Annotated in this window: 47 protein-coding genes and 2 pseudogenes (2 of these 49 only partly in view); 21 read left to right on the top strand and 28 right to left on the bottom strand. The window is 72.7% G+C overall.

The window, feature by feature from the left end; translation table 11 throughout:
- The 3 genes from M8542_RS31940 to M8542_RS31930 form a co-directional block, all read left to right on the top strand.
- Positions 1-497: the 3' portion of an NUDIX domain-containing protein gene (locus M8542_RS31940; RefSeq protein ID WP_257924007.1), read on the top strand. The gene continues 94 nt to the left of window position 1, outside the view; 497 of the gene's 591 nt are visible here — the last part of the coding sequence; its start codon lies beyond the left edge, outside the window; the stop codon is at positions 495-497.
- 148 nt (positions 498-645) lie between these two features.
- Positions 646-2,619, top strand: a complete 1,974-nt coding sequence (locus M8542_RS31935; RefSeq protein WP_257924006.1) for a hypothetical protein — start codon at positions 646-648, stop codon at positions 2,617-2,619.
- 2 nt (positions 2,620-2,621) lie between these two features.
- Entirely contained in the window at positions 2,622-4,190 is a 1,569-nt protein-coding gene (locus M8542_RS31930) for a hypothetical protein (protein ID WP_257924005.1), read from the top strand.
- 10 nt (positions 4,191-4,200) lie between these two features.
- On the opposite strand, the gene M8542_RS31925 is transcribed toward M8542_RS31930, so the two are convergent.
- Positions 4,201-5,049, bottom strand: coding sequence for an alpha/beta fold hydrolase (locus M8542_RS31925; RefSeq protein ID WP_257924004.1), 849 nt, complete (start codon positions 5,047-5,049; stop codon positions 4,201-4,203).
- A complete protein-coding gene (locus M8542_RS31920; protein ID WP_257924003.1) occupies positions 5,046-6,173 on the bottom strand; it encodes an FAD-dependent oxidoreductase in 1,128 nt (375 codons plus the stop codon). The genes M8542_RS31925 and M8542_RS31920 overlap by 4 nt, the downstream gene beginning before the upstream one ends.
- A gap of 94 nt (positions 6,174-6,267) precedes the next feature.
- Between M8542_RS31920 and M8542_RS31915 the strand changes: the two genes are divergently transcribed.
- The 6 genes from M8542_RS31915 to map all read left to right on the top strand — a co-directional run bounded on the left by M8542_RS31915 (position 6,268) and on the right by map (position 12,129).
- Positions 6,268-6,789: a TetR/AcrR family transcriptional regulator C-terminal domain-containing protein gene (locus M8542_RS31915; protein ID WP_257924002.1), complete on the top strand. Its 522-nt coding sequence runs from the start codon at positions 6,268-6,270 to the stop codon at positions 6,787-6,789.
- Positions 6,790-6,865: 76 nt separating this feature from the next.
- The gene (locus M8542_RS31910; RefSeq protein WP_257924001.1) at positions 6,866-7,612 is read left to right on the top strand and encodes an acetoacetate decarboxylase; all 747 of its coding nucleotides are present in this window, start codon (positions 6,866-6,868) and stop codon (positions 7,610-7,612) included.
- Positions 7,609-8,508 (top strand): 3-hydroxyacyl-CoA dehydrogenase family protein, encoded by a 900-nt coding sequence (locus M8542_RS31905; RefSeq protein ID WP_257924000.1) that lies wholly within the window; start codon positions 7,609-7,611, stop codon positions 8,506-8,508. Before M8542_RS31910 ends, M8542_RS31905 begins: the two co-directional genes overlap by 4 nt.
- Complete coding sequence (locus M8542_RS31900) at positions 8,505-9,986, top strand: CoA transferase (RefSeq protein WP_257923999.1); 1,482 nt, start codon at positions 8,505-8,507, stop codon at positions 9,984-9,986. Before M8542_RS31905 ends, M8542_RS31900 begins: the two co-directional genes overlap by 4 nt.
- A gap of 3 nt (positions 9,987-9,989) precedes the next feature.
- Positions 9,990-11,291, top strand: coding sequence for an aldehyde dehydrogenase family protein (locus M8542_RS31895; RefSeq protein ID WP_257923998.1), 1,302 nt, complete (start codon positions 9,990-9,992; stop codon positions 11,289-11,291).
- Between the two features lie 58 nt (positions 11,292-11,349).
- A complete protein-coding gene (gene map, locus M8542_RS31890; protein ID WP_257923997.1) occupies positions 11,350-12,129 on the top strand; it encodes a type I methionyl aminopeptidase in 780 nt (259 codons plus the stop codon).
- 84 nt (positions 12,130-12,213) lie between these two features.
- Here the strand turns inward: map and M8542_RS31885 are convergent, their stop codons facing one another.
- On the bottom strand, positions 12,214-12,711 hold the full coding sequence (locus M8542_RS31885; protein WP_257923996.1) for a DUF6630 family protein: 498 nt from the start codon (positions 12,709-12,711) through the stop codon (positions 12,214-12,216).
- A 2-nt stretch (positions 12,712-12,713) separates the two neighbouring features.
- On the opposite strand from M8542_RS31885, the gene M8542_RS31880 reads away from it, so the two are divergent.
- Positions 12,714-12,836, top strand: coding sequence for a hypothetical protein (locus tag M8542_RS31880; protein ID WP_257923995.1), 123 nt, complete (start codon positions 12,714-12,716; stop codon positions 12,834-12,836).
- A gap of 5 nt (positions 12,837-12,841) precedes the next feature.
- Here the strand turns inward: M8542_RS31880 and M8542_RS31875 are convergent, their stop codons facing one another.
- The 4 genes from M8542_RS31875 to M8542_RS31860 all read right to left on the bottom strand — a co-directional run bounded on the left by M8542_RS31875 (position 12,842) and on the right by M8542_RS31860 (position 17,857).
- Positions 12,842-14,857: a hypothetical protein gene (locus tag M8542_RS31875; protein WP_257923994.1), complete on the bottom strand. Its 2,016-nt coding sequence runs from the start codon at positions 14,855-14,857 to the stop codon at positions 12,842-12,844.
- Positions 14,858-14,900: 43 nt separating this feature from the next.
- The gene (locus tag M8542_RS31870; protein ID WP_257923993.1) at positions 14,901-16,142 is read right to left on the bottom strand and encodes an ATP-grasp domain-containing protein; all 1,242 of its coding nucleotides are present in this window, start codon (positions 16,140-16,142) and stop codon (positions 14,901-14,903) included.
- Between the two features lie 119 nt (positions 16,143-16,261).
- Positions 16,262-17,056, bottom strand: coding sequence for an SDR family NAD(P)-dependent oxidoreductase (locus tag M8542_RS31865; protein ID WP_257923992.1), 795 nt, complete (start codon positions 17,054-17,056; stop codon positions 16,262-16,264).
- Complete coding sequence (locus tag M8542_RS31860) at positions 17,057-17,857, bottom strand: alpha/beta hydrolase (RefSeq protein WP_257923991.1); 801 nt, start codon at positions 17,855-17,857, stop codon at positions 17,057-17,059.
- Between the two features lie 108 nt (positions 17,858-17,965).
- Here M8542_RS31860 and M8542_RS31855 point away from each other — a divergent pair, with 108 nt between their 5' ends.
- Positions 17,966-18,925: a LysR family transcriptional regulator gene (locus M8542_RS31855; RefSeq protein WP_257923990.1), complete on the top strand. Its 960-nt coding sequence runs from the start codon at positions 17,966-17,968 to the stop codon at positions 18,923-18,925.
- A 189-nt stretch (positions 18,926-19,114) separates the two neighbouring features.
- On the opposite strand, the gene M8542_RS31850 is transcribed toward M8542_RS31855, so the two are convergent.
- Positions 19,115-19,933, bottom strand: coding sequence for a methyltransferase domain-containing protein (locus M8542_RS31850; RefSeq protein ID WP_257923989.1), 819 nt, complete (start codon positions 19,931-19,933; stop codon positions 19,115-19,117).
- A 272-nt stretch (positions 19,934-20,205) separates the two neighbouring features.
- Positions 20,206-21,117, bottom strand: coding sequence for an SAM-dependent methyltransferase (locus M8542_RS31845; RefSeq protein WP_257923988.1), 912 nt, complete (start codon positions 21,115-21,117; stop codon positions 20,206-20,208).
- 49 nt (positions 21,118-21,166) lie between these two features.
- On the opposite strand from M8542_RS31845, the gene M8542_RS31840 reads away from it, so the two are divergent.
- Both M8542_RS31840 and M8542_RS31835 read left to right on the top strand, forming a co-directional pair.
- The gene (locus M8542_RS31840; protein WP_257923987.1) at positions 21,167-21,745 is read left to right on the top strand and encodes a TetR/AcrR family transcriptional regulator; all 579 of its coding nucleotides are present in this window, start codon (positions 21,167-21,169) and stop codon (positions 21,743-21,745) included.
- 67 nt (positions 21,746-21,812) lie between these two features.
- Positions 21,813-23,420, top strand: a complete 1,608-nt coding sequence (locus M8542_RS31835) for a peptide chain release factor 3 (protein WP_257923986.1) — start codon at positions 21,813-21,815, stop codon at positions 23,418-23,420.
- A gap of 92 nt (positions 23,421-23,512) precedes the next feature.
- Here M8542_RS31835 and M8542_RS31830 read toward each other — a convergent pair.
- The 6 genes and pseudogenes from M8542_RS31830 to M8542_RS31805 all read right to left on the bottom strand — a co-directional run bounded on the left by M8542_RS31830 (position 23,513) and on the right by M8542_RS31805 (position 28,727).
- Positions 23,513-24,356: pseudogene (locus M8542_RS31830) on the bottom strand (transposase family protein).
- Positions 24,357-24,465: 109 nt separating this feature from the next.
- Entirely contained in the window at positions 24,466-25,656 is a 1,191-nt protein-coding gene (locus tag M8542_RS31825) for an MFS transporter (protein ID WP_257923985.1), read from the bottom strand.
- Positions 25,657-25,752: 96 nt separating this feature from the next.
- Positions 25,753-25,862: pseudogene (locus M8542_RS31820) on the bottom strand (muconolactone Delta-isomerase family protein); the annotation flags it as partial.
- A complete protein-coding gene (gene catA / locus M8542_RS31815; RefSeq protein ID WP_257923984.1) occupies positions 25,862-26,704 on the bottom strand; it encodes a catechol 1,2-dioxygenase in 843 nt (280 codons plus the stop codon). The gene catA and the pseudogene M8542_RS31820, both read right to left, overlap by 1 nt.
- A 14-nt stretch (positions 26,705-26,718) precedes the next feature.
- Positions 26,719-27,822, bottom strand: coding sequence for a mandelate racemase/muconate lactonizing enzyme family protein (locus tag M8542_RS31810; RefSeq protein ID WP_257923983.1), 1,104 nt, complete (start codon positions 27,820-27,822; stop codon positions 26,719-26,721).
- Entirely contained in the window at positions 27,822-28,727 is a 906-nt protein-coding gene (locus M8542_RS31805) for a LysR substrate-binding domain-containing protein (protein WP_257923982.1), read from the bottom strand. The genes M8542_RS31810 and M8542_RS31805 overlap by 1 nt, the downstream gene beginning before the upstream one ends.
- A 204-nt stretch (positions 28,728-28,931) precedes the next feature.
- Between M8542_RS31805 and benA the strand changes: the two genes are divergently transcribed.
- From benA to M8542_RS31780, 4 genes are read left to right on the top strand one after another with little or no spacing between them, the layout of a single operon-like run.
- Entirely contained in the window at positions 28,932-30,293 is a 1,362-nt protein-coding gene (gene benA / locus M8542_RS31800; RefSeq protein ID WP_257923981.1) for a benzoate 1,2-dioxygenase large subunit, read from the top strand.
- Positions 30,290-30,796, top strand: a complete 507-nt coding sequence (benB, locus tag M8542_RS31795; RefSeq protein ID WP_257923980.1) for a benzoate 1,2-dioxygenase small subunit — start codon at positions 30,290-30,292, stop codon at positions 30,794-30,796. The genes benA and benB overlap by 4 nt, the downstream gene beginning before the upstream one ends.
- A 9-nt stretch (positions 30,797-30,805) precedes the next feature.
- Positions 30,806-33,277 carry a benzoate 1,2-dioxygenase electron transfer component BenC gene (benC, locus tag M8542_RS31790; RefSeq protein WP_276587372.1) on the top strand — a complete coding sequence of 824 codons (2,472 nt, stop codon included), beginning with the start codon at positions 30,806-30,808 and terminating at the stop codon, positions 33,275-33,277.
- Between the two features lie 17 nt (positions 33,278-33,294).
- A complete protein-coding gene (locus M8542_RS31780) occupies positions 33,295-35,952 on the top strand; it encodes a helix-turn-helix transcriptional regulator (protein WP_257923979.1) in 2,658 nt (885 codons plus the stop codon).
- Here the strand turns inward: M8542_RS31780 and M8542_RS31775 are convergent.
- From M8542_RS31775 to M8542_RS31765, 3 genes are all read right to left on the bottom strand, one after another.
- Positions 35,949-37,349 (bottom strand): ATP-binding protein, encoded by a 1,401-nt coding sequence (locus M8542_RS31775; protein ID WP_257923978.1) that lies wholly within the window; start codon positions 37,347-37,349, stop codon positions 35,949-35,951. The genes M8542_RS31780 and M8542_RS31775 overlap by 4 nt on opposite strands.
- The gene (locus M8542_RS31770; protein ID WP_257923977.1) at positions 37,346-38,557 is read right to left on the bottom strand and encodes an IS701 family transposase; all 1,212 of its coding nucleotides are present in this window, start codon (positions 38,555-38,557) and stop codon (positions 37,346-37,348) included. The genes M8542_RS31775 and M8542_RS31770 overlap by 4 nt, the downstream gene beginning before the upstream one ends.
- A 99-nt stretch (positions 38,558-38,656) precedes the next feature.
- Positions 38,657-39,757: a hypothetical protein gene (locus tag M8542_RS31765; protein WP_257923976.1), complete on the bottom strand. Its 1,101-nt coding sequence runs from the start codon at positions 39,755-39,757 to the stop codon at positions 38,657-38,659.
- A gap of 237 nt (positions 39,758-39,994) precedes the next feature.
- Between M8542_RS31765 and M8542_RS31760 the strand changes: the two genes are divergently transcribed.
- The 3 genes from M8542_RS31760 (at position 39,995) to M8542_RS31750 (ending at position 45,760) form a co-directional block, all read left to right on the top strand.
- A complete protein-coding gene (locus M8542_RS31760; RefSeq protein WP_257923975.1) occupies positions 39,995-41,404 on the top strand; it encodes an ATP-binding protein in 1,410 nt (469 codons plus the stop codon).
- A 238-nt stretch (positions 41,405-41,642) separates the two neighbouring features.
- A complete protein-coding gene (locus M8542_RS31755) occupies positions 41,643-42,449 on the top strand; it encodes a helix-turn-helix transcriptional regulator (RefSeq protein WP_257923974.1) in 807 nt (268 codons plus the stop codon).
- 221 nt (positions 42,450-42,670) lie between these two features.
- Entirely contained in the window at positions 42,671-45,760 is a 3,090-nt protein-coding gene (locus tag M8542_RS31750) for a type I polyketide synthase (protein ID WP_257923973.1), read from the top strand.
- A 107-nt stretch (positions 45,761-45,867) separates the two neighbouring features.
- Here M8542_RS31750 and M8542_RS31745 read toward each other — a convergent pair whose 3' ends face one another.
- From M8542_RS31745 to M8542_RS31700, 10 genes are read right to left on the bottom strand one after another with little or no spacing between them, the layout of a single operon-like run.
- Positions 45,868-47,028 carry an FAD-dependent monooxygenase gene (locus tag M8542_RS31745; protein WP_257923972.1) on the bottom strand — a complete coding sequence of 387 codons (1,161 nt, stop codon included), beginning with the start codon at positions 47,026-47,028 and terminating at the stop codon, positions 45,868-45,870.
- Positions 47,029-47,051: 23 nt separating this feature from the next.
- Positions 47,052-48,299, bottom strand: a complete 1,248-nt coding sequence (locus tag M8542_RS31740) for a PP2C family protein-serine/threonine phosphatase (RefSeq protein WP_257923971.1) — start codon at positions 48,297-48,299, stop codon at positions 47,052-47,054.
- Positions 48,268-48,741 carry an ATP-binding protein gene (locus tag M8542_RS31735; RefSeq protein WP_257923970.1) on the bottom strand — a complete coding sequence of 158 codons (474 nt, stop codon included), beginning with the start codon at positions 48,739-48,741 and terminating at the stop codon, positions 48,268-48,270. The genes M8542_RS31740 and M8542_RS31735 overlap by 32 nt, the downstream gene beginning before the upstream one ends.
- Positions 48,741-49,073 (bottom strand): STAS domain-containing protein, encoded by a 333-nt coding sequence (locus tag M8542_RS31730; RefSeq protein ID WP_257923969.1) that lies wholly within the window; start codon positions 49,071-49,073, stop codon positions 48,741-48,743. Before M8542_RS31730 ends, M8542_RS31735 begins: the two co-directional genes overlap by 1 nt.
- 5 nt (positions 49,074-49,078) lie before the next feature.
- The gene (glgX, locus tag M8542_RS31725; RefSeq protein ID WP_257923968.1) at positions 49,079-51,217 is read right to left on the bottom strand and encodes a glycogen debranching protein GlgX; all 2,139 of its coding nucleotides are present in this window, start codon (positions 51,215-51,217) and stop codon (positions 49,079-49,081) included.
- Between the two features lie 28 nt (positions 51,218-51,245).
- Positions 51,246-51,581 (bottom strand): STAS domain-containing protein, encoded by a 336-nt coding sequence (locus M8542_RS31720; protein WP_257923967.1) that lies wholly within the window; start codon positions 51,579-51,581, stop codon positions 51,246-51,248.
- Between the two features lie 27 nt (positions 51,582-51,608).
- The gene (locus M8542_RS31715) at positions 51,609-53,429 is read right to left on the bottom strand and encodes an AGE family epimerase/isomerase (RefSeq protein ID WP_257923966.1); all 1,821 of its coding nucleotides are present in this window, start codon (positions 53,427-53,429) and stop codon (positions 51,609-51,611) included.
- A 46-nt stretch (positions 53,430-53,475) separates the two neighbouring features.
- Positions 53,476-54,108: a DJ-1/PfpI family protein gene (locus M8542_RS31710; protein WP_257923965.1), complete on the bottom strand. Its 633-nt coding sequence runs from the start codon at positions 54,106-54,108 to the stop codon at positions 53,476-53,478.
- Positions 54,109-54,113: 5 nt separating this feature from the next.
- Positions 54,114-55,730, bottom strand: coding sequence for a thiamine pyrophosphate-binding protein (locus tag M8542_RS31705; protein ID WP_257923964.1), 1,617 nt, complete (start codon positions 55,728-55,730; stop codon positions 54,114-54,116).
- A 26-nt stretch (positions 55,731-55,756) separates the two neighbouring features.
- Positions 55,757-56,581, bottom strand: a complete 825-nt coding sequence (locus tag M8542_RS31700; protein WP_257923963.1) for a type 1 glutamine amidotransferase domain-containing protein — start codon at positions 56,579-56,581, stop codon at positions 55,757-55,759.
- Between the two features lie 209 nt (positions 56,582-56,790).
- Between M8542_RS31700 and M8542_RS31695 the strand changes: the two genes are divergently transcribed.
- Positions 56,791-57,671, top strand: the 5' portion of a protein-coding gene (locus tag M8542_RS31695; RefSeq protein ID WP_257923962.1) for an NAD(P)/FAD-dependent oxidoreductase. The gene runs 754 nt beyond the window's last position; only the first 881 of its 1,635 coding nucleotides appear in the window; it begins with the start codon at positions 56,791-56,793; its stop codon lies beyond the right edge, outside the window.

Below are 57,671 nucleotides of genomic sequence, written 5' to 3'. Positions count from 1 at the left end.
TGTCGGTGCGGGAAGATCGGGTGCTGCGTCCCGACGGGTCCCCGGGCATCTACGGCGTGGTGGAGATCCACCCCTCGGTCGGCGTGCTGGCGATCAACGACAACCGCGAAATCGCCCTCGTCCGCCAATGGCGGTACACGCTGGGGAAGATGTCGGTCGAAATTCCCACCGGCGGCTCGGGCCCCGGGGAGACCGTCCGGGAAGCGGCGGGTCGCGAACTCCGCGAAGAAACCGGTCTCACCGCCCGGAAATGGCGTTGCCTCGGCGAAATCGACACCAGCAATGGCCTGACGACGGAGGTCGCCCACATCTTTTTCGCGACGGACCTGGAACAGGGCGCGGACGACCAGGAACCCGGCGAGTCGATCGAGCTGACCTGGGTCGACCTGGACCGGGCGGTGCGAATGGCCACCGACGGCGAGATCACCGAATCGGTCAGCGTGGCCGGGCTCCTCAAGCTCCACGTGCTGGAGCTGAACGGCGAGCTGGGCAGCTGACCCGAGCCGGGCTCGGGCTTCCTCGTTACCGCGTCCGGACCACGCCCTCGGCCACCGTTCGGGCCAGTCCGGCGTGACCTCACCCGATATTCTCCCCGGAATTCGCGTTTGCCCGCCGACGACCCGCGCGGCTCCCTACGCTCAGTGTGTGGACGGCATCGACAGTCTCCGGCACGCCATCGAAACCATCCCCATCCCGGGCGCCCCGCCCCGCCTGTCCCGGCAGGGCGCCGCCGTCGGGCTGGCGCTGCTGGACACCTCGCTGCGGCTCAACCACGTGCGCCGGCTGACCGAACGGCTGACCGTCGTCGAGCACGGGACAGCGCGGCGCAGCACCGAGGTCGACGTCAGCCTCAAGCTGCTCGACGAAGGTCAACGCCAAGCCACCGCGCAGCTGCAGGACCTGATTGGCCAGGAACACGGCGAGCGCGCAGCCTCGCGGCCCGCGCGGCAACGCTCCCTCTGGGTGCCGCTCGCGCGGCTGCCGCGCCGGGACGTCTCCCCCGTCGACGTCTTCGACAGCGCCGGCCAGAAACTCCCTCGGCTCACCCAGCACGAGGCGTCGCGGCTCGTCGCCTCCGGGCTCTACCGGCTGCTGCGCGGGATCCTCGCCAGCGACGAGAACGCGCAGACCGCCAAGCACGAGCTGAACACCTTCCTGTTCCAGGTGCACGAACCCCGCTGGCTCATCCAGCAGGCGCTGCTGACCCTGCTGACCGAACGCAACCACCCGGAGGAGGAGTTCGCGCTGGCCCCGGCCGAGGGCACCGTCCCCGGCTACGGGCGGCAGTGCCGCGAACTCGCCCTCGACATCCTCACCGGCTGCGCCGACATGCTCGTCGAGTACGCGTACCTGCTGAACGTGGCGGTCCGCGACTACATGCTCGTGGTGGCGCTGGACGATTCGGTCGAGGAGCACCGGCTCAGCTACGAAACCCCGCTGCACGTCGACGCGCGCCAGCCCGTCGCGAAGGAGCAGTGGCGACGGCTGGCCTCCAGCCGCCGGGGTTACGTCGTCGGCTACGAGACCATGATCCCGGCGACGCTGAAGTCCTACCACCTGGTCGCCCGGACCGCGCCCGAGGCCGAGATCTCCCGGATGTACCTGTCCACCGACGCCGACCAGCACCAGGTCGACGGCCTCGCCGAAGACCTCGGCTCGCTGGCCGAGCGGCAGGACGCCGCGCCGCTGCAGGAGGCCGACGGCGCGCGGCACAAGATCCTCGAGCTGCAGGCGCAGACCGTGCTCCGCCGGCTTTCGGACTTGCTGCGCCGCCGCAAGTGGGAGGCCGGCCAGTCCGGGGTGGAGCTGTCGCCGCGCAGCCTGCCCGCCTGCCACAAGCTCGCCGCCGCGGCCACGACGGGCGAAGCGGTCCGGGTCGACACCAACGAGCTGGACAACTCGCTGCGCCGGCACCCCGAGTTCACCTCCGAGAACCTGCGCGAAGCCGCACGCGAGCTGACCGAGCGGGAGTTCGGGCAGGACCTCGTACTCGTCACCGGGATCGCCGACAACGAGGCCCGCGCCTACTGGCGCCGCTCCGGCGGCCGCGACCCGCGCGGCGACCACGTCCGGGTGCGCGCGACGCTGGTGCTGAAGGACTCCACGAAGTCCGGCCCGCTCAACGTGACGTTCTACGCGCTGGCCGTGGCCGCGGTGTCGTTCGTGCTCGGCTGGATGCTGGTGGGCAGCCCGTGGCCGTACGGCAGGCACGCCACCGAGGAGCTCGGCCACATCGGCGACGGCCAGTCCGTGATCACGATGTTGCTGCTGCTGCCCGGTTTCCTCTACAGCCGCCTGTCGCTGCCCCCGCGCCGGACCGTGCTCGGCTACCTCGGCACGCTGCCGCAGGCGCTCGTCCAGCTGAGCATCGCCGCTGTCGCCGCGTTCGCCGCAGCGGTCGCGACGAAGACCGGTGGCGAGGTCGTGCAGGCCACTCTCACCGTCGCCGTCGGCCTGCCGGTGCTCGCCGCGCTCGTGCTGTTCGGGCAGGCGTCGTGGCGCGAGTCGGCGATCCCGTTGTCCCGCATCGGGGCGCCGCGGTGGGCGGGCAACGGGGCCTGGGACCGGCGCAGACCCCTCGAAGCCGACGTGCGGTTCGACTCATCCGGGGGGTGGTGACGGTGCGCGGCCAGCGGATCTCCGTGCGGAACGTGGCCGACCTGGCCCGGGCCGGCTTCGAGATCGCGCGCCAGCCGGTGACCAAAGTGGACTTCGAGGTGCACCACGCGATGGCGCGCCACGGTTACCTGCGCGAGCTCGTGTCCGCCGACGCCGACCACGCCGTCTTCCTCGAGACGCTGTGCACGGCCACGAACGGCGCCGGCGTCGTGATCGGCACCCGCACCCGCAAGCCACTGGACGGCACCGAGGTCGTCGAGCACCTGGGCGGCACGCAGCCGGCCGAGCGCCCGGAGCAGAACGCGGGCGCCTGGGTGTTCCACCAGACGACCTCGCCCAACCCGACGTTCATCTACGAGTCCGCCCAGACCTTCGAGGGCCTGATCGCGGTCGACCCGGGCGCGCGCGAAGTCGGCGAGTGGCACGGCCTGGCCGTGCGCGACCTGCTGCGCGAGATCTCCGACGCCGCGTCCGCGCTCGTCGACGCGCCGCTGCTGTCGCTGCAGTGCCCGGCCCAGCTGCCGACGATCGTGAAGACCCGCAACCACGATCTCCGCACCCGCAAGGAGGTCGCGCCGCCGTGCGCGTCGCTGGCGGTCCGGTTCGCGATCGCGCTGCGGGACGCGTCCGCGGCCGCGCGGTTCGAGCTGGCCGACCGGTTCCGGGAGCTGTGCGAGAAGCACGGGTACAGCTTCTGGCTCGCCGACACCCGCCCCGGGCACCGGCAGGGGAACTGGTTCGAGGTCTACCACGCCGACGGCGAGTTCTCCCCGTTGTACAAGGGCGACCTGCGCTCCCGCCAGCGGATCGGCACGTGCCTGCCGATGACCTTCGTCGGCCCGGCGCGGATCGGCTCCACGCACGCGATCGTGTCGTTCCTGCAGCGCTACCCGCAGGTGGGGGTGGTCGGCTGCGCGGGCACGACGCTGTCGGACGTCGCGTTCGTGCACCTGCAGCTGGCCATCCACGGCGTGGCGGCCGACCGGCTGAACCGCATCCTGGGCAAGCTGCTCGGCGAGTCCTCGACCGCGGCCCGGCCGCACAAGCTGCTGCGCGAGCTGTTCAAGCGCCTCGGCCTGCCCCCGGACCCGGACGGCCCGGATGCGGCCGCCCAGGACCCGACGGGCGACTACCAGACGTTCGCCGGGCCGGCGTTCCCCTACCGCCCGTTCCAGATGCCCGACTGCATGGCGGTGTGGGTGTCGTGGGAGATCGCGCGCCAGCAGCGTGGCCTGGCCGCCCCGCTGGACTGCCTGTACCGCGCGCTGGCCCAGGTCGCCCCGGCCGTGCCGATGCCGGACGGCACGGCTTCGGCGGGTGAGCTGGCGACGGTGGAGTACCTCATCTGCCGCGCGACCGAGCAGTCGGTGCTGCGGGGCAAGGCGAAGCTGGCGGTGCCCAAGCAGGTCCTCCGCCAGTTCGCCTCGGGGGTCGAGCTGCCCGCGTCCAAGCTGTGCGCGTCGCTGGAGGAGGCGTGGAAGGCGCAGGTGGACCAGTCCGGTGTGGACGGGGTGAGCGAGCTGACGGTGGCGTGGCGCGAGTCCTGGCTCGGCCACTGGACGTATTCCTGAGCCGCGGCGGTCAGGTCGTGGCGAAGAAGCCGCGCAGCTCCCGGGCCACGGCAAGCGGCACGCCGTCGTCCTCGGGGCCCGAATGCCCGGCCCCCTTCAGCTCGACGCGTCGCGCGTGCGGGAGCACATCGGCGAGTTTCGCCAGCGCGAGGCGCAGGTATCCGGCGCTCCTGCTGCCCCCCAGGAGCAGCACCGGTGCGGTCACCCCGGCATAGTCCTCGGCCGTGTCGGCCAGCTCGCCGACGATCCGGAGGTCGAAGTGCAGGGTCGGGATGAGCTGCTCGACCGAGACCTCCTCCGGTGCGCCCTCCCGCTGCAACCGCGCGCCCACCGCCAGCAGCGGCACCAGGGCGAACCGCGGGACGCGGCTGAACAGCGACGGCTCGGCGGCCAGCCCCTTCATACCGGTGACCAGCGCGGACGCGCTCCGGCCCGCCGCGACCTCGCGGTCGAAGCGGGCCAGCCAGCCGACTGGCACCGAGCCACCGACCGACAGCGGCGGCTCGTACAGCGCGATCCGCTCGAGCGCGGGCGTGACCAGAGCCGTCCGAAGGGCGACCAAGGCGCCGGAGCTGAGGCCGAACACCCGCGTCGCCCCGGTCTCGGCGACCAGCGCCCGCACGTCCTCGACCTCGCGCGAGACACTGAAGCCGTCGCCGTGGGGGCCGCTCAACCCGCGGCCCCGCCGGTCGGGCACGCAGACGGTGAAGTCCGCCGACAACGCCGCGGCGAGCTTCGAGAAGTGCTGCGACGACAGCATTCCGCCGTGCAGGAGGAGCACCGCCGGGCCGCTGCCCAGGCGGCGGTAGCCGATCGTCGTGCCGTCCGCGGACCGGACTTCCGCGCGTCCCCCGGTCATCGCCGTTCCCCCGCGACCGGCACGAACCGCCGCTGTGCCTGCTTGCCCGCCTCGACGGCCGCGTTCCCCCGCGCCAGCAGATCGCGCTGGTAGTCCGCCAACGCGGGCGGCAGATCGGCCCGGGTCAGCGCCTCGCACAGCCCGACCGCGTCCTGCAACGCCGTCGCCGCACCGTTCCCACCGCTGGCCAGCGTCAGGTGCGCGGCGTCCCCGAGGAGCGTCACGCGGCCCACCGGCCACGGCGGCATCGGGCGGTCGTGGACCTTCGACCGGCCCACGGCGCTCATGTCGGCGGCACGCACCAGGTCGAGCAGGTCGGGGTGCCAGCCGTCGATCAGCTCGAGCACCAGGTCGCGGACGTCCTCCCGGCCCGCTCCCGACGCCGCCGGGTGGTCGGGCGGGACCAGCAGCACCCACCGCACGTAACTCTCCCGGTGCGGCAAGGACAGTCCCGGCACCAGCTCGGCGGCCGCCGCGGAGGGCTCGCGGTCGAACTGCATGCGGCCCAGCATGAGGATGATCGACGGGCCCTTGACCATCGTGCCGCGTCCCGGCACCAGCGCCAGGAACCGGTCGGTGGCCGGGGTGCGCCCCATCGCCCCGCACAGGTCGGCGTCGACGAGCCCGACCGCCGGCACCAGCTGCCGCCGCACCACCGAGTTGGCGCCGTCGGCGCCGACCAGCACGTCACCCGTGGCGTGCGTCCCGTCGGCGAAGAACGCGGTGACGTCCGTGCCCTCCTCGAACCGCTTGAGGCGCTTGCCGAAGACGACCCAGTCGCCCAGCTCTCCGAGGAGCACCTGCCGCAGCACCTGGCGGTCGAACGCCCGGGCCTCCGCCGGTCCCGGCAGGTCGCTGCTGAGCAGGGTGAGCTGCTCGTCGAACAGGTATCCCGGCCCGGTCAGGCTGCCGCTGGTCGCTTCGGCGAGGTCGTAGAGCGGTCGCGGCAGGGTGGCCCGCAGCACCGCCATCGCCGCCGTCGACAGGCCGATGCGGTAGCCCTGGGTGCGCGCACCGGACCCGTCGTCGGCTTCGTACACGCGGACGTCGAGACCCGCCCGGACCAGGGCGTGCGCCAGCGTCAGCCCGCCCAGCCCGGCTCCGATCACCAGAATCCGTGTCATCGTGATCCCCCATCCCTAGGTGAACAACGTTCACGTGTACATTGTTCACGTAGGCGGGCCAGGCCTGTCAACCCCGACTTTCCCGGAGGACGCGGTGGGGCAGCGACGCACCGAGGTGCTGCACGCAGCGATCGAGCTGCTCGACGAAGTGGGCCTCGACGCCCTCACCATGCGGCTCCTGGCGAGCCGGCTCGGGGTCCGCGCGAGCGCGCTGTACCGGCACTACCCGAGCAAGCAGGCCCTGCTCGACGCGATGGTCGCCCACCTGGTCGGCACCGGCGAGCTCCCCGAGGCCGAGTGGGACGAGCTCCTGCGCGGCGCGGCGTCGGGCCTGCGTTCGGTGATGCTCGCCCACCGCGACGGCGCCCGCCTCATCGCCGGTTTCCACGATCCCGGGCCGGACGCGGTCGCGGCGTTCGAGCGCCTGATCACCGCCCTCACCGAGGCGGGCGTTCCGGCCGCGGCCGTCGCCGTGGACACCGTCATGGCTTACGCCAACGGGTTCACGGTCGAGGAGCAGGCCCGCAAGACGCGCTGGCCCCGCGAGGGCCGGGACCGCGCCTTCGACGACGGCTTGGCGCTGATCATCGCGGGCATCCGGGCATCGATGGTCTGAGCACCCGGCCGGGGCTCAGCCCCTGCGCCCTCCGGGCTCCGGAGGTATGTTGCGATCGTGATCTTGGCAGCCGCAGATGCGTGAGGACGAGGTGCTCCGCCAGGTCACCACGCCCCTGTCCGCGCCGGCCTTTCCGCGCGGGCCCTACCGGTTCACCGACCGCGAATACCTGAACATCACCTATCGGACGGATCCGGCGGCACTGAGGGCTCTCGTGCCGGAGCCGCTGGAAGTGCCCGAACCGCTCGTGCGGTTCGAGGTCATGCGGTTGCCGGACGTCACCGGCCTCGGCGACTACACCGAATCCGGCCAGGTCGCGCTGGTCACCCACGACGGTGAGCCCGGCGAGTTCACCCTCGGCATGTACGTCGACAGCCTGCCCGCCATCGCCAGCGGGCGGGAAGTCGGCGCCTACCCCAAGAAACTCGGGAAACCCCGGCTCTTCGTCGACTCCGACACGCTCGTCGGCAGCCTCGGCTACGGCTCGATCCAGGTCGCGCTCGCCACCATGGGGTACAAACACCGCGAACTGGACGAAGCCGCCGCCCGGGCCGAACTCACCGCGCCGACGTACATGCTCAAGATCGTGCCCGGCTACGACGGCCGGCCGCGGATCTGCGAGCTGGCCCGCAGCCGGATCTCCGACCTGACGATCAAGGGCGCCTGGACCGGGCCCGCCCGGCTGCACCTCGTGCCGCACGCCCTCGCGCCGCTCGCCGACCTCCCGGTGCTGGAGATCGTCTCCGCGAGCCACCTCCTGACCGATCTCACCCTCGGCCGGCTCTCGGCCGTCCACGACTACCTCGACGGGGACCACGCATGAAAGCGACCATCGTCGGCGGCGGCGTCATCGGCGTCTCCTGGGCGGGCCTCATGGCTTCCCACGGCTGGGACGTCGTCGTCAGCGACCCCGCGCCCGGCATCGAGGACGCCGTCCGGGCCGGCCTCGCCGAGCTGACCCCCACGCTGCGCGAACTCGGGCTGTCCACGGACCTGACCGCCGTCACCTTCGAAGCCGATCTCGCCCGGGCGGTCACCGACGCCGACGTCGTGCAGGAGAACGGGCCCGAACGCCTCGACCTCAAGCACCGGATCTGGACGACCATCGAGCAGCACGCGCCGGCCGACGCGCTGCTGCTCACCTCGACTTCGGGCCTCCCCGCCACGGACATCGCCGTCGCGCTGAAGCGGCCGGAACGGCTCGTGGTGGGACACCCGTTCAACCCGCCGCACCTCGTCCCGCTGGTCGAGGTCGTGCCCGGGGAGAAGACGTCACCCGAGGTGGTCGAACGCGCGGTCGAGTTCTACCGCGGGCTGGGCAAGAAGCCGATCGTGCTGGGCAAGGAGGTGCCCGGGTTCGTCGCGAACCGGCTGCAGGCCGCGATCTTCCGCGAATGCGTGCACCTCGTCGCCGAGGGCGTGGTCACCGAACAGGAGCTCGACGAGGTCGTCACGTCGTCGCTCGGGCAGCGGTGGGCGGTCAGCGGGCCGTTCCTCAGCTTCCACCTCGGCGGCGGACCGGGCGGCCTGCCGCACTTCCTCGAGCACCTCGGCCCTGGCCTGCGCAAACGCTGGGGCCAGCTCGGCACCCCGGACCTCGACGAGGCCACCGTGAAGCTGCTCAGCGAGCAGGCGGAAGGCTTCGACGGCACGGTCGCCGAACTCGCGAAAGCCCGTGACACCGCGCAGATCGCCCTGATGAAGGCGCTGGACCGGTGAACGTCACCGAGCGGGTCCGCGCCGCACTGGCGAACCCGATCGCCGCCGAAGACGACTTCGACATCCACGCGGCGCTGAACGAAGTGCTCGCCGACGTCGGACTGTCCGAAACGGACTCCGGCGGCCGCGTCGGGTTCACCGGCGCCGACCCGATCGTGCCGAGTGCCGTGCGGCTGGGTGCGGCACCCGGGATCGCACTGGTGGCGAAGTCCGTGGCGCTCGCCGCGTTGTGGCGCCACCGGGGCGGGCCCGGCCAGGACATCGGCATGGACCTGCGCACCGCGCCGCACCGGCTGTGCCCCTTCTACGACAAGAAGTGGGAGCTGGTCAACGGCCTCCCGCCGACCAACACCGCCGACCCGGCCAGCCCCCTGTCGCTGAAGTTCTACCGCGCCGGTGACGGCCGCTGGGTGATGCCGCTCAACATCTACCCCAAGCTGAAGTCCAAGACCCTCAAGCTCCTGCGGACCTACGACGACGCGACCGCCCTCGCCGCGGCCATCGCCCGCTGGGACGCCGCCGAACTGGAGGAGGCCGGCGCGGACGCGGGCATCGTGATGCCGATGGTCCGCAGCACCGAAGAGTTCCTGGAAACCCGCCAGTACCGTGACGTCCTGGCCGACCTGCCGCTGATCGAGATCGAGAAGATCGGCGACTCGGCGCCCGAGCCGTTGCCAGCGGGGGCCGCCCAGCCACTCGACGGGATCCGCGCGCTCGGCCTCGGGCACGTCATCGCGGGCGCGGCCATCGGCCGGTCGCTCGCCCAGCACGGCGCCGACGCGCTGAACCTCTGGCGGCCGGCCGAATGGGAGAACCCGGTCGTCTACCTCACGGCGAACGTCGGCGTCCGCTCGGCCACAGTGGACTACCAACGGTCCGGCGTGCTCAAGGACCTCCTGCGCGACGCCGACGTCTTCTACGCCAACCGGCGTCCCGGTTTCGTCTCGGGCCTGGGCCTTTCCCCGCAGCAGGCGGCGGAGATCCGGCCGGGCCTCATCCACACCACCGTTTCCCTGCACGGGGAACGCGGGCCGTGGGCGTCACGGGTCGGGTTCGACCAGACCGCCGGCTGCGTCACCGGGATGATGACGCTGGAAGGCTCGCCGGACCAGCCGGTGCTGCCGCACATCGGCGTGGTGAACGACTACCTCGTGCCGTGGCTGGCCACGGCGGGCATCTGCGCCGCGCTGATGCGCCGCGCCACCGAGGGCGGCAGCTACCGCGTGCACATCTCGCTGACCCGCATCGCGTTGTGGATCATCAGCCTCGGCGTGTTCGACAAGAACTACGCACAGCGCGTCGCCGGCACCGGCGAACGGCACGCGTACCTCGACCCGGAGACGTTCACCGCCGAGACCCCGCTGGGGCACTACCAGGGCGTCACTGATCAGGTCCGGATGTCGGTCACCCCCGGCGCGTTCTCCACCATCCTCGTTCCGCGCGGCTCCGGCCGCCCCGAATGGCTGCCCCGGAGGTAACCCGTGAGTACCATCCCCGACGTCGTTTCCCGGCTGCGCAAGACGTTCTCGGCCGGGGTGACCAAACCGCTGGAGTGGCGGCGAAACCAGCTGAACGCTCTCAAAGCGATGCTGACCGAGCAGGCCGACGACTTCCTCGCCGCCCTGCACACCGATCTGGGCAAGAACGCGGCCGAGGCCCGCAGCGCCGAACTCACCTTCGTCGTCAACGAAATCGACCACACGCTGGCGCACCTGGCGGAGTGGGTCGCGCCCGAACCCCGGCCACTGCCCGAAACCTTGCGGCCGGGCGCGGGCCGGGTCGTGCGGGAGCCACTCGGCGTCGCGCTGGTCATCGGGCCGTGGAACTACCCGCTGCACCTCGTGCTGGCGCCGCTGGTCGGGGTCCTGGCCGCGGGCAACGCCGCCGTCGTCAAGCCGAGCGAGCTCTCCCCCACCGTGTCAGCCGCCATCGCGCGGCACCTGCCGTCCTATCTGGACACCTCGGCGGTCGCCGTGGTGGAGGGCGCGATCCCGGAGACCACCGAACTGCTGGCGCAGCGCTTCGACCACATCTTCTACACCGGCAACGGCGCGGTCGGGCGGATCGTGCTGACCGCCGCGGCGAAGCACCTCACGCCGGTGACCCTGGAGCTGGGCGGCAAGAGCCCGGTGGTCGTCGACACCGACGTCGACCTGCGGGTGGTGGCCGAGCGGATCGTGTGGGGCAAGTTCATGAACGCGGGCCAGACCTGCGTGGCGCCGGACTACGTGCTGGCCATCGGCGACACGGCCGAGCGGCTCGAGACCCAGCTGGCGGACGTGCTGCGTGAGCGTTTCGGCGACGACCCGGCACAGAGCCCGGTGTACGGCCGGATCGTCAACACCCGCCACTTCGACCGCCTGTCCGGCCTGCTGGCCGGCGGCCGGGTGGTGACCGGCGGGCAGACCGACCGGGACGCGAAGTACATCGCGCCGACCGTGCTCGCGGACGTCCCGCCGGACTCGCCGGTGATGGGCGAGGAGATCTTCGGGCCGATCCTGCCGGTGCTGCGGGTCGCGTCCCTCGACGAGGCGCTGACGTTCATCACCGACCGGGACAAGCCGCTGGCGCTGTACGCGTTCACCGCGTCGGCGGAGACCAAGCAGCGAATCCTCGCGGAGACGTCGTCGGGCGCGGTCGGGTTCGGCATCCCGGTGGCGCACCTGACCGCGCCGGACCTGCCCTTCGGCGGCGTCGGCGAGAGCGGGATGGGGCGCTACCACGGGAAGTACTCGATCGACACGTTCAGCAACCTCAAGGCGGTGCTCGACAAACCGCTGTGACCGGGAGGCGTGCTACCGTGCTGGTATAACTATACCGGTACTTGCTGACGAGGTAGTCGTGATCGAACTGAAGACGCCTGCGGAGATCGACCGCATGCACGTGGCCGGGCGCTTCGTCGCCGAGGTGCTGACCGAGGTCGGCCGGCTCGCCGACGTCGGCGTCAACCTCATGGACCTGGAACACCACGTGCGCGGCATGATCAAGCGCCGCGGCGCCGAGTCCTGCTACTGGGACTACTCGCCGTCGTTCGGCGAGGGCCCGTTCCGCAACGTGATCTGCCTGTCGGTGAACGACGCGGTCCTGCACGGGCTCCCCCACGACTACGTCCTGCGCGACGGCGACGTGCTGACCGCGGACCTCGCGCTCGGCATCGACGGCTGGGTCGCCGACTCCGCGCGCACGATCATCGTCGGCACGGCCGCCGAAGCGGACCAGCGGATCATCCGCGCCACCGAAGAAGCCCTGGAGGCGGCCATCGACGCGGCCCGCCCGGGCAACCGGATGGGCGACATCTCGGCGGCGATCTACGCGGTGGCCACCGAGTACGGCTACCCGGTCAACACGGAGTTCGGCGGCCACGGCATCGGCCGCACCATGCACGAGGACCTGCACGTGTCGAACAAGGGCCAGGCAGGCCGGGGCATGAAGCTCCGCCCGGGCCTGACGCTGGCTCTGGAGCCGTGGTTCGCCGCCACGACGGACAAGATCGTGTACGACCCGGACGGCTGGACGATCCGCTCGGCCGACGGCTCCCGGACCGCACATTCGGAGCACACGATCGCGGTCACGGAGGACGCCGCGCGGGTCCTGACGCGCCGCGAGGGCGAGCAGCACTAGCGGCATGCTGCGGATGCCCGGATAGAGGGGATCGGCGAGCCGAGCCGCCGGGCGGGACAGCTCCGACCGGCTTCGACACCGGTCCTAGCGGCCGAACACCTCGGCCGCGAAGCCGGCCGCCTTCGCGGCGGTGACGAGGTCGTCGGCGCGGGTGGCCGGCAGGAGCACCAGCGGGTAGCAGTCCGACTCGATGTCGAGGACCGCCAACGCCGTTCCGGTGCCGAGCAGCCGGCCGCCCGCCAGTTCGAGGAACTCGTACGTCGGGAGTTCGCTCTCCGCCAGTTCCTGCCACGCCACACCGGCCGGCGCGGAGTGCAGGGCCCGGAGTCGACCGGCGATCTCGTCGGCGGCTTCCTTCCAGTCGACCTCGGCGAGCAGGTCGTGGTCGGTGAGGGCGTCGACCAACGCGATCCACGGCAGCAGCGGGAAGGGCTCGTCGATGCCGCGGTCGTCGAGCCGGTCGGCGTGCTCCGCGACGTACGCGGCGGGGTCGTCGAGAGCCGCCGCCGCGTTTCGGGACACCTGTGGGATTTCCGGTGCCAGCAGGGTGGCGACCGCCACGAGCGCGTCACGAGCAGTCATCGATGTCCTCCGCGGGCCGGGTGCTCGACGGGTCAGATGATCGCACGGCTGCGCCGCGCAGCTACCAGGGCGCGCTCCGCTGCGGCTACGGCGGCGTCACCTGCTCGACCTGGCGCAACGCCTGAGGCGCCTACCCGTCAGCCGGGTTCTTCGCCGCCTGCATGCTCCCGGCCGGCAGCCGGTCCGCTCCCCAGCTGCGCTCGACGTACCCGATGATCTCCTCGATCGCCTCCGCCGGCACCTTCTCCGGCTGCCCGCGTTCGAGCGGGTCGACGTGGAAGATGTACAGCCGGGACGCGAACTGGTCGAACGGCAGTGACGCCTCGCCGAACCGCTCGCCGTTGCCCGCCGTGGACACCACCACGCCGTCTCCCCAGTCCTGACCGCTGTCGTTGTTGGGGTTGAAGAAGTACACCCGCATCACGTCCTGCGGGTCCGGGCCGACCCGCAGGATCGTGATCGCGTGCCAGCCGACGTAGCGGGCCGCGCTGTCGGTGACCGCCACCCCCGCCGGCTGCGGGTGGATCAGGGGCTGACCGCCGTTGAAGTACGGGTGGTAGCTGGCGTGGAAGTGCCGGTAGAAGTCGTCGAGATCGATCAGCTGCCCGGTCGCGACGTCGACGTTGATGCGGAAGCCGCGCGCGGTCCACCAGCCGTGGAACTCCGGGTTGACCCAGCGGTGCGGGTCGCCGGGGCGGTCCACGCACCGGCGGCCCATCTCGGCGTAGATCCGGTCCAGGTGGGGCACCACCAGCAGCGACACCGGGTCCAGGTCGGCCGGTGGTGTGGCCGCGAGCCCCGCCCCGCTGTCCTTCGAGGAGATCGGCTGGCCCTCGAAGTGCATGATGACTTCGTCGTCACGCGCGGCCCAGGCGACGATCTGCAGCAGGTAGTCCGGGTCGTTGTACGCCCACATCGACAACGCGCGGGCCGACTGGCAGGTCGGGTTGTCCCCCTGCCCGACGCCCAGCGGCAGGCCCAGCATCGACAGCACCCCCGCGGCGAGCCGCGCCTCCGGGCGCGGCCGGTCGCCGAACACCGTGACCAGCCGTTCGCGCGCGGCCGGGGCAAGCTCCAGCGCCAGCTGGCGCCACAGCGCGGGCACCACCGGCGGCTCGTAGAGGATGCCGCGGTCGAGCAGCAGCGCGAGCCCGTAGATGGCCTGCGCGGTCTGCGGGTGCACGGCGACCTCGATCAGCCGGTGCACCAGGTCGCGGTAGCGCAGCAGGCAGTTGCGGCCGGTCTCGGACAGGCCGAGTGCCTCGCCGAGCAGGTAGTCGCTCTCGTGCCGCAGGAACCGCAGCAGCTCCGCGTGGTACGGCGACACCAGCCCGGTGTCGTGCATCGCGCGGGCGAACCCGGTGGCCTCGGACTGCAGGCCGCCGGTGTCCATCGCCTCGAGCCGCGACCGGAAGACGTCGACGCCCGGGTCCTCGCGGCACGCCTCGGTGGTGCCGAAGAGGCTGGTGATGAGCCGGTCGAGGCCCTGCCCGGAGCCCGCGCCGAGGGCGACGTCCGGGTCGCCGCGGTAGATCGCGATGCGGGTGATCAGCGACTGCACCTGGTCGACCTGGATCGGGCGCTGGCGCAGGATCCGCCAGATCTCGTCGACCACCTCGTCCAGCACGGTGTCGTAGCCGACTTCGTCGGCGACGTGCCGGAACAGGTCCCGGATCAGCTGCGCGGTGCGGCCCTGCCGGACCCGCTCCGCCTCGCTGGGCGGGGTGAACAGCAGCTCCAGGTTCATCGCCAGCACCTGCGAGAGGAACTGGCGCGCGTCCTCGGCCGACAACGTCGGGTGCGCGAAGTCACCGCGGGCGACCGCGAGCATCCGCAGCTCGCTGGTCGCCTCGATCACGACGGTGTCGCCGTTCTCGCTGCGCAACCCCGGCCCGACCAGCGCCGGCACGAGGATCTCCGGGGTGGCCCAGTCCGTGCCCAGGAACACCCCGGCTTCCTCGATGGCCTGCGCGCGGGCCTGGACCGCGGCGGGCCCGCCCGGCAGCAGCAGCACCCGCCGCAGCGCTTCCAGGACCCGCCGCAGCTTCGTGTGCTTGCCGAAGTCGCGGGTCTCGGCCATGGCCTGCACGGCGTCGTCGAGCGAGGCCACGCGCTTGTCGAGCGTCGTGGCGGGGGTCGGGTTCACAGGTGTCCCTCGGGGTTGGGTGCCGGCCTCCACATCGGACGCGTCAGACGTAGAAGTCGTACTCTTCCTGCTCCTTCAGCAGATCACGCATCCGGTAGGCGTCGTCGCCGAAGAAGTACAGCAGGCCCCAGTGGGTGCCGAAGGCGGTCCGCTTGGTGACCGTCTCCTCCAGCGGCGCCGAGAGGTCGTGGGACTCGTAGTAGTCGTCGTCCTGGGTCTGCTCCGGGATCCTCAGCTCGCTGACGACCCGCCGCCGCGGGTAGACGCCGAAGCAGCCCGCGACACCCGAGGCGTCGACGACCTCGCGCGGGAAGAACGCGTCGATCTCCTCCTCGGTCGTCTTGGGGTCGAACGCCAGCGCCAGGCCCTGGTAGGCGTTGAACCCGTAGGCCCGTTCGAGCAGCTCGAAGACCTTGAAGCCGGGCGGCCGGTATGCGACCTCGCCGAAGTACATCTCCCCGTCGCTGGTGACGAAGTACTCCGGGTGCACGAACCCGAACTCGATGTCGAAGGTCTTGATGAGCTTCTCGATCTGCGCGGTGATCTGCGGCCGGTACTTCTCCAGCTCGGAGGTCGCCGGCACGAACACCGAGTAGCCCAGGGTGACGTACTCGGAGATGTTGAGGAACTTGATCTTCCCGTTGTGGACCCACGCCTCGACGGCGAACTCCCACCCGTCGAGATGGGACTCCATCAGGACCGGGAACTCCTCCTCCGGGATCGTATCGATCTCGTCGGGCGTGCGGATCACGCGGTGCCCCAGGCACCCGGCCTTGTCGAACGCCTTGAGGTGGATCGGGTCGTTCGGGTCGCCGTCGAGCTTGAGCAGCGTCTGGTTGACCCGCTTGAGGAAGCGGACCACGTCGTCGCGATCGTGGGCTTCTTCGAAGATGCCCACCCGGATGCCGCCGAGCTGCGCGCGGCGCTTCATCAAAGCCTTGTCGCGCAACAACATCGCCTGGCCGAACAGCCGCGGGTTGTCGAGCAGGACGGAGTTGATCGCCCCGGCCCACTCCACCGTCTCCTCGAACAGCGGGATCGCCACGTCCACGCCTCTTTCGGCAAGGACCTCGGCGATCTCCAGCGACCGCTCGTTGAGCCGCTCGAAATTCCACGGCACGTAAGGGATGTCGTGCTCGACGCAGTACTCTTCGGCCCATTCCGGTGCGACGACGACATAACGGCGGTCGAACCGGTCGAGGGCTTCGATGGCGTTGAGGCTCCAGCCGAGCAGAGCCAGATACCCCTTTTCGGGGTTCTTCGGAGCCGATTCGGGCTGTGGCATGGACCATTCCTCCGGGTCGGCGCGTCAGGGAGTCGTTCGGATCGTGACTCCACCGTACCGGGAGGTAACCAACGGGGCTGAACGAGCGTGGCGGCGGCCCGTCGCGGTCCGTTGTGGACTCAGTGGATTTCGGTGCTGTACCCGCCGTCGAGCGCGAACGTGGCGCCGGTGATGTTGCCGGCCACCCGGTCCGCGGCCAGGAAGGCCGCGAGGTTCGCGACCTCCTCGGGCCGGGTGAAGCGGCCGGTGACGGCGTGCGCGGCGGCCTCCTCGGCGACCGCCCCCGCGTTCGCGCCGGTGGTGGCCGCGATCGTCTCGGCCACCCCGCCCGCGCCGAGCCACAGGTCCGTCGCGACCGGCCCGGGGTTGATCGCGTTGGCCCGCACCCCGCGGGGCCCGAACTCCTTCGACACCGACTTCGTGAAGTTCACCAGCGCGGCCTTCGCCGCGCTGTAGTCGATGACGCCGGGGTCGGGCAGGGTCGCGTTGACCGAGGCGATCGTGACGATGCTTCCCCGGCCCGCGGTCACCATCGCCGGCAGCACCGCGCGGGTGGCCCGGACCGCACTGAGCAGGTTCAGGGTGACCGATCGGGTCCAGTCGTCGTCGGTGACCAGCAGGAACCCGTTCGGCCGCGGGGTGACGGCGCCGACGTTGTTGACCAGGACGTCGATCCGCCCGAGCTCGGCCAGCGCCAGCTCGGCCAGCCGGCCCGGGCCGTCGGCCGTGCCGAGGTCCACGGCCAGCGTGTGTGCCTGACCGGCCCGCACGAAGCCGTCGAGGTCCGGGCCAGGGTCGCGGGCGCCGGCGACGACGTGGGCACCCTCCGCGATCAGGGCCCGGGCGACGGCCAGCCCGATGCCCCGGCTGGCGCCGGTGACGACGGCGACCTTGTCCTGCAGTCCCAGGTCCACCTAGTGCCCCTGCTCGCGCAGCCAGCCGAGCACGGCGTCGGCGACCTCGCGCCAGCCGCTGTCGACCGTGAGTGAGTGCCCGCGGCCCTCGAACTGCTTGAGCTCGGTGACGGCGGCCGAGTCGCGGTACTGCTTGAACGTCGAGCGGGTGACCACGTCCGGCACCGTGTGGTCCGCGGTGCCGGAGATCAGCAGCAGCGGGCCGCGGTCCGCGCGGTGGGTGTCGACCTGTGCCTGGGAGTGCAGGACGAAGTTCGCGGCGGCGGCCTGGAACAGCGGCCGCGCCGGTGACGGGATCGTCCAGCGCCGGTGCAGCTCGGCCGACTCCTCGTCGCTGAGCGCGTTGCCGAAGCCGAACCGGAACTCCTTCTCCGTCAGGGAGACGGACCGGTGCAGGTTGGCGGGGTTGCCCAGCGCCGGCAGCCCCGCGCGCAGCTGGGCCAGCGGCAGCGGCAGGACGCCCTTGATCTGGGCAGGGTCGATGGCGACGCCGGCCGCGCCGATGCCCTGGCCGAGCAGCTTTTCGGTGATCAGGCCGCCGAAGGAGTGGCCGACGAGCACCGGCGGCCGCGGGAGGCCGGCGATGAGCGCCGCGTAGTGCTCGGTGACGTCGTCGATCCCGAGGTCCGCGACGGCTTCGGGGTGCTCCCGCGCCTGCTCGACGGTGTCCGGCTCGTGCGGCCAGCCGGGCGCGACGGGCGCGTACCCGGCGGCCCGGAAGTGGTCGACCCAGGGCTGCCACGAGGTGGCGTGCAGCCACAACCCGTGGATGAACACGACAGGGGTGCCCGGCTCGGCCATCGGATCCTCCAGTTCGCGGGGACGTCTCCCGAAGCCAACACGATCCGCGCCGGGAACGTCCAAGACCTGTTGCGTCCGAATCGATAGCCGGGGTGGCATCGTTGGCGCATGGACCTCGACCTCCGGCTGGTGCGCTACTTCGTCACCGTCGCCGACGAGCTGCACTTCGGCCGCGCCGCGGCCAAGCTGTTCATCAGCCAGCCGACGCTGTCGAAGCAGATCCGCAAGCTCGAAGCCGACGTCGGCGGGCCGCTGCTGCAGCGCGACAGCCGCCACGTCACGCTGACCGCGCGGGGCGAGCGGTTCCTGCGCCTGTCCCGGCAGCTGCTGGCCACGGCCGACCGGATGCTGCGCGAGCCGGCGCCCGGCCACCTGCGGATCGCGCACATCTTCGAGCTGGACACCGGCCGGACGGTCGCCGACGCGTTCCTCGCCGCGCACCCCGGCGTCCAGCTCGTCCAGAGCCAGATGGACAGCGCCCGCCAGCTCACCGCGCTGCTGGACGACCACCTCGACGTCGCGCTCATCCGCGTCACCAGCGCGTTGCAGGCCGCCCATCCCACCGGCTGGCGGCACGCGTTGCTGCGCTTGGAGCCGTTCTGGCTGGTCGGGCGACCCGGCGACCCGCACCGGACGTCGGCGTCGGTCCACGAACGGCCGCTGGAGGTCTTCGCGGACGCGCCCGGCACCGCGCTGTACAACGTCCACGGCCGGTACCTGAGCTCGCTGGAGCGGCACACGGGCCTGGAGCTGCGCTGGCTCGGCAACCCGGGCACGTTCGAGACCTGCCACGCCGCGCTCGACCGGGCGCCCGGCCGCGCCCACCTGCTGGAGTTCGACAGCTACGCCCGCCGCTACGCCGCCCTCGGCGTCCCGGTCCACCGGCCGCGGGAGCTGCAACCGGTGTACCCGTGGTCCCTGGCCTGGCGCGAGGGAGAGCAGCCGGAGACGATCGAGGCGTTCCTCGAGATCGCGAAGGAGACCGCCGGCCGGCTGCGGTGGCTGCACCCGGAGCGCGCGGACGCGGCGCCGCTGTGGACCCCGCCGGAGGACCTCGACGGCGGCTGAGCCCGGCTGTTGCCGCCGGAAGGAAAGCACTGCACCGGATCGCGCTCGTCCGCGATGCCAACGGTCTTCGGTGACGCGACGGTCGCCGGCTTCCCGGACCTGTCACCCGGCGAGCCGGACCGATCCCGGCCCGGTGCGCGTGTTCGGCCGCGCACCAGCCGGTGAGATCGATCGCCCGCCCGGGCCGGCTCAGTCCTGGGTGGCGGCCGTGCGGGTGATCGTGGCGATCCACGCCGGGATGCCGTTGGGGTAGATGTTGTTGTCCAGCGTCGTCGGCTCGATCGAGGCGATCTGCCAGCCCGTGGTGAACGTTTCGCGGATTTCGGCTTCGGTGATCCGGCGCGGTCCGGGGCCCGGTGGGTGGCTGTCGCTGTAGCACAGGACGTACAGGTTCGCGCCCGGCGACATCACCGCCGCCAGGTTTTCGGTGTAGCGGGGGCGGTTCGGATCGGTGAGAGCGTGGAACAGGCCGCTGTCGATGACCGTGTCGAACCGGCGGTCGAGCGCGTCGAGCTCGAAGGCGTTGCCGACGGCGAACTCCGCTTTCACGCCGCGCTCGTGGGACTTCCGCTGGGCGGTTTCGATCGCCGTGCCGGAGAGGTCGAAACCGGTTGCGGTGAGGCCGAGTGCGGCGATCATGAGGACGTTTTCGCCGGTGCCGCAACCGATGTCGAGCACGCGGCCGCGGAACGCGCCGGCTTCGGCGAGCTCGCGGATCGCGGTCTGGGGACGCCCCGTGTCCCACGGCGGTGTGCCGGCGGTGTACCAGTCGAACGGATCCGGGGAAACGCTTCCCGACAACCGGCGTTCGAGGCCTTCGAGGGTCGCGATGAGTTCCTTGGCCTCGGCGGGATCCTCGATGCCGGCCGCGGCCGCGAGCTGCTCGTCGATGGGCACCGACGTGTCCGGCACGCCGGACTGCCGCTGCGGATCCATCCGGTCGGGTATGGCGTCACTGCTGATGTACATCAGCCGGCGCGCGAGATCGTACAATTCCAAGCCATCCATGATCGGAAGAGTGGCCGAAGCCGGGCAGGCCCGCCATCCCACACCTTGACAGTGCGGCCGACCGCGATTCCCGCGCTCCGGCAAGGACTCCGCCGGCCGGCCGTAGACCTCCGGGGTGGGCTCGCCGACCGCGAGGCGGACCGGCCCTGGTGCGGCGCGGCGAGCCGGTCCTCGCTCCCGGTCACCCGGTGCCGGCCGGGGTTCGGGGCGCCGGCCGCCTGAGGTTGCCTCCGGCTCCGGAGCTGAAACACCGGCGCACCGCTCGACCGCAGCTACCCACCGAGAGCGGCGCTGACGTACCGCAGACCGCCCATCCGCAGGTCGTCGTCCTCGAACGCGGGCAGGCCGAGCGCCGCGAGCAGCTCTCCCGTGCCGCGCGTGGTCACCGACCAGCCGCGGCCGGCCAGGTACGGCGCGGCTTCGTTGCGCGGACCGAAGTACCGCAGGCTTGCCATGTCCGTGTCGAAGCCGAGCGCGCGCCACTGCGCCGAGATGCGGTCCAGGCGCTCCTTCGTCACCGCCTCCTCCCCCGGGCGCGGGTTCGGCCGGCTTTCGGTGGCCAGCCGGCTGCCCGGGGCGCTGAGCCCGGTGATCGTGTCCAGCAGCCGGTCCTGCGCGTCGGGTGGCAGGTAGCCCAACAGGCCTTCGGCGCTCCACGCGGCCGGCCGGGCCGGGTCGAAGCCGGCGGCGCGCAGGGCCGTGGGCCAGTCGTCGCGCAGGTCGGCCGCGGCCGCCCGGCGCCGGGCGGTGGGATGCGCGCCCAGCTCGGCCAGCGCGCGGGTCTTGAACTCGACGACGTCCGGCCGGTCGACCTCGTACACCACGGTCCCGGCCGGCCACGGCAGCCGGTACGCCCGCGAGTCCAGCCCCGAAGCCAGGATCACGACCTGCGTGCGGCCCGCACCCGCCGCGTCGAGGAAGAACTCGTCGTAGAACCGGGCCCGCACCTTGGCGCCGTCGACGGCCGGCGGCCCGACCAGGTCGCCGGGTGGCAGCTCCCCGGTCGCGAGCCGGGTCAGGAGCTCGACGCCGACCGCCCGGACGAGGGGTTCGGCGAACGGGTCGTCGAGGCGCGCGGGGTCGGTCCGGGTGGCGATCGCGCGGGTCATCGCGGCCATGGTGGCCGTCGCGCCGACGCTGGAGGCCAGGTCCCAGTCGTCGCCGTCGCGCCTGGTCGAAGTCATGCGCCGCACGCTAACGGTCCCTACCGGCCGGCTGGCTAAAGTGAGAGCGGTGACCGCTGGTTTGCCTCACCGTTCCGACGCGCGGGACAACCGCGAGCGCATTCTCGACGCGGCCCGCAGGGTGTTCGTCACCGACGGCGTGGCGGTGCCGGTCCGCGAGATCGCCCGGCGGGCCGAGGTCGGGCCGGCGACGGTCTACCGCCACTTCCCGACCAAGGAGACGCTGGTCGCCGAGGCGTACACCGAGCAGCTGCGGGCGTGGCGGGCCGCGATGGCCGAGGGGCTCGCCGACCCCGATCCCTGGCACGGCTTCCGCGTCGCGGTCGAGAAGCTGTGCCGGCTGCAGGCCCGCGACCACGGCTTCGCCACGGCGTTCAAGGCGGCCTTCCCGCGCGCGGTGGACTTCGCCGCCCTGCGCGCGGACTCGCTGTCGGCCGCGGCGGAGCTGGTCCGCCGGGCGAAGGACGCCGGCCACCTGCGCCCCGACGTCGTCCTCGACGACCTGGTGCTGATGATCATGGCCGCGAGCGGCATCCAGGCGAGCACGCCGGCCGCGCGGATGGCGGCGTCGCGGCGGTTCGCGGCGCTGGTCGTCGAAGCGTTCCGGGCTGCTCCGGCCGGTCGGTGAGGCCCAGGTCACGCGCGTCCCGACGCCCCGCGGGCCCGCTGTCACGGCGAAGGTAAAGTCGTCTCCGATGACCCAGACCACGCTCGCGGCCGCCGGAACGGACGTGTCGGCCCAGGCCCGGCGCCGCCGCACCTTCGCGGTGATCAGCCACCCCGACGCCGGGAAGTCCACGCTCACCGAAGCGCTCGCCCTGCACGCGCGGGTGATCTCCGAGGCCGGGGCGGTGCACGGGAAAGCCGGCCGGCGCGGGGTCACCTCCGACTGGATGGAGATGGAGCAGGCCCGCGGCATCTCCATCACCTCCGCCGCCCTGCAGTTCGCCTACGGCGACACCGTGATCAACCTGCTGGACACCCCCGGCCACGCGGACTTCTCCGAGGACACCTACCGCGTGCTGTCGGCCGTCGACTCGGCCGTCATGCTGCTCGACGCCGCGAAGGGCCTCGAGCCGCAGACGCTGAAGCTGTTCGACGTCTGCCGCTACCGCGGGATCCCGGTGATCACCTTCATCAACAAGTGGGACCGCCCCGGCCGGGCCGCCCTGGACCTGTGCGACGAGCTCACCGAGCGGATCGGGCTGCCGCCGATGCCGCTGACCTGGCCGGTCGGCGAAGCCGGGCACTTCCGCGGCGTCGCCGACCTGCGCAGCGGCGAGTTCGTGCGCTTCCACCGGACGGCCGGCGGCGCGACCGCGGCGGGCGAAGAGCACCTGACGGGCGAGGCCGCCGAAGCCGAGGGCGGCGCCGAGTGGACGGCCGCCCGCGAGGAGGCCGAGCTGCTGCAAGCCTCCGGCGGTGAGTTCGACGCGGCCCGGTTCGAAGACGCCTCGGCGACCCCGCTGCTGTTCGGCGCGGCCGTCGCGAACTTCGGCGTCCGCCAGCTGCTCGACCTGCTCGTCGAGCTGGCGCCCCGCCCCACGGCCCGCGCCGACGCCGAGGGCCGGCCGCGTGAGCTGACGCAGCCGTTCTCGGCGTTCGTGTTCAAGGTCCAGACCGGGATGGACCGCGCGCACCGCGACCAGGTCGCCTTCGCGCGCGTCTGCTCGGGCAAGTTCGAACGCGGCATGGTGGTCACCAACGCCACCACCGGGAAACCGTTCGCCACCAAGTACGTCCAGCAGGTCTTCGGGCAGCAGCGCTCCACTTTGGACACCGCGTACCCGGGTGACGTGATCGGGCTGGTCAACGCCACGGCGTTGCGCGTGGGCGACACTCTCCACGACGGCAAGCCGGCCGTGAAGTTCCCCGGCCTGCCCAGCTTCGCGCCCGCGCACTTCGCGGTGGCCCGGCCCGCCGACATCGGCCGGGCGAAGCAGTTCCGCCGCGGCATCGAGCAGCTCGGTGCGGAAGGCGTGGTCCAGGTCCTGACGTCCGACCTGCGCGGCGACGGCTCCCCGGTGCTGGCCGCGGTCGGCCCGATGCAGTTCGAGGTGGCGACGCACCGGCTGGAGCACGAGTTCGGCTGCGTGGTCCGGCTGGACCACCTGCCGTACACGGCGGTGCGCCGGCTCCCCGACCCCGCTCAGCGGGCCATCGTGGACCGCGAGCGCAGCAGCGAGGTCTTCGCCCGCGCCGACGGCACGCTGCTGGCGGTGTTCGAGCAGGAGATGAACCTGCGGATCCTGCAGCGCCAGAAGCCGGAGCTGGTCCTGGAACCCCTGGTCGCCGACGGCTAGCCCCAAGCGCCCCAATGTGGCGTTGGGTGCGTCCAACGCACCCAATGTGGCGTTCGGTGCGTCAGATGCGCCCAACGCCACATTGAGGTTTCTCAGTAGCGGCCCTGGTGCTCAAACTGGGTGAGGACCAGGGCGGCTTGCACGATAGCGCCGATGCGGTGGGGGCAGAGGCTGACGTGGCGGAGGGCTCGCCAGCGGGTCTTGAGCAGCGCCATGGCTCGTTCGCCGAGGGCGCGGGCTCGGGCCTGGAGCAGGTTGTGGACCCGCTGCCGGGCGCTGAGCAGGGGCTGAGCTGCGGTTTTCTTGAACGGGGTGAGAATGCCGATGCCCGCGGCGTGGTAGGCCTTGTCGGCCAGAGTTTTCAGGCCTCGCGCGGCAGCGGCGGTCAACGCCCCGACGACGCCCAGGTCACGGGCGGCGGAGAGGTCGTTGCGGGAGCCGGGCAGCTGCGGGGAGGTCCATAACGGGAACCCGGTGGCGTTGGCCAGGAACTGCACGTTCCCGCCGAAGGCACGGTGCTTGCCGGAGTACCACAGATGCACCGTGGACCCGCGGTTTTTTCCTTTCGTTGTGACGGTGGTCGCTGCGACCCGGTCGCAGTGGAACAGGGAGCCGTCGAGGATGAGGTGGGGGGTCGCCGGTGTCGCGGCAGTGCGCCAGGACCTGGTGCAGGTCTGGGGCCTGCTCGGCCAGGGCGGTGATCGCTTCGTGCAGGTAGCGGTAGGCGGTGGCCACGCTGATGCCGTGGTCGATGGCCAGCCGGTGCACCGGGACGGCGTCCCGGAACCAGCGCAGCACCAGCACTGCCTGCCAGTAGGGGGTCAACGCGCGTCGGCCCCGGCGGGTGCCGCGTGTCTGGCGTGTCGAGCGCAGCACACTTGCGACGAACGGGGCCAGCTCGCGCGCCACGTCGAGCGTGGCACTATAAGAAATCACGTGGGGCCTCTGGACTCTCGGACTTGGTCTTCGCAAACTCAGTCCTACCAGCGGCCCCACGCCTCATCTCAGGCCAACACGCACACCCACCAGCCCTACTGAGAAAACCTCATTGGGGCGCTTTGCGGTGCGGGCTGGGGATGAAGCGCCAGAGGACCGCCGCGGCCGCGAAGCCCACCACCCCGCTCGCCACCACCCCGGCACCCAAACCGGCCAGCGCGGTCACCGCCGACAGCACCAACGGCCCCACGCCGGTGCCGATGTCCGCCAGCTCGTTCCAGATCCCGATGTGCGTCGGCCGGCCCACCGCCGGGGACACGTCCGCGCCCAGCGTCATCACGATGCCCGAGCCGATGCCGTTGCCGAAGCCCATCACCATCGCCGCCACCGTCAGCAGGGCCGCGCCGTCCGCCAGTGGCATGACCACGAACGACGCGCCCAGCACCAGCGTCGCCGGGACCGCCACCCAGCGACGGCCGTGGCGGTCCATCACCTTGCCCGCCGGGTAGAACGTCAGCGCGTCCACCGCGCCCGCCACTCCGTAGATGATCGAGCTCGTCGTCGGGGACAGGCCGATGTGCGCCGCCCACAGCGGGACCACCGTCTGGCGGGTCTGGCGGATCGCCGACAGCAGCAGGACGCCGGCACCCAGCGTCGCGTACACCCGCCAGCGCTGCTTGAGCATGCCCCGCGTCGTCACCGCCGAGGCGGCGGCCCGGTCGAGGGCCAGGTCCGGCACCCGGAACACGAGGACGGCCGCCGCGAGGATCGCCGCCAGGCTCACGTAGTACGCCCCCGGCAGCCCGGCCACCTGCATCGCGCCCGCCCCCGCGAAGGGGCCGAGGAAGACGCCGATGCGCATGCTGCCCCCGAGCGTCGACAACGCCCGGGCCCGCATGTGCGCCGGGACGATCTCCGTCAGGTACGTCTGGCGGGCCAGGCTGTAGACCGCCGCGGCCACCCCGATCAGCAGCACCCCGCCGCCGTAGAGCAGCAGCGACCACGGGCCGTCACCCAGGTCGACCAGGCAGATCAGCACGCCGACGACCATGACGCCGGCCGCCAGGAGCATCGACCGCCGTTCGCCGAACCGGGTCGCGAGGATGCCGGCCGGGATGTTCGCGAGCAGCGACCCGACCCCGAGCAACGCGGCGATCAGCGCGGCCGTCGAAGTGCTCGCCCCGCGGTCGATCGCGCTCAGCGCGACGACCGGCAGCACGGCGCCCTCGGAGAGCCCGAACAGGGCCGCCGGGCCGTACGCCGCCGCGGCGACCGAACGCAACCGGAACTCTTCGACCATGTTCGAACATCATGCGTCACCGGAGCCGGCCGGACGACGGCGAAGTGATCTTTCTCGCCCCGCGGTCAGAGCTTGGCCGGGTGCGCCGCCGGCGGCGTGAGGCCACTTGCCCGTCCGCTGCAACCGCCGGCTGTAAGCCTTTTCTCGCGCGACGCCGGATCGAGGTCCGCGGGCAGGCGGACGTCCATGCGCACGTGGTACAGCATCAGGACCGCTCGGGGTCGAGCACGAAGCCGTAGTCGATGGCTTCGCCGCCCTCGACCGGACGCGGGGCCAGCAGCAGCTCCGGCTTGACCGCCGAGGCGATGTCGTCGTCGTTGTGCTCGTCGCCCGGGAAGTACAGCTGGGCCGTCAGCAGCTCGTGGCCCGGCGCCGACACCTTGACGTGCAGGTGCGCCGGCCGCCACGCGTGCCAGCCCGCCGCCGCGATCAGCTTGCCGCACGCACCGTCCGTGGGGATCTGGTACGGCGCCGGGCGCACGGTGTGGATCTCGAAGCGGCCGGACTCGTCCGCGGTGAAGGACGCGCGCAGGTTCCACTCCGGGATCCCGGGCGCGAACTGCGAGTAGAAGCCGTCGGCGTCGGCGTGCCACAGCTCGATCTTCGCCCCGGCCAGCGTGCGGCCGTCGGTCGAGGTGACCCGGCCGGTCCACGTCAGCGGCGTGCCGGGTTCGTCGTCGCGGGCCGGGACCGAGCCGCGAGCGCCCCGCTCGGGGGCGTCGGGCACGTAGTACGGGCCCTCGATGGTGCCTTTGTTGCCCGCACGGTGTTCGGTGGCGACCTCTTCGACGACGTGCTCGACCCAGACGTCCAGGAACAGCGGCCACTCGCCGTCCTCGCCGACGGCGATCAGCCACGCCTTGAGCGCGTTGTACTCGGCGTAGCTGACCTTGTGCTTGCGGATGGTGCCGTGCACGGCTTCCAGGACTTCCCGCGCGAGCAAGCTGACGCGCTCGGGCGGCGTCCCGGCGACGCCGACGAACTTGTCGCTCTTGAAGCGTTCGGTGGCGTTGGCGCCGGAGGCGGCGGCCGTGGCGGTGACAGTCATGAACCCTCCTTGGTTCAACGATCTCGGCGGTAGTGCCGGAGTTTGTCGGGATCGATGGCGGCGCCGAGGCCGGCGCCGGGCCGGACGGCCAGCTCGCCGTCGGCGATGCACAGCGGTTCGGCGAGCAGGTCGTCGCTCATGTCGAGGAAGTTGGACAGCTCGCCCGCGCGGCGTGAGGTCAGCGCGTAGGCCGCGCCGAACGCGACCGTGCACAGCGAGCCGAGCTGGCCGTCGATCTGGTTGCCCATCACGACTTCCAGGCCGAGCCCCTCGGCGAGGTGGTGGGTGCGCTGCGAGCGGGTGAAGCCGGTGCGCGCGGTCTTGATGCTCACCGCGGTGGCCGAGCCGCCGAGGACCTCGCGCGTGACGTCGGCGGGCGTGACGGCCGACTCGTCGGCGATGAACGGGACGTCCAGCTGCCCGACGAGCCAGCGGCGGCCGAGGACGTCGTCGGCCGGGCAGAGCTCCTCGGCGAAGAGCAGGCCGAGGTCGGCCATCTCCTTCATCGCGCGGGCCGACTCGGCGGCGGTCCAGCCCCGGTTGCCGTCCACGTACAGCTCCACCGCGGGGCCGAGCCCCTCGCGCAACGCCCGCACCACGGCGGTGTCGAGCGACACCGGCCGGCGGCCGACCTTCACCTTGAACGTCGTGATGCCGTAGGCGTCCCGCATCTTCTCCGCCTCGGCGACCATCGCGGCGGGCTCGTCGAACCCGAGCATGTGCGACACGCGCATCCGGTCGGTGTAGCCGCCGAGCAGCTCGGTCACCGAGACGTCGAGGGACTGCCCCAGCGCGTCCCAGATCGCCATGTCGACAGCGGACTTCGCGGTCGGGTTGCCGACCGTGCGCCCGAGCCGGGTGTGCGCGGTTTCGCGGTCGAGCAGGCTGAGCCCGACCACCTGCGGGGCGAAGATCGACTCGATGACGGCGACGATCCCGGCCTGGGTCTCGCCGTAGGTGAACGGCCGCGGCGGCGCTTCGGCGATCCCGACGATCCCGTCGTCGGTGTGCACCCGCACGAGGACGTGCTCGGCGGCGTGCACCTCGCCGGAGGCGAACCGCAGGGGCTTGCGGTAGGGGATGGCGAACGGGATCGCGTCCACCCGGGTGATCTTCATCAGCTGACCTCGGAGGGTGGTCGGGCGGACGGGAAGACGTCCTCGAGGGCCGCGAGGACCGTGGTGACCAGCGGAGACGTCGTTTCGCGGTGCCACGCGAGGGCCAGCTCGACGGTCGCCGCGCCGGCGAGGTCCCGGAAGACCACCCCGGCCAGCGGAAGCGACCGGGCCGACGCGGGCACGACCCCGACGCCCAGGCCGCCCGCCACCAGGGCGAGCAGCGCCGCGGTGCCGGGAGCTTCGTGCCGGCGGTCCGGGGTGAAGCCGGCGTCGCGGCAGCTGCGCACCACGGCCTCGTGCACGACCGAGTTGCGTCCGTCGTAGGTCACGAAGGGCTCGGCACGCAGATCGGCCACCGCGACGATCGGCTCGATGACCAGCCGGTGGTCGGCGGGCACGGCGAGCACCAGCGGCTCGACCTCGATCACGCGGTAGTCGATGTCGTCGCCGGTCACCGGCGGGCGCAGCACGCCGAGACCGAGGGAGCCGTCACGCAGCTGCTCGCACTGCTCGACCGTGAGCAGGTCGGCGCGCACCTCCAGCTCGACCCGCGGGGCCCGCCGCGCGAGCGCGCGGGCCAGGTGCGGCAGGTGGGAGAACGCGGCGGTCCCGGTGAACCCGACCCGGACCAGGCCGAGCTGGCCGTCGCCGATGCGCCGGACCCCGCGCACCCCGGTGTCGACGGCCGCGAGCACCCGCTGGGCCTCGCCCTGGAAGAACTCGCCGGCCGGGGTCAGCCGGACCTGCCGGGTGGTGCGGTGCAGCAGGGTGACGCCCAGCTCCGTCTCCAGCTGCCGGATGGTGTGCGACAGCGCCGGCTGGGCGACGTGCAGCAGCTCGGCCGCACGGCCGAAGTGGCACGTCTCGGCGACGGTGGCGAAGTACCGCAGGTGCCGCAGTTCCATGGCCGGCCTCCTCTCGACTCTGCCGCCGGTCCCCTCACGCTAAGAGCGCGACCGATCGAAGACAAAGACTTGGGTTTGCGTGATTGATAAACAGCGTCGATCAATAACACCCTAGGTCGGGTTTAGGCATTTGCCTGGGGTGACCGGCCGCCCGGCCTGTCATGGTTCGGACGATCAGAGCCGATCCGCGCCGCTGGAGGATCCATGACCGAGATGCTGGAGCACGTGTCCGCCGTCGTCGCCGACGCGGTGGTCGAGGACCGCGACGCGGGGGTGTACCGCGCCAACCGGCGGATCTTCACCGACGAAGAGGTCTTCGAGCTGGAGCTGAAGCACATCTTCGAGGGCAACTGGATCTACCTCGCCCACGAGAGCCAGCTGCCGAACCCGGGCGACTACTTCACCACGTACATCGGACGTCAGCCGGTGGTCATCACCCGCGACAAGAACGGCGAGCTGCACTGCCTGATCAACGCCTGCGCCCACCGCGGCGCGATGCTCTGCCGCCGCAAGACCGACAACCGCACGACGCTGACCTGCCCGTTCCACGGCTGGACCTTCCGCAACGACGGCAAGCTGCTCAAGGTCAAGGACCCCGACGGCGCCGGCTACCCGGCGAGCTTCGACTCCGCCGGCTCGCACGACCTGACCCGCGTCGCGCGCTTCGACTCCTACCGCGGGTTCCTCTTCGGCAGCCTCAACCCGGACGTTTCGACCCTGGCCGAGCACCTCGGCGACACCACCAAGGTGATCGACATGCTCGTCGACCAGTCCCCCGACGGCCTGGAGGTGCTGCGCGGCGCGTCGACCTACACCTACGACGGCAACTGGAAGGTCCAGGCCGAGAACGGCGCCGACGGCTACCACGTCACGGCGACGCACTGGAACTACGCCGCGACGACCGCGCGCCGCACCACCGGCGAGTCCGCGAACAGCACCAAGACCCTCGACGCGGGCAGCTGGGGCAAGTCCGGCGGCGGCTACTGGTCCTACCCGAACGGGCACCTGTGCCTGTGGACGTGGGCGGGCAACCCCGAAGACCGTCCACTGTGGAACCGGATGGACGAGCTGAAGGAACGCTTCGGTGACGCCAAGGGCGAGTTCATGGTCCGCGGCTCCCGCAACCTCTGCCTGTACCCCAACGTGTACCTGATGGACCAGTTCTCCACGCAGATCCGGCACTTCCGGCCGATCGCGCCGGACCGGACCGAGGTCACCATCTACTGCATCGCCCCGAAGGGCGAGAGCGCCGACGCCCGCGCGTGGCGGATCCGCCAGTACGAGGACTTCTTCAACGCCTCCGGCATGGCGACCCCGGACGACCTCGAGGAGTTCCGCTCCTGCCAGCTCACCTTCCGCGCCACCGCCGCGCCCTGGAACGACATGAGCCGCGGCGCCGAGCACTGGCTGACCGGGCCGGACGAGGTCGCCGAAGCCCTGGACATGAAGGGCGTCATCTCGGCCGGCCGGAAGAACGAGGACGAGGGCCTCTACCCCGTCCAGCACGGCTACTGGCGCGAGACCATGCGGGCCGCAATCGCCGCGGAGCGAGGAGAAACCCGATGACCACCGCCGAAAAGACGATCACCCAGCACGACATCGAGCAGTTCCTCTACCGCGAAGCGCGCTACCTCGACGACCGCGAGTTCGAGAAGTGGCTGGAGTGCTACGCCGACGACGTCGTCTACTGGATGCCCTCCTGGGGCGACGACGACCTGCTCACCGAGGACCCCGAGACGTCGATCTCGCTGATCTTCTACCCGAACAAGGGCGGCCTGGAAGACCGGGTGTTCCGGATCCGCACCGAGCGCTCCAGCGCGACGTCGATCCCGGAGCCGCGGACCAGCCACAACATCACCAACGTCGAGCTGATCGAGCGGCGCGGGGCGGTCGTGGACGTCCGGTTCAACTGGCACACCATGTACTTCCGGTACAAGACCGTGGACCCGTACTACGGGACGTCGTTCTACACCATCGACTTCTCCGGTCCGGCGCCGCTGGTCCGCCGCAAGACCGTGGTGCTCAAGAACGACTACATCCACCACGTCGTCGACGTCTACCACATCTGAGGTCCCGCCATGACGCACCAGGTAGCACTGTCCTTCGAGGACGGTGTCACGCGGTTCATCACCTGCGCGCCGGACCAGACCGTCGCGGACGCCTCCTACCGGCAGCGCATCAACATCCCGCTCGACTGCCGCGACGGCGCCTGCGGGACGTGCAAGGCGTTCTGCGAGTCCGGCGAGTTCGACGGCGGCACCTACATCGACGACGCGCTCACCGAAGACGAGGCCGCGCGCGGGTACGTGCTGCCGTGCAGCATGACCCCGAAGTCCGACCTCGTGCTGCGGATCGCGAGCACGTCGGCGGTCGCGAAGACACAGGCGGCGACCTACCCGGCAACGCTCACCGCGCTCGACCGGCTCTCCCCCACCACCGTGGCCGTCACGCTCGAGACGCCCGAGCGGGACAAGCTCGCGTTCCTGCCCGGGCAGTACGTCAACATCGCCGTGCCGGGCACCGACGAGACCCGCTCGTACTCCTTCAGCAACGCCCCCGACGACAAGCACCTGACGTTCCTGGTGAAGCTCACCCCCGGCGGCGTGATGTCGGAGTACCTGACCGGGCGGGCGAAGCCGGGCGACGAGCTGAGTTTCACCGGCCCGCACGGCAGCTTCTTCCTGCGCGAGACCGAGCGGCCGGTGCTCCTGCTCGCGGGCGGCACCGGGCTCGCCCCGATCCTGTCGATCCTGCGCACGCTGCGCGCGGCCGGCTCGACCCGGCCGGCCCACCTGATCTACGGCGTCAGCACCGACGACGACCTCGTCGAGGTCGAGACGCTGCGGGAGCTGGCCGCCCAGGTCGAGAACCTGACGTGGGACCACTGCGTCGCCGACCCCGCGAGCACGGCGCCGAACAAGGGGTACGTCACCACGCTCATCCGGGACGAGCACCTGCACGACGGCGACGTCGCGGTCTACCTGTGCGGGCCGCCGCCGATGGTCGAGGCGGTGCGGAAGCAGTTCGCCGGCGACGGGTTCGAGCCGACCGGCTTCTACTACGAGAAGTTCGCCCTCGCCGCCGCGCCGACGCCCGCGGCCGAACCCGAGTCCGACCCGGAACCCGAGCCCGTCTTCGAGCAGCCGCCGGCGAGCCGGAGCCTGGCCGGGCAGGACGTGTTCCCGGCCGTCGCGGTCGAGCCCCTGCGGGCCGGAACCCCGCTTTCGGCGGCCGCGGAAGCCGCCGTCGCGCGGACGATCGGCGGCCAGGCCGTCTTCCCGGCGCCACCGGCGCCCGGCGCGTACGAGATCGGCGAGGAACACCCGTCGGTGCACGAGTCGGACGCGGTGTTCGAGGCCCGGCAGGCCCTCGAGCTCGGCGCGGTCGAGCTCACCATCGGCCGGCTCACCTCACCGCAGCTCGCCGGGTACCGGCTGCTCGCCGAGTCGGCGGTGCCCTATGTGGACGGTGACCGGTTCGTCGACGCCGCCGCCTACACCGAAGCCAACGCGGCCTTCCACGATTACCTGTTCACCCTCACCGGCAACGAGCACCTCCTGCAGGCCTACCGTGCCCTCGGCGTCAAGGGGCACATGGAGACGACCCTGCGGAACGCGACCTGGTGCCACCCCCGCTGCACCCAGGACCACCTCGACATCGTCGCCGCGTTCGAAGCCGGTGACCGCGCCGCCGTCCGCCGGCTGGTCGCCGAGCACGCGGACCGCTCGAAGGTCACGACCCGCCGGGCGATGGCCACCGAGCCCGCGCGGCCGGCGTTCGTCACGCCGGGCCGGTTCGACGGCAAGGTCGTCGTCGTCACCGGCGCCGCCCAGGGCATCGGCGAGCGCACCGCCCGCCGGATCGCCGCCGAGGGCGGCGCGCTCGTGCTGGCCGACCGCTCGGACCTCGTCGGAGGCCTGGCCGGCGAGCTCGCCGCCGAAGCCGTGGTCGCCGACCTCGAGACCTGGGACGGCGCCCAGGCGGTGGTGGCCGCCGCGCTCGCCCGGCACGGCCGGATCGACGTGCTGGTCAACAACGTCGGCGGCGCGTTGCACTTCAAGCCGTTCACCGAGTTCACGCCGGGGCAGATCGAGGCCGAGCTGCGCCGGTCGTTGCTGACCACGCTGTTCGCCTGCCGGGCCGCGCTGCCGCCGATGACCGGGCGGGGCGGCGGGGTGATCGTCAACGTGTCCTCGGCCGCCACCCGCGGCATCCACCGGATCCCCTACTCCGCGGCCAAGGGCGGGATCAACGCGCTCACCGCGTCGCTGGCCCTCGAATACGCCGACGCGGGGATCCGCGTGGTCGCCACCGCCCCCGGCGGCACCGACGCCCCACCCCGGCGCGTCTCCCGCGGCGGGCCCGCGCCCGAGTCCGAGCGGGAGCGGGCGTGGTTCCAGGCCCACATCGACCAGACGCTCGAGTCGTCGCTGCTCAAGCGATACGGCACGCTGGACGAGCAGGCCGCCGCGATCACGTTCCTGGCCTCCGACGAGGCCTCGTACGTGACCGGGACGGTGCTGCCCGTGGCCGGGGGTGACCTCGGCTGACCCTGGTGAGGTGAAGCGTGACGCCGCTGATCGGACGCGCGGAGCTCGTGGCCGGCCTGCAGCAGCTCCTGCGGACCGGCCCGAGCCGGTTCGTGCTGCTCGCCGGGCCGCCGGGGATCGGCACTTCGGCGCTGGCCGCGCACCTCGCCCGCCGGCGCGACGGGCCGGTCGTCGAGGTCGCGGCCGCCGCCTGGGAGTCCCACCGGCCGTACGCCCTGCTGGCGCAGGCGTTCCCGGACCTGGCGGTGGCCGACCCGCTCGACGCGGCCGCGGAGGTCGTCGCCCGGCTCGAGCCGGGCGCCCTGCTGGTGATCGACGACGCGCACTTCGCGGACGTCGAATCGCTGCGCACGCTGGCTTCGGCCCGCCGGCACCACGCCGCGCCGCACGTCCTGGCCACCGCCGACACCGCCGAGCGGCGGGCGACCGCCGAAGTGCTGGAGCTGCTGCCGCGGATCGCGACCGACGTCCCGCGCCTGCCGCCGCTGGACGCCGCGCAGATCAGCGAGCTGGCCGCGGCCTACGGCGTCGCGCTGCACCCGGCGATGGCCGAACGCCTGCGCCGCCACACCGGAGGCCGGCCGCGCCCCGCCGTCCAGCTGCTGACCGAGCTCCCCCGCGCCACCTGGTCCCGGTTCGAACCGCCCCTGCCCGCGCCCGCCGCCACCGACGCCCGCGTGCGGGAAAGCCTCGCCGCGTGCACGCCGGCCGCCCGGCGCTTCGCCGAAGCCGCCGCGGTGCTGGGCCCGGATACGCCGGTCCGCGACGTGCTGGCGCTGGCGGACCTCGACGTCGAGCCGCTGCCCCTGCTCGACGAGACCGCCGCCGCGGGCCTCGTCCGGCTCGCCCCGCGCGGGCTCACCCACCTCGGCCCGCCCGACCCGATGGTCCGGGCCGCGGTGCTGACCGGCCTGGGACCGGCGCGGCGAGCCGGGCTGCAGCGGCGGGCCGCCGAGCTGGTCGACGACCCGGTCCGGGCGTTGCGGCTGCTGGTCGCGGCCAGCCCGGTGCCCGACCCGGAGCTGGCGGGCCGGCTCGACGACCTCGCCGTCGAGCGCGCGGCCGAAGGCGCCTGGGGCACCGCCGCCACCCTGCTCAGCGACGCGAGCCGGCTCACCGACGACCCGCGGCGGCGGCAGGCCCGGCTCACCCGCGCGGTCGACGCGCTGATCGGCGCCGGTGACATGTTCCGCGCCGCGGCCTTGGTGCCGGAAGTGGAGAGCGGCCGCGAAACCCCGTTGCGCGACGCGGTTCTCGGCTACCTCGCGGTGGTCCGCGGCCGGGCCGCCGAGGCCGGCACCCGGCTGCGCCGCGCCTGGGACATCGTCAACGCCGAACGCGAGCCGGAGACGGCCGCGCTCATCTGCCAGCGCTACGTCCTGGACGCCCTCGCCCGCTACGACGGCCGCGACCTCGTCCGGTGGGCCGACCGCGCCATCGAGCTGGCCGGCGCCGATACGCCCCCGGCCGTCGAAGCCGCCGCCATCCGCGGTCTCGGCCTGGCCGCCACCGGCCGGGCGAAGCAGGCCCGCCGCGACTACGAGCAGCTGACCACCCGGCTGCGGCACGGCGCGCAGGCCCAGCGCGCCACGATGGCCCGCGGCTGGCTCAACCTGCTCACCGACCGGCTCGACGACGCCCGCGTCGACCTGGAAAGCGCGATCCCCACCAGCTACCTCGGCGGGTCGGCGCGGATCTCGCTGTGGGCCAGCGCGTGGCTCGCCCGCACACAGTTCCTCACCGGCGAGTGGGACGACGCGCTGCGCACCCTCCGCGACGCGACGGACCTGCAGGACCGCACGGGCATCCTGCTGACCGGCCCGCTGCTGCGCTGGACGGCGACGGCGGTGCACGCCCTGCGCGGTGATTTCGGCGCCGCGGAGGAGCTCCTGCTAGCGGACGCGGGCGACTACCCGATCATGCGTGTCCCGAACCAGCTCGCGAGGGCGCACCTCGCCGAGGCCCGCGCCGACTCCGCCGGGGTGCTGCGTGCGCTCTACCCGCTCACCCGGCCGGTCCCCGGCGCCGGCACCGACGAACCGGGCCACTGGCCGTGGCCGGACATGTACGCCCACGCCCTGGTCCTGCTCGGCCGGCTCGACGAAGCCGGGGACTTCCTGACACCGCACGAAAAACTGGCCGCCAAGCGCGACCACCTCTCGGCCCGCGCCCGCCTCGCCGCGGCCCGCGGCCGCCTCCACGGCGCCCTCGGCGACGTCGACGCGGCGACCGCGTCCTTCGAGGATGCGCTCGAGCTGCTCGCCGCGCTGCCGGCGCGTTACGACCAGGCCCGCGTCAACTTCGGCTACGGCCAGACGTTGCGCCGCCTGGGCCGCCGCGCCCGGGCGGACGTGGTGCTGACAGCGGCCCGCGACGGCTTCGCGGCGATGGGCGCGAAGACCTACGTGGAACGCTGCGACCGCGAGCTGAAGGCGGGCGGTGTGCACTCGACCCGCCCGGACGCGACGCCGACAACCCTGACACCGCAAGAGGAAGCGGTGACCCGGCTGGTCGCGCGCGGGATGTCCAACAAGGAGGTGGCGGCGGAGCTGTTCCTCTCGGGCAAGACAGTCCAGTACCACCTGACCCGCGTGTACGCGAAGCTCGGCGTCCGTTCGCGCACGGAGCTGGTCGCCCGGCGACGCGCCGATCCCGGCTACTGTGCCGATCGTTAACGCGCCGGGAGCCGCACCACGAACCGCGTGTCTCCCGGCATCGAAACCGCCTCGATCGACCCGTTGTGGCGCACCGCCACGATCTCGTGGCACAGGTGCAGGCCCAGCCCGGTGCCGTGGCCGATGTCCTTCGTCGTGAAGAACGGCTGGAACAGCCGGGGCAGCAACTCCGGTGGCACCCCGGGACCGTTGTCGCGGACCTCCACCACCACGCACGGGCCCTCCGCCCGCGTCGTGAGCCGTAGCTCGCCCTCGCCGTTCATCGCCTGCGCCGCGTTGCGGACCAGGTGCGTCCAGACCTGGTTGAGCTCGCCGAGGTGCGCCGGCACCGGGGGCAGCGGCGCGAAGTCGCGGACCACGGCGATGCCCGTCAGGCCCGGGGCCAGCACCCGCAGCGTCGCTTCGAGGCCCGCGACCACGTCGACCTCGCGTTCCGGGGCGCGGCCGAGGTCGGCGTACGCGGCCGCCGAGGCGACCAGGGTGCTGATCGCCCGGCCCGCCGCCTGCGCGTCGGCGGCCAGGGCGCGGGCCGAGAGCCGGCCGGCCAGCAGCCGGACCGCCACCGCCAGCACCTCCGGGCGGACCTCGGCGGCGAGTGCGTCCAGGTCGGCGACGGTGAGGTCCGCGGCGAGGTCGACCGCGTCCGGCAGGCCCGCCGAGTCCAGCCAATCGGCCACCGCGTCGAGTGCTTCGGCGGCGGCCAGCGCACCCAGCTCCGGACGCGCCGGGGCGGCCACCAGCCGGTCGAGCGCGGCGCGCTCCCCCGGCGTCGCCTTCGCACCCCAGGTGATCGCCGTGCCGGCCAGCCCGGCCGCCGTGCGGTCGAACTCGGCGGCCGCCCGCACCAGCGCCGCGACCGGGTTGTTCAGCTCGTGCGCGAGCCCGGCGGCGAGCGTGCCGAGCCCTTCGAGCATCGTCCGCCGGCCGGCCTGTGCTTCGTACGACCGGATCCGCCAGACCAGCACCGGCAGCAGCACCCGGCACACCTCCGGGCAGCGGACGAGCATCCACAGGAACGTGTCCTTGTCGTAGGCGAGCAGCTCGACCTCGCCCGCCGCGGTCGCGGCCGCCACGTACCCGCCGCCGGCGAGCAGGGGCAGCTCGCCGGTGTACTGGTGCGCGGCCCGCGGCTTGTCGGCGGCGTGCGGTGCCGCGGCGGGGTCGCCGAAGTGCCGCCCGACGATCTGCTCGCGCTCGCCGATCCGCTTGCTCAGCACCAGTTCCCCGGCCAGCAGCACGTAGAAGTGCTCCGCCTGCTCGCCGTCGTCGAACAGCTTTTCGCCGTCGCGCAGCACCCGGTGCTCCCCCGCGCCGGCGAGCCAGCCGAGCCGCTCGGCGTCGAGCTCGGCGAACAGCTCGATGCCGCGCAGCCGGGCGGCGGTCACCGGGATCGTCATGCGTAGGGCCGGATCCGCGCGTCTTCGGCCTCGGTCCGGCCGGCCTCCTGGATGACGCGGTAGGCGTGCGCCACCGACGCCAGCGTCACGTGGTGGTGCCAGCCGCGGAAGGACCGGCCCTCGAAGTCGGCCAGGCCGGACTCGTCGTGCAGCCGGGTCAGCCCTTCGGCGACAGCGCGGTGCCGGCGCACCAGGTGCACCAGGTCCGGCAGCCGGGCCTGGGTGATGTTGGTCAGGTGGATCAGGTCCGGCTGCACCCGGCCGGACACCCGTTCGGCCAGCACCTGCCGCGGCCCGCGGTGCAGCCGCGCCGGGGCCGGGGGCGTCCGGCCGGCGGAGGCCAGCGGCGCGAGCACGAACTGCGAGATGCTCGCCTGCCCGTAGGCGGTCTCCCGCCAGTTCATCGTCATCCGGCCCAGCCGGCGGGCTTGGCGCACCAGCTCGCCGGCGGTCTGCGCCTGCGGCGTGCCGAGGGCGACCGCGGGCATCGCGCCCGCGACCGGCGTGTCCTCCGAGATCTGCACGACGTACTGCAGGCCGCTGCCCTCGAGCCCGCGCAGCAGCGCCTCGACGTGCCGCTCGTGCCGGGCGTCGACGAGCACCGGCAGCGCGGGCAGGTCCCAGCCGCCGATCTCCTCCAGCATCTCCATGACGTGCGCCCAGCGCGGCCGGTGCCGTTCGGCCGCCGGCACCCGCGACCGCGCCCGGCGGCCGGTGTCCTCGTCCCACTCCCGCGGCAGCTCGAGCCGCCAGTCGATCGGGACGGCACCCTCGTCGCAGGCCAGGAACACGGCGAGGCCGAGCTGGCAGTTGAGCATCCGCTGGCAGCTCGGCGCGAACTGCTTGGCCACCCCGACCGAGCTGGCCCCGTTCTTCGGGAACACCGCCTCGGCGACGACCAGCGCCCGCGGCCGCAGCGTGGCGGCGACCTCGCGGGCGAGCCCGCCGCGGACCGGCTCCCAGCGCCACGGGCTCTGGTTGACGAACTGCTGCAGCGACTGGTCGGCCCGCCAGCCGACGACGTGGTCGGAGATGCGGCGGATGGTCTTGCGGCCGGGGAGCGAATACAGTCCGCGGACGTACACCTCCCCCCAGCGCCGCTGATCGGACCGGGCAAAGGAGGCGAACAGCTCTTGGCAGAAGCCGGACAGGTCCGCCGGATCGGCGGGCGCGGCCGGGGCGAAGCTCTCGATCCGGGCGATGGTCATGGTTCCCCCAAACGGTGTGCGGCGCGCGCCGGCGGGTTTTCCGGCACGCCGGACCGGCCGGCCACGTGTGCGGCGTGGCGGCCGGGCGGGAGCGGTCGATCAGGCCGGGGCGTGGCCGACCCGGCACACGGCGAGCTCGTCGTCGCCGTGTGAGTAGCGCAGCCGGACGCGCATCGCCGCGGCTTGTGGCGCGTAACGCGTGCGCCAGTGCTGGAAGTGCGCCCAGGCTTCGCCGTACCCGCGTTGCTCGGGCAGTCCGGCGAGGACCGCGACCCGGACGCTGTGCTCGAACCCGCGTTCCTCCCTCCCCTGGAGGCTCACCGCGGGCCGCGGCAGGTCGATACCGAGCTGGCGGGCCAGCGCGGGCAGGCAGGTGGATCCCGCGTCGAGCACCGAACGCGCGCTGTGCGGCGCCCACGCGGGCGCGACGGCGTGGGTCAGCGCCGCGGCGTCGAGCACCAGCACCGCCGCGTCCAGCCAGCACAGCTCGGTGGCGGGCCGGAAACAGGTCAGCGCCGGGTAGCCGGTGTGGGTGGCCTTGATGTCGGCCAGCCACGCGGTCCACTTCCGGAACAGGTCGTCGAGGTGGTCGCGCGAGCCGAACCGCAGGTGCTCGGCGAGCAGGAACTCCGCCTCCGACGGCTCGAGGCTGTGCATCGAGAGCTCGGCGACCGTCCGCTCCCGGCGGCTGTAGGCGGCGGTGACCCGGTAGAGGTGCAGCCCGAAGACGAGCAGCGCCTGCAGCACGGCGAACCACCCGGCGACGGCGAGCAGCGCCGCCCCGGAGTCGTCGCGCAGGACCATGAACCGCGCGATCTCCCGCGGTGTGGGCGGGATGCCGGCGAGTGCGGGTGAAAGCAGAGCGGCGCCGAGGAATGTGGCGCCGGCCCAGCACCCGCCGACGACCATCAGCGCGAGTGGCGCGCAGAGGTCGAGCACGCGCTCCCCGGCCGACGGCGGCAGCCGCCGCGCGAGGGCCGCGCCACCGCCGACGGCCGTCCGGACGGCCAGCCGCATCAGCAGGCTGGACCGCCGCCGCGGCACGAAGACCGTGCGCAGCACGCTCAGCCAGGTGAAGACGAGGAGCGTGCTTCCGGCGAGCAGGAGCAGGACCGCGATCACCGGGGCACCACCGGGGTGGTGGACCGTGTGCGCGGCCGCCGTGGTGCCTCCGCCTGCTTCGCCCGCCCGTTCATACACCGGCCTCCGTTCCCTCGGTTCTTCGAGCTTGCGGCAGCGGGCACGGGGCAAACAGAACCGGCTTGTAGTGGTACTCGGAATGCCTGCACTCGGATGGGTGACGGAGTTGATCACACTCCGTCAGCTCGATCTTGACCGGCTCCGCGGTCCGGGCGAGCGTGGAAGCACCGGACGACCACAGCGGCGGCGCTCGGTGATCACCCGGAAGCCATACCCACCAGCGGAAAAGAGAAACCGATGGACTGGCACTTCGTCGGCAGGGCCGAGCACCTCGAACGGATCCGCACCCGCCTCGCCGAGGACCGGCCGGGGCCGCTCGTGGTCGTCGGCGAGCCTGGCATCGGCCGTACCAGCCTGGCGCGCAAGGCCCTCGACGGCCTCGACCCGGCTCGCGACGCACTCCTGGAGCTCCGCCCCGGCGGGCACGAGCCGCTCTCCTCCTTGCGGCACCTGCTGCCGGGCCCGCCCGGGCGGGACGCGGTGTGCGAAGCCGCCGACACGCTCGAGGCACTGGCCAGAGGCCGGCGGCCGGTGCTGCTGGCCGACGACGCCCACCTCGCCGACCACGCCAGCATGCTGGTGCTACAGCGGCTGAACCGGCACGCGGGCGCGTTCGTGCTGCTCACCCACCCCACCCCGGCGACCCGGCCCGGCGGCGGCGACCCGGTCGACTGCCTGCGCTACGAACGCGACACCACGACCCTCCGGCTGCCGCCGCTCTCGGCCGACGAGGTCGGCGTGGTGCTGGCCCGGCTCATGGCCGGCCCGGTCCGCTCCGCCACCACCGAAGCCCTGCACGCGGCGACCGGCGGCAACCCCGGACTGCTGCACGACATCGTGGTGCGCCAGGACCTGCGCGGCCGGATGGTCCGGACGGCCGGCCGGTGGCGGCTCGACGACTCGCCGCAGGGCGGCTCGCCCGCGCTGACCTGCCGCGGTGTCGCGCACCTGCTCGAAGCCGTCGCCCGCGCGTGGGAATCCCTCGCGCTGGACCGGGTGGAGGACCTGTGCCGGCTGGCGGTGTGGAGCGGCGCCGACACCGAGATCGCGCTGGTCAAGGCCGCGGTGCTGTTGCTGCGCGGCCGGTCGGCGGAGGCGTCGGCCGTCCTGGCCGCGGTGGCCGACGGCGACGACTCCCACCCGGTGCTGCTGCGGGCGATGTGCCTGGCGTTCGGGAGCCAGCGCCCCGACGAGGCCGACGCGCTGCTCGCCGCCGCGGCCGCCGGCTCCCCGCACCGCGACCGGCTGCACGCCTACCGCGGCTGGCTGCTGGCCGCGGCCGGACGCGGTGCCGAGGCCGGGGCCGTCGTCGGCGACCTCACCCGGCACCAGGACCGCCACGCGGCGCTCTTCGCGCACGCCGCCGAGGCGATCCACGCGCTGGAGGCGGGGCGCGGCGGCGCGGCGATCTCCCACCTGCGCCGGGCGCTGGTGCTGGCCGAGGCCGACCGGCCGGTGCTGCCGTGGATGGCCCCGTACCTGCGGGCGTACCTGATCGACGCGCTGCTGCTGGCGGGCCGGATCACCGAGGCCACCGCGATGGCGGGCGAATTCCACGCCGCCGCGCCGAATTGCGGGTGGAAGGTCGCGGTGGCGATGGCCGCGTTGACGACGGCGGCGCGCACGCCCGCGGCCGAGGTTCCCTGAAAGCACGAAAAGGCGCGGAAGAAAAGGACCGGTCGGCGCATTCCGCCGTTTTGCGAAGCGCCACCCGAGGCTGTCCTGTTTCGTCCCTTTCAACCGTTTTCTTCAGTTGTGCACCCGAGAGTTCACACCAGCGGACGGCCGTCGCCGGCCGGGTGGCGCCGGTCCGGCCCGTATGATGTCCGAATGGTCCAACGCCTGGGGGAATTCCGCTCGTCCCGTCCGCGCAGCCGAGGTCGGCATGTCCACGGCCGCCGATAGCCGGCGAGAACTGGCCAAGTTCCTGCGCAGCAGACGGGAGCGGATCACCCCGGACGAGGTCGGGCTGCCGGCCGGGCCGCGGCGCCGGACCGTCGGGCTGCGCCGCGAAGAGGTCGCCGTCCTCGCCGGACTGAGCCCGACCTGGTACACCTACCTCGAGCAAGGTCGAGGGATTCAGCCGTCGCGCGAAGTCCTCGACAGCCTGGCCAGGGTCCTGCGCCTGACCGAAGACGAACGCCGGTACGTGCACAGCCTCGCCCACGGCGCGGTCGTCCAGACCACTCCGCTGACCACGGACGTGACGGCGGCCGACCTGATCCGCCAGATCGTCGCGCAGTTCGACGACAGCCCCTACCCGGTCTACGCGGCCGACCAGTACTGCGGGCTCGTCGCCTGGAACCAGGCGGCCTGCGAGTGGTACGACGACTTCTCGGCGCTGCCGCCCCGCGACCGCAACATCCTCCACTGGCTGCTGTCCTCGCCGCTGGCGCGGGAACGACTGGTGGACTGGGAAGCGGTGACCCAGGATTCGGTGGCCCGCTGGCGCGCCGAGTGCGCCCGCCACCCGGACGACCCGGAGATCGGCGCCCGGATCGCCGAGTTCACCCGGCTCAGCCCCGCGTTCGCCACCTGGTGGGAAAGCCACGAAGTCCTGGAGCACCGGACGGCGATGCGCTTGTTCCGGCACGGGCATCTGGGCGTGCAGGCGATGCGCATCGTTCCCTTGCACTCGCCCGAATTCATGCCTTCCGGGGTTGTCCTGCACCTGCCGACCGCCGCCGAGTAGACCGCCTGCCGAAACGGCATTCCGTTATTTTGTCGTTGACCATCGGCCGGTCCCCGGGACAGGCTGTGCGCAGTGTGCCGATCCTGCACGGTGTTGACGTTCCGCAAGCACGCGGTTACCGCCCCGCGCAGCAGATCCGCCGACTGGGGAACAAATACGAAAGGTCATGCCCGCCATTCAGGGATCGACGATGATGACCCGTGGCCGCACGAGGGGAAGTTATGATCTTGAAGACGAGCACGAATCATGCGCGGCAGACCCCCGCCGAGCAGGGCGTCGCCATTGTCGGGGCGGGGTGCCGGCTGCCCGGCGCCGCGACTCCGGCGCAGTTCTGGGAGGTGCTCCGAACCGGCCAGGACACCGTGACCGAGGTGCCCGACGACCGTTTCGACGTCGACCGCTGGTTCTCCCCCGAAACGGGAAAGCCGCACTCGATCCGCAGCCGCAGCGGTGGCTTCCTGGATCGGATCGACCAATTCGACGCGCCGTTCTTCGGCATTCTGCCCAATGAAGCCGAGCAAATGGACCCGCAGCAGCGGATGCTGCTCGAAGTCGCCTGGCAGGCACTGGAAGACGCCGGGCGCACCGCGGCGGAGCTGGCCGGGTCGAACACCGGCGTCTACGTCAACATGTGCAATTCCGGATACTGGGACCTGCTGCGCGCGGCCGGCCGCCACGACCTGCACGCCGCGATGGGCGGCGAGGCCGGCGGGATGGCCGCGGGCCGGATCGCCTACCACCTCGACGCCCGCGGCCCGGTGATGGCGCTCGAATCCACCTGCGCGACCGCGCTGGCGGCGGTGCACGTGGCCGGGCGGGCCCTGCGGTCCGGCGACATCGACCTGGCCATCGTCGGCGGGGCGAACCTGCTGCTGACGCCCGACCTGTACTTCGCCCTCAGCGAAGCGGAAATGCTCTCCCCCACCGGGCGCTGCCGCTTCGGCGACGCCGACGCCGACGGGTACGTGCGCAGCGAAGGCGCCGTCGTGCTGGTGCTCAAGCGCCAGGAGGACGCGGACGCCGACGGCGACCGGACGTACGCGACGATCATCGGCACCGCCGTGCGCGGGGACGGCCGCAGCGGCGGCACGCTGACGACGCCGGGCGTCGCGGGCCAGGAAGCCATGCTGCGCGCGGCCTACGAAGACGCCGGCGTCTCACCGGCCGATGTGGACTTCGTCGAGGCGCACGGGCCGGGCACCCCGGCCGGCGACCCGGTCGAGCTGGAAGCGCTGGCCACCGTGCTCGGCGAAGAGCGTGACCCGGCGCGGCCGTGCCTGGTCGGCTCGGCCAAGTCGAACATCGGGCACCTGGAGGGCGCGGGCGGGGTCGTCGGGCTGCTGAAGGCGGCTTTGGCTCTGCACCACCGGGAACTGCCGCGAACACTGCACGTCCGGACCCCGCTGGCGGTGTTCGACGAGGGCCCGCTGCGGCTGGCCCGGGAGCGCACGCCGCTGACCCCGATCGGCCGCCCGGCGCTCGCCGGGGTGAGTGCGTTCGGCCTCTCGGGCGGCTACGCGCACGCGGTGCTGTCGGAAGCGCCGTCGACATCGATGTCGCCGGGGCGCCGGGCCGCGGAGGCGCTGCCGGCCGCCCGCCAGGACGGACCGGCGGCCCGCCGGGGATCGGCGCTGACGGCGCCGGCGACCCGGCCCGCCGAGCCGCCCCCCTACCTGCTTCCGTTGTCCGCCAAGACTTCCACCGCGCTACGGACCCTCGCCGCCGCCACCGCCGAGCTGCTCAGCACCCCGGACGGGCCCGCTGCCGCCGACGTCTGCCACACCGCCGGGACCCGCCGCACGCACTTCGAGCGCCGGGTCGCCGTGGTCGGGCGCGACCGGGCGGAGCTCGCCGACGAGCTCATCGCCGTCGCCGGCGGCCGCGGGTCCGGGCCGGGCCCGGTCCAGCCGCCGCGCGTGGTGTTCGTCTTCCCCGGGCAGGGTTCGCAGTGGCCCGGGATGGGCCGCGAGCTGCTGCGCACCGACCCGGTGTTCGCCGCGCGGCTGGGCGAGTGCGACCGCGCGGTGTGCGACGAAACCGGGTTCTCCGTGCTCGACGCGCTGGAGCCGGGCCGCACGCTGTCCACCATGGACGAAGTGCAGCCGGTGCTCTGGGCGGTGCAGGTGGCGCTGGCCGCGTCCTGGCGCGCCCGGGGAATCGAACCGGACCTGCTCGTCGGGCACAGCATGGGCGAGGTCGCCGCGGCCGTGACGGCGGGCGCGCTGACCGTCGCCGAGGGCGCCGCGGTGATCTGCCGGCGCAGCGGGCTGCTCGCCCGCCGCCGGACACCGGGCGCGATGTGGGCGGTGCAGCTGGGTGAGGAGCCGGCCGCGCGCGCCATCGGCGCGCACGCCGACCGGGTCTGCGTCGGGGTGGTCAACAGCCCCCACGCGACCGTGCTCTCCGGCGACCCGGGTGCGCTCGCCGAGGTCGTCGCACCGCTGCGGGCGACCGGCGTCCGGTGCAGCCAGGTGCAGGTGGACTACGCGTCGCACGCGCCGCAGGTGGCCCCGCTCTGCCCCGACATCGAGCGTTCGCTCGACGGCCTGCGCCCGCGGCCGGGCCGGGTGCCCCTGCACTCGACGGTGCTGGACCGGGTGCTCGACGGCGCGGAGCTGGACGGCCGCTACTGGGCGGACAACCTGCGCCTGCCGGTCCGGTTCGCCGGCGCGGTCGGCGCGGTGCTCGCCGATCCACGGCCGGTGGTGTTCGTCGAGATCAGCCCCCACCCGATCCTGCACTCGGCCATCGAGGACGGCATCGAGGCGGCGGGCCGGACCGCGACGGTCATCGGCTCGCTCGAACGCGACCGCCCCGAAGCCGAGACGATGCTGCGCGCGCTCGCGATCGCGTACGCGGCGGGCTGCGACCCGGACTGGGCGCGGCTCACCGCGGGCGGGACGTTCGTGCCGCTGCCGGGCTACCCGTGGCAGGGCGAGCGGCACTGGGTCGACGACGGCGGCGCGTGGACGTCACCGGTGATCGCCCTGCCCGGCCGGCAAGACCCGCCCGCCGAGTCACGCGACCGCTTGCGGGGCGGCCCGAGCACGCCGGAGGAGTGCGCCGAGGACCTCCTGCGGCGGACGTCGGCGCTGCTCGGCGTCGACACCGGTGAGGTGGACCTCGCGGTGCCGCTGACGCACCTGGGGATGAACTCGCTGTTCGCGGTGAAGCTCGCCTACCAGCTGCGGTCCGATCTGGACATCGCGATCAGCGTGCGCGAGCTGCTGCAGGCCCCCTCGATCGCCGGCCTCGCGGCGGCCATCCACGACCGCCTGCCGGACGCCGTCGGCGCCGGCCAGGCCTCCTGAGGCCCGGCCAAGCGCCCCAATGTGGCCTTGGTTGCGTCAGACGCACCCAATGTGGCCTTCGGTGCGTCTGACGCACCGAAGGCCACATTGGGGCGCTTGGGGGTGCCTCACCGGCCCGAGCCGTCCACTGTGGACCACCACCAGCTCCGGTACTGCGCCGCGTCCATCGCGGTCCAGTCCGGTGTCCGGCCCACCTGGGCGGCGCCGAGCCGGCGGCTCAGCTCCACCAGCGCTGCGCCGCGCTCGACCCGCTCGGCGTCGTACGCCGTGAGGACGTCGTCCCAGCGGCGGTGCTCGCGGCAGGCCCGTTCCAGCGCCCGCGCGTCCGCCACCGCCTTCGTCACCCCGGCGGCCGCGTGCGGGCGGGCCAGCGCGCCCGCGTCGCCCGCCAGCAGCAGGCGGCCGGTCGCGTAGTGGCCGACGGCCAGGTCGTAGATCGGCTGCAGCGCCAGTTCTTCCCGGCGGGTCGCCCGGACCAGGCGGGCCCACGACGCCGGGAAGTGCGCCGACACCACCCGGTCCAGCTCCGCGACGAGGCCGTCGCCGACCGTGCCGGGCGGGAACGAGCGGCGGGCGGGGCGGGGCAAGGGCAGGTAGACCGCCCAGTTGACGCGCGTCTCGCCACCCGGCGGGCCGGGGATGAGGTAGAACGCCGCGTGGCCGCCGGGAATCATCAGCGACACCCCCGCGCCGCGCAACGCCGCCGGCAGCGAGGGCGCGCGGGACGCGGGGTAGGTGCCCCGCCAGAGCGCGTAGCCGGCGTAACCCGGCCGCCCGCCGCCCGCGACGTCGCGGACCAGCGACGCGAAGCCGTCCGCGCCGACCACGACGTCGAACCGGCCCGCCACACCGTCGGCGGTGACCTCGACGCCGTCGCCCGTGTCGCGGACGCCGGTCACCGTGGCGGTCCGCCAGGTGACCTCGGCCGGCACCCGGGCCCGCAGGCCCCGCCAGAGGTTGCCCCAGGTGGTCAGCAGCAGGTCGAGGGGCTGCTCCCAGGCGAGCCTGCCGTCCTCGCCGGCCGCCGCGTCGGGCACGATCCACCGCCGCGACGAGCACGGCACGACCGGGGTGGCGGCGTCGAAGTAGCCCGCCTCGGCGAACTCGCGCCACGCGACCCGGGCCGTCCCGATGCCGAAACCTCGGTCGGCGAGGGTGCCGCGGCTGCGTTCGAACACCGTGACCGCGCAGCCCGAGCGGGCCAGCGCGAGGGCCGTGGCGGACCCGGCGACGCTGCCGCCGACGATGGCGACCCGGCTGTCGCGCACCGGCCCGGAGGGGAACCGCGCCACTAGCGGCCCCGCCGGTGCAGCGCGAGCATCGTGATGTCGTCGGACTGCTCGGCGCCGGACACGAACCCCGACAGCGAGTCCTCCATCTCCAGCAGCAGCTGCTCGGCGGCGGTCCCGCCGCGCGCGGCCACGGCCGTCATCCGGTCCATGCCGAACAACGCGCCCGCGCGGTCGCGTGCCTCGACGACGCCGTCGGTGTAGAGGAACAGCGTGTCGCCGCGCTGGAGGCTGGTGTGGCCGAGGGTGAACGCGCTGCCGGGCATCATGCCGACGGCCGGCCCGGTCGGGGTGAGCAGCTCGTGCCCGCCGTCCGCACGCACCAGCACCGGCGGGTTGTGGCCGCCGTTGATGTAGAGCAACGCGCCCGAGGCCGGGTCGAGCACGCCGAAGAACACGGTGGCGAAGTAGCCCTGCCGCAGGTGGTTGCGCGCCATGTACCGGTTGGTGCCGAGCACGGCCTGGATCAGCGGGCCGGCGCCGAGCGAGAGCAGCGGCGGCAGCGCAGCGCCGGCGCCGACCGCGGTGTCGGCGGTGACCGCGGACTCCTCGGTCCCCGCGTCCATCAGGCTCCAGGTGCCGGTGTGCTCGGCGGTGTGCCGCAGCAGCGTGCGGATCAGCGCCATGAAGAGCGCCGCGCCGATGCCCTTGTCGCAGACGTCGGCGACGACGAACCCCAGGCGGCGGCCGTTGACCAGCTCGAAACCGTCGTAGAAGTCGCCGGCCACCTGACGTGCCGGGCGGAAGCGCGACGCGAACTCCCAGCCCGGCGCGGCGGGCAGCTCCTGCGGCAGGAACCCGGACTGGATCTCCCGGGCGATGCTCAGATCCCGTTCGTACTCACGCACACTGGCCGCGGCGGCCATCTCCTCGACGGTCATGGTCAGCTGCCAGCGTTCCCAGCAGGAAGTCATCCGGCTGCGCAGCAGGCCAGGCAGGTACGGCGGCACGACGAAGTCGAACCCGCCCCGCGCACACGCCTCCAGCGAGCGGAAGTCCTCGCCCTCGGGGAACACCAGCAGGGTGGCCGACGCCCCGGCCAACGCAACCCGCTGCGCGATCAGGGCAACGCGCTGCAGCCCGAGCGACGCGGACACCAGCAGCACATCGGCATCGAGCCGCCCGGGCCGGTCGGCGAACTCGGCGGCACTGACCTTGGTCAGGCCGATGTCCTCCGCCCGCAGCACCCGCTCGAGCTCGGGGGCCGGGTCTTCGCTGTCAGCAACGAGAAGCGCGGTCGTACCGCTCATCGGATCCTCCGTCCCTCATGACCCCACGCCGCTCCCGGCGCAGCACCAGGACATTGCGGTTGCGTCCGTGCACGTGCTCGTAGCCGAACTCGTCGACCACCGTCAGCGCCAGGTGCAGGCCCAGCCCGCCCGCCGCGCGCAGTGGTGGTTCGGCCGCCAGCCGGGGGTCGGGGTGGTGGCCGCGGGGGTCGAACTTCGGCGCGTCGTCTTCGACTCTCAGCCAGACGCGGCCGTCCGCCGCGTAGCCGTCGAGGTCGACCACGCCCGGCTCGCCGCGGTAGCCGTGGCCGGCGATGTTGGTGACGATCTCGTCCGCGGCCAGGCGCAGCCGGTAGGCCTGCGCCGGAGCCAGACCACCCTGCGCGGCCAGCTCGGCGACGAACCCGGCGAGCGCGCCGGCCACGTCGGCGCCGCTGTTGACCAGCAGCCTGCGCGCCGGCATCAGGGCTCCGCCCGGCTCTGCATCACGATGGCGCGGTCGAACCCGGTCAGCCGGATCGTGTCGGCCACCTCCGGGCGGGCGCCGATCAGCACGATGTCGCCGGTGCGGCCCAGCTTCTGGTGGGCGAAGACCAGGCAGCGCAGCCCGGCCGAGGACAGGTACGTCAGCTCGCCGGCCAGCAGCACGATGCGGCGGACGCGCTGCTCAACGGCGCTGGAGACCAGCTCGTCGAGCGTGGCCGCGGAACGCGAGTCGAGCTCGCCGGCCAGCCACACCGTGGCGACCCCGTCCTCGACGTCGAGCTTGGCCTGGAATCCGGTGGGAACACTCATCGGGCTCACTCCTCGTGCGGTCGCGTCGCGGCGGGGCCCGGCCGGGCGAGCAGCACCGCCGCCGAGCGCGGGGCCAGCCGGATCGAGTCCTGCCGCGGCAGGGGTGGTTCGGCGCCGGGGGCGTGGCTGTCCGCGCCCGGCGTGGCGCCGGTGTCGGCGAACCGGTGCCAGCTCAGCCCCGGCGGCAGCTCGGGCAGCCACAGCTCGTGCGGCTCCCAGTGCGTGTTGGCGGCCACGTAGACGCAGTCGTCGGCGCCGTCGTCGTGGCGGGCGCACAGCATCGCGGCGAACACCCGGCTGTGCGGCGACCAGTCCGGCGTCCACGGCCGGACGCCGTGCCAGCTGACGTCCGGGAACAGCAGGCCGTGGGTGTGCCCGGCCGGCTGGCGCCGGCGCCGCAGGCACGGGTGCGCCTTGCGGAAGGCGATCAGGTGCCGGGTGAACCGGACCAGGTCGGCGTGCCGCTCGACCAGCGTCCAGTCGAACCAGGACAGCTCGTCGTCGTGGCAGTAGGCGTTGTTGTTGCCGCCCTGGGTGCGCCCGGCCTCGTCGCCGGCCAGCAGCATCGGGATGCCGTGGCTGGTGAGCAGGAGCAGCAGCGCGTTGCGGACCTGGCGCTCGCGCAGCCGCGAAACCGGGCCGTCGGCCCCTTCGCCCTCGTGCCCGCAGTTCCACGAGATGTTGTGGTTCTCGCCGTCGCGGCCGTCCTCGCCGTTGGCTTCGTTGTGCTTCCCGTTGTAGGACACCAGGTCCCGCAGGGTGAACCCGTCGTGCGCGGTGACGAAGTTGACCGACGCGGTCGCGCCGCGGCGGGCGTAGAGGTCCGGCGAGCCGACGAACCGGGTGGCCAGCTCCGCGACGCAGCCGACGTCGCCCTTGAGGAAGTGCCGCAGCGCGTCGCGGTAGCCGGCGTTCCACTCCGACCAGCGGCAGTAGTCGGGGAAGCTGCCGACCTGGAACAGCCCGCCGGCGTCCCACACCTCGGCGACCAGCTTGCAGTCCCGCAGCACCGGGTCGTGGGCCAGCGCCTCCAGCAGCGGCGGGTTGGCCAGCGGGATGCCCTCGGTGGACCGGCCCAGGATGGCGGCCAGGTCGAACCGGAAGCCGTCGATGTGGAACTCCGAAGCCCAGTGGCGCAGGCAGTCCAGGACGAACCCGCGCACCACCGGGTGGTTGCAGTTCAGCGTGTTGCCGGTGCCGCTGAAGTTGAAGTAGTGGCCGTCCGGCGTGAGCATGTAGTACGTGCGGTTGTCCAAGCCACGCAAGGAAAGCGTCGGGCCGAGCTCGTTGCCTTCGGCGGTGTGGTTGAACACGACGTCGAGCATCACCTCGATACCGGCCCGGTGCAGCTGCTTGACCGTCTCCTTGAACTCGTCGACCTGCATGCCGTGCTTGCCGGTGGCGGCGTACCCCGCTTTCGGCGCGAAGAAGCCGACCGTGCTGTAGCCCCAGTAGTTCACCAGCGGCTCGCCGGTGCGCGGGTCGGTGCGGGCGTTGTCCCGCTCGTCGAACTCGAACACCGGCATCAGCTCGACGCAGTTGACGCCCAGCTCGACCAGGTACGGGATCTTCGCCACCAGCCCGGCGAACGTCCCGGGCGCGGCGACCCCGGCGCTGGGGTGCGCGGTGAACCCGCGCACGTGCGCCTCGTAGACGACCAGGTCCTCCGGCGGGATCCGCAGCGGCTGGTCGCCCTCCCAGTCGAAGTCGGCGGGGGTGATCCGGGACCGCCACGGCTTCTCCCGCCCGCACCGCCACCGCTCGCGCCCGGACAGCGCCGTCGCGTACGGGTCGACGAGCAGCGCGCGGCGGTCGAACCGGTCGCCTTCGCCCGGCGCGAACGGGCCGTCGGCGCGGTAGGCGTAGGCCGTGGTCTCCGGGTCGAGGCCGAACACCGTCATCGCGTACACCCCGCCGATCCGGAAGGACTCGTCGAAGCGCAGCTCCGCCAGCGGCTCGTCCTCGCCCGCGCGGAAGAGCACCAGGGTCATCGCGGTGGCGTTGTTCGAGTACACCGAGAAGTTGACCCCGCCGGGCACCGGTGTCGCCCCGAAGGGCAGCGGGCGCCCGGCGCGGACGGAGAACCCGCCGATGTCGTGGGTGGGGTAGGCGTCGATCCGCGCCGGCAGCGACGTCCAGGTCATCACACCTCCTGCGTTGAGCCTCCGGGCGTCACGACTCGAGCGCGGCGAACCCGTCAGCGAGGGTGTCGGTCACGGTGAAGAAGCCGAGGAACCCGGTCGCGGCCATCACCTCGCGGACGTCCGGTGGCGCGCACGCCAGCGCCAGCCGGGCGCCGTTGGCCTGGGCCTGCCGGTAGACCAGCAGCAGCACCCGCAACCCGGCGCTCGACATGTACGACGTCCGCCCGAGGTCGATCAGCACGAGCCCGCGCGGCGGCACCAGGTCGCCGAGCTGCTCGTGCACCTTCGGCGCGGTGCTGCTGTCCAGTTCCCCGTCCAGCGCGATCACGGTGACCGCGCCCTGCATGTACTTGGCGACTTCCATCTCGGTTCTCCGGTCCTCATCGGGCGATCAGCGGTCCACGGGCGACAGGTGAGCGCAGACGGTCAGCTCGCCGGCGGCGTCGGGCAGGCGCACGAGCAGCCGGTCGGGGTCGAAGTCGGGATACGGGCTGCCGTCGATCTCGACCCAGTCCAGCCGGACGCGCCCGGGTGGCAGCGCGTCCGGCGCCACCCGCAGCACGCGGCCGGGGAAGCCGTCGGGGCGCGGGCGGAACCACAGCGGCAGCGGCTCGCCGCCGACCAGCAGCCGCTGGTACACCGTGGCCAGGAAGCACAGCTCGGAGGCGTGGTACATGCTCATCGAGTGGCTGCCCTTGAGCCGCTCGGTGCCGAGCAGGTACGGGACGCCCGAGGCGAGCACGTTGAAGTAGACGCCGCCTTCGTCGTGGTCGAGGAAGAAGGCGTTGTAGAACGACTGAGCCTCGCGCGCCTGTTCGAGGAACGCGGGGTCGCCGCCGTTGCCGGCCAGCACCAGGTAGGCGAGGATCGCCTGTTCCTGCTGCCACCACGCCTTGCGGTCGTGCCAGACGAACCGGTGCCGGTCGTGCCCGGGCGCGAGCGTCCGCTCGAGGAGGTCGTACCAGCCGCCGCGGCGGCGGTCGGCGCCGTGCTCCGGCAGGGACTTGCCGATCCGCGCGGCCAGCTCGCGGTAGGCGGCCTTGGGGCGGATCGCGTTCATCCGCATCAGGTTCCAGGCGATCTTGAGGTTGTGCCCGACGACCGCGCGGTCCTGCTGCCAGCCGTGCCCGTCGTCGGGCGTCCAGTCGGCGTGGAAGCGCTCGCGCACGAACGGGCTGCCCTCGTCGGGGAAGTGCTCGACGATCAGGTCGAACGTCTCCTCCAGCATGTCGGCGTGGGCTTCGTCGCCGGTGGCCAGGAACAGGTTGATCAGGTACGCCGGCGCGTGGTCGCCGATCGAGTTCCAGTTCTTGCGGGCGCGGTTGGGCCCGAGCGAGGCGGCGTGCGGGTCCAGCCGCAGCGGGTCGACGTGCGAGAAGTACCCGCCGTGTTCGGGGTCGCGGAAGAACCGCCGGAACAGCCGGACGGTCGCCTCCGCGTCCCGCGCGATCCGCGGGTCGCCGGTGACGCGGTAGGTCTGCGTCGGGCCGACGAGGGCGTAGATCTGCTCATACGCCGGGATCGCGTGGTAGTCGTCGCCGAACTCGGAGGTGAAGAGCTTCTCGTGGTGCCCGCCGCGGACGTCGATGCCGTGGTACCAGTAGACGACGTCCTCGTCCCGGTCGACGAACCGCATGTGCTCGCGCAGGTATTCGGTGCCGCGCTCGGCCACCCGCAGGTAGTCCTCCTCGCCGGTGAGCAGGAACGCCGACGCCATCCCGTAGACCAGCCGCGAGATCGTGTCGGTCTCCTGGACGTGGTGGTCGCTCTTGTCCCCGCCGAGCCGCAGGACCGTGCGGTAGTCGGCGAAGTCGGCCGAAGCGGCGTCGCCGAACTGGGCCCGGCGGTAGAACCGGGCCAGCTCGGCGAGCTGCCGGACCCACCAGCCGCGTTGCTCGAACGCGTAGTCCGTCGCGGTCCGGCCCGGGAAGACGAGGTTCTCGGCCTCGAAGGTGTGCCCGCCGCGGCCGGGGTAGAACACCCCGTAGGCGAACAGCGGCCGGCCCGGTTCGAGCAGCTCGTCGAGCTCGCCGGTGGCGTCGGCGTAGGGCTCGCCGAGGTTGCGCAGGAACTGGGCCGAGGTCGTCGGCGTCAGCTCGGCGCGCACCGGCCGGCCGTCGTGCGTGCGCAGGTCGGCCACGCGCGTGCGGCGGTCGTACCCGGTGACGCGCGCGGCCACCAGGTCGGCGAAGGGGAAGTCGGGACTGGTCATGTCGGCGCTCCCGCGGCATGGTTTCCGATGGAACTTCTGGCCTTGCTCAGCCCGCGCGGCGCCACCGGCGCGGGCGCCGGGCCGACCGCGCCGCGACGAGGTCGATGACCGCGCGGGCGAAGAGGTGGCAGTGGTCGGCGCTGCGGGCGGTGACCAGGTCGCCGTCGACGACGACGTCCTGGTCGGTGTAGACCGCGCCCATGTTGCGCACGTCGCCGAGCAGGTTGACGTGGGCGGTGACCCGCCGGCCGCGCACGTGCTCCGGGATCGGCGAGACCAGCCACATGCCGTGGCAGATCACACCCTTGAGCACCCCCGGCATGCCGAACGCGCGGCGCAGCAGGTCGACGGCCGGTGCGAGCCGGGCCGCGTCTTCGGTGTAGCGCAACCGGTCGGAGACCATGCCCGAGGGCACGATCAGCGCGTCGAACCCGGCGAGGGTGTCGTCGTCGACCCGCTCGAGGTCGTCGTCGACGGTCACCGGGAGGCCGTACTCGTGGCCGGTGAAGGTCAGCGAGTCCTGGCCCCAGAGCCGGGTGAGCCACCGGACGGTGGCGCCCTCCTCGGCGAACCGGCGTTCGTAGTAGTGCAGCTCCGGCTCGACGTAGTCCGCCTCGAGCAGGATGGCGATCGTCCGCCCGGTGAGCACGCCGCCTTCGCGCGGCACGAACTGCTTCATCGCGCTCACCCCGTCACCAGGTCGACGAGGAACGGTCCGTTCGCGGCCAGCATCCGTTCGACCGCGTCGTCCACTTCGGACGCCTTGGCGACGCGGACGCCGTCGACGCCCAGCGCCGCGGCGAGCTCGACGAACCCGATTTCGGGGTCGCCCAGGTGGAACCCGCTCGGGTAGCCGTCCCCCTTGAGCCCGCGTTCGGCCCGGTACTGGTCGAGGTTGTGGTCGAGCAGCCGGTACCGGCCGTTGTTGCAGATGACGAACCGGGCGGCGATGCCGTACCGCGCGGCCGTCCACAGCGCCTGCGGGGTGTACATGCTGCCGCCGTCGCCGGTGAAGCCGACGACCTCGGCGTCCGGGCGGGCGAGCTTGGCGCCGATGGCGCCGGTGATGCCGACGCCGAGTGAGCCGCCGCGGGTGAGGAAGTAGTTCCCCGGGGTGCGCGGGGGCAGGTGCCTGACCAAGCCCGGCGACGCGGTCAGCGCCTCGTCGAAGACCACGAGGTCCGCGCCCGCCCGGGCGGCCAGCGCGGCGGCGAACCGCTCGATCAGCGGGCTGTCGTCCGTGATCTCCGGCGCGGGCCGGGGTTCGCGGGCCAGGTCGGTCCAGCCGGTGTCGGGCAGCTCGTCGGCGAGCAGGTCGCCGAGCGCGGCCAGCGTCGGCTTGGGGTCGGCGACCAGTCCGACGTCGACCGGGAAGTTCTTCGCGATCTCGAAGTCGTCCAGGTCGACGTGCACGATCTTCGCGCCCGGCGCGAACGGGCTGGCCAGCTCGGGGAACACCTCCGGGAAGACGTAGGTCCCGGCGATGAGCACCGCGTCGGCGTCCCCGACGATCCCGGCGCTGTGCGTGCCGAACATGTGCCCGAGCTGCCCGCGGTAGAGCGGGTGCGTCGCGTCCATGTTGACCTCGGAGTCGTTGACGCCCCACACCGGCGCGTTCAGCAGCTCCGCCACCCGGGTCAGCTCGGCCTGGGCGCCGGACACCGAGACGCCGTCGCCGAGCAGCACGATCGGCCGCCGGGCCGCGGCCAGCAGCGCCGCGGCCCGGTCCAGCTCCGCCGCGACCGGGACCACCGCGCGGGTCGGCACGCGGGTGGGCACGGCGGGCTCGGTGGTGAGCTCGTCGAGCACGTCCATCGGCAACGACACGAACACCGGGCCGCGCGGCGGGGTCATCGCGATCTTCACCGCGCGGCGCAGCACCCGCAGCAGCGAGCCGGGGTGCAGCACGCGGGTCGCGTACTTCGTCACCGGCTTCGCCATCGCGACGAGGTCGGCCGCCATCTGCGCGTCGAGCGCGTCGTAGCGGACCCCGGCCTCGCCGGCGACGACGACCAGCGGCGAGTGGCCCCGCATGGCCTGGTACAGCATGCCGACCCCGTTGCCGAGGCCGACGCCCGTGTGGAGCTGGACGAGCGCCGGCCCGCCGGTGGCGCGGGCGTACCCGTCGGCGATCCCGACGACCGCCGCCTCCTGCAGGCCCAGCACGTAGCCGAAGCCGGGGAACGCTTCGAGCTCGTCGAGGAATCCCTGTTCCACGGTGCCCGGGTTGCCGAACATCCGGGTGATGCCGTCGGCGGCGAACTGCTCGAACATCGCCACCCGGCCCGCGCGTGCGGTCATCGCTTTTCTCCTCCTTGGTTACCCGGTCACCAGCCGAAGCGGCGCAGTCCCTGTTCCAGCACCTCGACCAGCTTCTGCCCGGCGAGGAACGAGTCCGGTGTGGATCGTGCGGTGATGAACGGGTGGTCGACGATCACCGACGTCTCCTTGCCGACGTTGCCGTGGTAGCGCCCGTCGGGGCCGGTGGCGTCGCGGAGGATGTACTCGAGCGGGTACGGCGGCGGGCCCATGTTGAAGTCGACGCCGACGAACCCGGTGCCGTCCTTGTAGTCGTACTCCTTGCAGTGCCCGGTGACGTGCTTGCCGCGGATGATGCTCTCGCGGTCCTCCCAGTCGCGGGCGAAGGCCAGCGGCGCGACGCCGTAGCACTCCCCCACGATCGGCTTGTCCGCGCGCACGAAGGCCAGGATCAGCTCGTGCAGCCGGCCGTTGTTGGCCAGGTCGACGATCGGGCCGCTGCCGCCGACGATCACGAGCGCGTCGTACCCGCGCACCTCGTCGTCCAGAGTGGACAGTTCACGGTAGTACGCTTCGATCAGCCGCAGGAAGCCGGGCTCGCTGTTGTAGGGCCGTTCCGGGATCAGGTCGGCCAGGCTCAGCGGGTTGTCGAGGCGCGCGGACTCGTCCAGCTCGCGCGCGGCGACGGCGACCTCGGGCGTGGTGACCGAGCGGCCGAGCGGCGGGTCGACGTAACCGGGGTCGAGGCTCGGCGGCAGCGCCTGCGGCCGCTTCCCGTTCGGCGTGGCGAAGACGCTCTCGTAGCCGGCCTCGTCGGTGGCCGTCACCGGGCCGAGCAGCTCCTCGCCCCAGTAGCCGTACTCGGAGAGCACGTACAGGATCTTCTTGGACATCGGCACTCCCGTGCTGGTGCTGGTGAGTTCCCGGAAACCGGGCTGAAGCCAGTGAAGCAACCCCGCGCGCCGCGTCGCCAGGAAAAAGCCTTGTGGCGCGGTCACTTCGACAAGTCGGGGTCGCCGGCGGACGTCGGTTCGGGCGTACCTCGGCGGACTTCGTGACGTCGGCATCGGCGTGCCCGCCCGGCGGCGGCGACACTGCGATCATGGTGACCGCCAAGCAGTCCACGCCCGTCCTGCTGGTCGTGGACGACGACCCGACCGTCCTCAGCGCGCTGCGGCGGGACCTCGGCCGCTACCGCGACCGGTACCGCGTGCTCGCCGCCGGCACCCCGCGGGCCGCGCTGGAAATCCTGGACACGCTTCGCGAGCGTGGCGCCGAAGCGGCGTTGCTGCTGGTGGACCAACGGATGCCGGAGATGACCGGCACCGAGTTCCTCGCCGAGGCCAGGGATCGGTTCCCCGCGGCGAAGAAGGTGCTGCTGACCGCGTACGCGGACACGTCCGTGGCGATCACCGCGATCAACGAGGTGCGGCTGGACCACTACCTCGTCAAGCCGTGGGAGCCGCCCGAGGAGCGGCTCTACCCGGTGCTCGACGACCTGCTCGCGTCGTGGGAGGCGGCGTACTGCCCGCCCTACGGCGGGATCCGCGTCCTCGGGCACCCGTTCGCGCCGGCCACGCACCGGGTGCGCGACTTCCTCACGCGTCACCAGCAGCCGTTCCGCTTCGTCGACGTCACCGGCGAAGACGCGCCCGGGGCGGTCTGGCCGCGCGTCGACCTGCCCGACGGGACGTGGCTTTCCCGCCCCACGCACCAGGAACTGGCCGAGGTGCTCGGCCTCGCCGCGGCGGCGGACCGGCCGCACTACGACACGGTGATCGTCGGCGGCGGCCCGACCGGCCTCGCGGCGGCCGTCTACGGCTCGTCCGAAGGGCTGAGCACGCTGCTGGTCGACGCCTACGTGCCGGGCGGGCAGGCCGGGACGTCGAGCCGGATCGAGAACTACCTGGGCTTCCCGTCGGGGGTGTCGGGCGCCGACCTCACCCGGCGCGCGGTGGCGCAGGCCCGCCGGTTCGGCGCCGA

Source organism: Amycolatopsis iheyensis, assembly GCF_024703995.1.
GTDB lineage: Bacteria > Actinomycetota > Actinomycetes > Mycobacteriales > Pseudonocardiaceae > Amycolatopsis > Amycolatopsis iheyensis.
This window is presented reverse-complemented; position numbering and strand designations above follow the sequence as displayed.

Bases quoted from the DNA above. Each gene is read 5' to 3' on its own strand.
- M8542_RS31925 (WP_257924004.1), bottom strand. From the start codon at position 5,049: ATGACCGGGGGACGCGCGGAAGTCCGGTCCGCGGACGGCACGACGATC.
- M8542_RS31920 (WP_257924003.1), bottom strand. From the start codon at position 6,173: ATGACACGGATTCTGGTGATCGGAGCCGGGCTGGGCGGGCTGACGCTG.
- M8542_RS31910 (WP_257924001.1), top strand. From the start codon at position 6,866: ATGCGTGAGGACGAGGTGCTCCGCCAGGTCACCACGCCCCTGTCCGCG.
- M8542_RS31905 (WP_257924000.1), top strand. From the start codon at position 7,609: ATGAAAGCGACCATCGTCGGCGGCGGCGTCATCGGCGTCTCCTGGGCG.
- M8542_RS31885 (WP_257923996.1), bottom strand. From the start codon at position 12,711: ATGACTGCTCGTGACGCGCTCGTGGCGGTCGCCACCCTGCTGGCACCG.
- M8542_RS31880 (WP_257923995.1), top strand. From the start codon at position 12,714: ATGTCCTCCGCGGGCCGGGTGCTCGACGGGTCAGATGATCGCACGGCT.
- M8542_RS31870 (WP_257923993.1), bottom strand. From the start codon at position 16,142: ATGCCACAGCCCGAATCGGCTCCGAAGAACCCCGAAAAGGGGTATCTG.
- M8542_RS31860 (WP_257923991.1), bottom strand. From the start codon at position 17,857: ATGGCCGAGCCGGGCACCCCTGTCGTGTTCATCCACGGGTTGTGGCTG.
- M8542_RS31855 (WP_257923990.1), top strand. From the start codon at position 17,966: ATGGACCTCGACCTCCGGCTGGTGCGCTACTTCGTCACCGTCGCCGAC.
- M8542_RS31850 (WP_257923989.1), bottom strand. From the start codon at position 19,933: ATGGATGGCTTGGAATTGTACGATCTCGCGCGCCGGCTGATGTACATC.
- M8542_RS31845 (WP_257923988.1), bottom strand. From the start codon at position 21,117: ATGACTTCGACCAGGCGCGACGGCGACGACTGGGACCTGGCCTCCAGC.
- M8542_RS31835 (WP_257923986.1), top strand. From the start codon at position 21,813: ATGACCCAGACCACGCTCGCGGCCGCCGGAACGGACGTGTCGGCCCAG.
- M8542_RS31825 (WP_257923985.1), bottom strand. From the start codon at position 25,656: ATGGTCGAAGAGTTCCGGTTGCGTTCGGTCGCCGCGGCGGCGTACGGC.
- catA (WP_257923984.1), bottom strand. From the start codon at position 26,704: ATGACTGTCACCGCCACGGCCGCCGCCTCCGGCGCCAACGCCACCGAA.
- M8542_RS31810 (WP_257923983.1), bottom strand. From the start codon at position 27,822: ATGAAGATCACCCGGGTGGACGCGATCCCGTTCGCCATCCCCTACCGC.
- M8542_RS31805 (WP_257923982.1), bottom strand. From the start codon at position 28,727: ATGGAACTGCGGCACCTGCGGTACTTCGCCACCGTCGCCGAGACGTGC.
- benA (WP_257923981.1), top strand. From the start codon at position 28,932: ATGACCGAGATGCTGGAGCACGTGTCCGCCGTCGTCGCCGACGCGGTG.
- benB (WP_257923980.1), top strand. From the start codon at position 30,290: ATGACCACCGCCGAAAAGACGATCACCCAGCACGACATCGAGCAGTTC.
- benC (WP_276587372.1), top strand. From the start codon at position 30,806: ATGACGCACCAGGTAGCACTGTCCTTCGAGGACGGTGTCACGCGGTTC.
- M8542_RS31775 (WP_257923978.1), bottom strand. From the start codon at position 37,349: ATGACGATCCCGGTGACCGCCGCCCGGCTGCGCGGCATCGAGCTGTTC.
- M8542_RS31770 (WP_257923977.1), bottom strand. From the start codon at position 38,557: ATGACCATCGCCCGGATCGAGAGCTTCGCCCCGGCCGCGCCCGCCGAT.
- M8542_RS31760 (WP_257923975.1), top strand. From the start codon at position 39,995: ATGGACTGGCACTTCGTCGGCAGGGCCGAGCACCTCGAACGGATCCGC.
- M8542_RS31755 (WP_257923974.1), top strand. From the start codon at position 41,643: ATGTCCACGGCCGCCGATAGCCGGCGAGAACTGGCCAAGTTCCTGCGC.
- M8542_RS31750 (WP_257923973.1), top strand. From the start codon at position 42,671: ATGATCTTGAAGACGAGCACGAATCATGCGCGGCAGACCCCCGCCGAG.
- M8542_RS31740 (WP_257923971.1), bottom strand. From the start codon at position 48,299: ATGAGCGGTACGACCGCGCTTCTCGTTGCTGACAGCGAAGACCCGGCC.
- M8542_RS31735 (WP_257923970.1), bottom strand. From the start codon at position 48,741: ATGCCGGCGCGCAGGCTGCTGGTCAACAGCGGCGCCGACGTGGCCGGC.
- M8542_RS31730 (WP_257923969.1), bottom strand. From the start codon at position 49,073: ATGAGTGTTCCCACCGGATTCCAGGCCAAGCTCGACGTCGAGGACGGG.
- glgX (WP_257923968.1), bottom strand. From the start codon at position 51,217: ATGACCTGGACGTCGCTGCCGGCGCGGATCGACGCCTACCCCACCCAC.
- M8542_RS31720 (WP_257923967.1), bottom strand. From the start codon at position 51,581: ATGGAAGTCGCCAAGTACATGCAGGGCGCGGTCACCGTGATCGCGCTG.
- M8542_RS31715 (WP_257923966.1), bottom strand. From the start codon at position 53,429: ATGACCAGTCCCGACTTCCCCTTCGCCGACCTGGTGGCCGCGCGCGTC.
- M8542_RS31710 (WP_257923965.1), bottom strand. From the start codon at position 54,108: ATGAAGCAGTTCGTGCCGCGCGAAGGCGGCGTGCTCACCGGGCGGACG.
- M8542_RS31705 (WP_257923964.1), bottom strand. From the start codon at position 55,730: ATGACCGCACGCGCGGGCCGGGTGGCGATGTTCGAGCAGTTCGCCGCC.
- M8542_RS31700 (WP_257923963.1), bottom strand. From the start codon at position 56,581: ATGTCCAAGAAGATCCTGTACGTGCTCTCCGAGTACGGCTACTGGGGC.